The 57040-nt window shown below is 44.6% G+C and carries 54 protein-coding genes and 1 pseudogene; 35 read left to right on the top strand and 20 right to left on the bottom strand.

The window, feature by feature from the left end:
* Positions 1-264 precede the first annotated feature (264 nt).
* The 4 genes from JWH17_RS17440 to JWH17_RS17425 all read left to right on the top strand — a co-directional run bounded on the left by JWH17_RS17440 (position 265) and on the right by JWH17_RS17425 (position 6442).
* Complete coding sequence (locus tag JWH17_RS17440) at positions 265-1605, top strand: DUF2254 domain-containing protein (RefSeq protein WP_205223941.1); 1341 nt, start codon at positions 265-267, stop codon at positions 1603-1605.
* A 21-nt stretch (positions 1606-1626) separates the two neighbouring features.
* The gene (locus JWH17_RS17435) at positions 1627-3282 is read left to right on the top strand and encodes an ABC1 kinase family protein (protein ID WP_205223940.1); all 1656 of its coding nucleotides are present in this window, start codon (positions 1627-1629) and stop codon (positions 3280-3282) included.
* Between the two features lie 164 nt (positions 3283-3446).
* Positions 3447-4079, top strand: coding sequence for a flavodoxin family protein (locus tag JWH17_RS17430; RefSeq protein ID WP_205223939.1), 633 nt, complete (start codon positions 3447-3449; stop codon positions 4077-4079).
* Positions 4080-4327: 248 nt separating this feature from the next.
* Positions 4328-6442, top strand: a complete 2115-nt coding sequence (locus tag JWH17_RS17425) for an LOG family protein (RefSeq protein ID WP_205223938.1) — start codon at positions 4328-4330, stop codon at positions 6440-6442.
* A 312-nt stretch (positions 6443-6754) separates the two neighbouring features.
* On the opposite strand, the gene JWH17_RS17420 is transcribed toward JWH17_RS17425, so the two are convergent.
* Positions 6755-8503 carry a mechanosensitive ion channel family protein gene (locus JWH17_RS17420; RefSeq protein ID WP_205223937.1) on the bottom strand — a complete coding sequence of 583 codons (1749 nt, stop codon included), beginning with the start codon at positions 8501-8503 and terminating at the stop codon, positions 6755-6757.
* 733 nt (positions 8504-9236) lie between these two features.
* Between JWH17_RS17420 and JWH17_RS17415 the strand changes: the two genes are divergently transcribed.
* Positions 9237-9638 carry a hypothetical protein gene (locus JWH17_RS17415; RefSeq protein ID WP_205223936.1) on the top strand — a complete coding sequence of 134 codons (402 nt, stop codon included), beginning with the start codon at positions 9237-9239 and terminating at the stop codon, positions 9636-9638.
* 354 nt (positions 9639-9992) lie between these two features.
* Here JWH17_RS17415 and JWH17_RS17410 read toward each other — a convergent pair whose 3' ends face one another.
* The 4 genes from JWH17_RS17410 to JWH17_RS17395 form a co-directional block, all read right to left on the bottom strand.
* Positions 9993-10136, bottom strand: a complete 144-nt coding sequence (locus JWH17_RS17410; protein ID WP_205223935.1) for an enolase C-terminal domain-like protein — start codon at positions 10134-10136, stop codon at positions 9993-9995.
* Positions 10137-10201: 65 nt separating this feature from the next.
* Positions 10202-11098: a fructose bisphosphate aldolase gene (locus JWH17_RS17405; RefSeq protein ID WP_269755879.1), complete on the bottom strand. Its 897-nt coding sequence runs from the start codon at positions 11096-11098 to the stop codon at positions 10202-10204.
* A 267-nt stretch (positions 11099-11365) separates the two neighbouring features.
* A complete protein-coding gene (locus JWH17_RS17400; RefSeq protein WP_205223934.1) occupies positions 11366-11644 on the bottom strand; it encodes a hypothetical protein in 279 nt (92 codons plus the stop codon).
* Positions 11645-12584: 940 nt separating this feature from the next.
* Positions 12585-13370, bottom strand: coding sequence for an aminotransferase class IV (locus JWH17_RS17395; RefSeq protein ID WP_205223933.1), 786 nt, complete (start codon positions 13368-13370; stop codon positions 12585-12587).
* 773 nt (positions 13371-14143) lie between these two features.
* On the opposite strand from JWH17_RS17395, the gene JWH17_RS17390 reads away from it, so the two are divergent.
* The 5 genes from JWH17_RS17390 to JWH17_RS17370 all read left to right on the top strand — a co-directional run bounded on the left by JWH17_RS17390 (position 14144) and on the right by JWH17_RS17370 (position 18196).
* Positions 14144-14875: a DUF1538 domain-containing protein gene (locus tag JWH17_RS17390; RefSeq protein WP_205223932.1), complete on the top strand. Its 732-nt coding sequence runs from the start codon at positions 14144-14146 to the stop codon at positions 14873-14875.
* A 30-nt stretch (positions 14876-14905) separates the two neighbouring features.
* On the top strand, positions 14906-15706 hold the full coding sequence (locus tag JWH17_RS17385) for a DUF1538 domain-containing protein (protein ID WP_205223931.1): 801 nt from the start codon (positions 14906-14908) through the stop codon (positions 15704-15706).
* The gene (locus tag JWH17_RS17380; RefSeq protein ID WP_205223930.1) at positions 15696-16043 is read left to right on the top strand and encodes a P-II family nitrogen regulator; all 348 of its coding nucleotides are present in this window, start codon (positions 15696-15698) and stop codon (positions 16041-16043) included. The genes JWH17_RS17385 and JWH17_RS17380 overlap by 11 nt, the downstream gene beginning before the upstream one ends.
* Positions 16044-16079: 36 nt before the next feature.
* Positions 16080-16481: a CBS domain-containing protein gene (locus JWH17_RS17375; protein WP_205223929.1), complete on the top strand. Its 402-nt coding sequence runs from the start codon at positions 16080-16082 to the stop codon at positions 16479-16481.
* 233 nt (positions 16482-16714) lie between these two features.
* Entirely contained in the window at positions 16715-18196 is a 1482-nt protein-coding gene (locus tag JWH17_RS17370; protein ID WP_205223928.1) for a multiheme c-type cytochrome, read from the top strand.
* Between the two features lie 233 nt (positions 18197-18429).
* On the opposite strand, the gene JWH17_RS17365 is transcribed toward JWH17_RS17370, so the two are convergent.
* On the bottom strand, positions 18430-19731 hold the full coding sequence (locus JWH17_RS17365) for a tocopherol cyclase family protein (protein ID WP_205223927.1): 1302 nt from the start codon (positions 19729-19731) through the stop codon (positions 18430-18432).
* 691 nt (positions 19732-20422) lie between these two features.
* On the opposite strand from JWH17_RS17365, the gene JWH17_RS17360 reads away from it, so the two are divergent.
* Complete coding sequence (locus JWH17_RS17360) at positions 20423-20980, top strand: acyloxyacyl hydrolase (RefSeq protein WP_205223926.1); 558 nt, start codon at positions 20423-20425, stop codon at positions 20978-20980.
* A 120-nt stretch (positions 20981-21100) separates the two neighbouring features.
* On the opposite strand, the gene JWH17_RS17355 is transcribed toward JWH17_RS17360, so the two are convergent.
* Positions 21101-22057, bottom strand: coding sequence for a hypothetical protein (locus JWH17_RS17355; protein WP_205223925.1), 957 nt, complete (start codon positions 22055-22057; stop codon positions 21101-21103).
* Between the two features lie 264 nt (positions 22058-22321).
* On the opposite strand from JWH17_RS17355, the gene JWH17_RS17350 reads away from it, so the two are divergent.
* A complete protein-coding gene (locus JWH17_RS17350; protein ID WP_205223924.1) occupies positions 22322-22735 on the top strand; it encodes an SRPBCC family protein in 414 nt (137 codons plus the stop codon).
* A 72-nt stretch (positions 22736-22807) separates the two neighbouring features.
* Here the strand turns inward: JWH17_RS17350 and JWH17_RS17345 are convergent, their stop codons facing one another.
* The 5 genes and pseudogenes from JWH17_RS17345 to JWH17_RS17315 form a co-directional block, all read right to left on the bottom strand.
* A complete protein-coding gene (locus JWH17_RS17345) occupies positions 22808-23371 on the bottom strand; it encodes a peroxiredoxin-like family protein (protein ID WP_263657638.1) in 564 nt (187 codons plus the stop codon).
* Between the two features lie 293 nt (positions 23372-23664).
* Positions 23665-24693, bottom strand: coding sequence for a cytochrome d ubiquinol oxidase subunit II (cydB, locus tag JWH17_RS17335; protein ID WP_205223921.1), 1029 nt, complete (start codon positions 24691-24693; stop codon positions 23665-23667).
* Entirely contained in the window at positions 24693-26252 is a 1560-nt protein-coding gene (locus JWH17_RS17330; RefSeq protein WP_205223920.1) for a cytochrome ubiquinol oxidase subunit I, read from the bottom strand. The genes cydB and JWH17_RS17330 overlap by 1 nt, the downstream gene beginning before the upstream one ends.
* Before the next feature lie 473 nt (positions 26253-26725).
* Positions 26726-27438 (bottom strand): annotated as a pseudogene (locus JWH17_RS17320) (SDR family NAD(P)-dependent oxidoreductase).
* A 56-nt stretch (positions 27439-27494) separates the two neighbouring features.
* Positions 27495-28769, bottom strand: a complete 1275-nt coding sequence (locus JWH17_RS17315) for an NAD(P)/FAD-dependent oxidoreductase (RefSeq protein ID WP_205223917.1) — start codon at positions 28767-28769, stop codon at positions 27495-27497.
* A gap of 374 nt (positions 28770-29143) precedes the next feature.
* Between JWH17_RS17315 and JWH17_RS17310 the strand changes: the two genes are divergently transcribed.
* From JWH17_RS17310 to JWH17_RS17300, 3 genes are all read left to right on the top strand, one after another.
* Positions 29144-29539 carry a pyridoxamine 5'-phosphate oxidase family protein gene (locus tag JWH17_RS17310; RefSeq protein WP_205223916.1) on the top strand — a complete coding sequence of 132 codons (396 nt, stop codon included), beginning with the start codon at positions 29144-29146 and terminating at the stop codon, positions 29537-29539.
* Positions 29540-29549: 10 nt separating this feature from the next.
* On the top strand, positions 29550-30446 hold the full coding sequence (gene uvsE / locus JWH17_RS17305; RefSeq protein ID WP_205223915.1) for a UV DNA damage repair endonuclease UvsE: 897 nt from the start codon (positions 29550-29552) through the stop codon (positions 30444-30446).
* 102 nt (positions 30447-30548) lie between these two features.
* A complete protein-coding gene (locus JWH17_RS17300) occupies positions 30549-30755 on the top strand; it encodes a hypothetical protein (RefSeq protein WP_205223914.1) in 207 nt (68 codons plus the stop codon).
* A gap of 197 nt (positions 30756-30952) precedes the next feature.
* Here JWH17_RS17300 and JWH17_RS17295 read toward each other — a convergent pair whose 3' ends face one another.
* The 3 genes from JWH17_RS17295 to coaD all read right to left on the bottom strand — a co-directional run bounded on the left by JWH17_RS17295 (position 30953) and on the right by coaD (position 33257).
* The gene (locus tag JWH17_RS17295) at positions 30953-31534 is read right to left on the bottom strand and encodes an HD domain-containing protein (protein ID WP_205223913.1); all 582 of its coding nucleotides are present in this window, start codon (positions 31532-31534) and stop codon (positions 30953-30955) included.
* Positions 31535-31781: 247 nt separating this feature from the next.
* Positions 31782-32633: a DMT family transporter gene (locus JWH17_RS17290; protein WP_205223912.1), complete on the bottom strand. Its 852-nt coding sequence runs from the start codon at positions 32631-32633 to the stop codon at positions 31782-31784.
* Between the two features lie 135 nt (positions 32634-32768).
* Positions 32769-33257: a pantetheine-phosphate adenylyltransferase gene (gene coaD, locus JWH17_RS17285; RefSeq protein ID WP_205223911.1), complete on the bottom strand. Its 489-nt coding sequence runs from the start codon at positions 33255-33257 to the stop codon at positions 32769-32771.
* 272 nt (positions 33258-33529) lie between these two features.
* Here coaD and JWH17_RS17280 point away from each other — a divergent pair, with 272 nt between their 5' ends.
* The 8 genes from JWH17_RS17280 (at position 33530) to JWH17_RS17245 (ending at position 39722) form a co-directional block, all read left to right on the top strand.
* Complete coding sequence (locus tag JWH17_RS17280) at positions 33530-33724, top strand: hypothetical protein (protein ID WP_205223910.1); 195 nt, start codon at positions 33530-33532, stop codon at positions 33722-33724.
* A 391-nt stretch (positions 33725-34115) separates the two neighbouring features.
* Positions 34116-34778: a M15 family metallopeptidase gene (locus JWH17_RS17275; protein ID WP_205223909.1), complete on the top strand. Its 663-nt coding sequence runs from the start codon at positions 34116-34118 to the stop codon at positions 34776-34778.
* Between the two features lie 139 nt (positions 34779-34917).
* Positions 34918-35727, top strand: a complete 810-nt coding sequence (gene thiM, locus JWH17_RS17270; protein WP_205223908.1) for a hydroxyethylthiazole kinase — start codon at positions 34918-34920, stop codon at positions 35725-35727.
* A gap of 10 nt (positions 35728-35737) precedes the next feature.
* A complete protein-coding gene (gene thiE, locus JWH17_RS17265) occupies positions 35738-36358 on the top strand; it encodes a thiamine phosphate synthase (protein ID WP_205223907.1) in 621 nt (206 codons plus the stop codon).
* A 56-nt stretch (positions 36359-36414) separates the two neighbouring features.
* A complete protein-coding gene (gene thiD, locus JWH17_RS17260) occupies positions 36415-37236 on the top strand; it encodes a bifunctional hydroxymethylpyrimidine kinase/phosphomethylpyrimidine kinase (protein ID WP_205223906.1) in 822 nt (273 codons plus the stop codon).
* The gene (locus JWH17_RS17255) at positions 37190-38023 is read left to right on the top strand and encodes an ABC transporter ATP-binding protein (RefSeq protein WP_232371159.1); all 834 of its coding nucleotides are present in this window, start codon (positions 37190-37192) and stop codon (positions 38021-38023) included. Before thiD ends, JWH17_RS17255 begins: the two co-directional genes overlap by 47 nt.
* On the top strand, positions 38020-38769 hold the full coding sequence (locus JWH17_RS17250; RefSeq protein ID WP_205223905.1) for an ABC transporter permease: 750 nt from the start codon (positions 38020-38022) through the stop codon (positions 38767-38769). The genes JWH17_RS17255 and JWH17_RS17250 overlap by 4 nt, the downstream gene beginning before the upstream one ends.
* Positions 38769-39722, top strand: a complete 954-nt coding sequence (locus tag JWH17_RS17245; RefSeq protein WP_205223904.1) for an ABC transporter substrate-binding protein — start codon at positions 38769-38771, stop codon at positions 39720-39722. The genes JWH17_RS17250 and JWH17_RS17245 overlap by 1 nt, the downstream gene beginning before the upstream one ends.
* A gap of 113 nt (positions 39723-39835) precedes the next feature.
* Here the strand turns inward: JWH17_RS17245 and JWH17_RS17240 are convergent, their stop codons facing one another.
* Positions 39836-40699, bottom strand: coding sequence for a hypothetical protein (locus tag JWH17_RS17240; protein WP_205223903.1), 864 nt, complete (start codon positions 40697-40699; stop codon positions 39836-39838).
* A 96-nt stretch (positions 40700-40795) separates the two neighbouring features.
* Positions 40796-41197 (bottom strand): C-GCAxxG-C-C family protein, encoded by a 402-nt coding sequence (locus tag JWH17_RS17235; RefSeq protein WP_232371160.1) that lies wholly within the window; start codon positions 41195-41197, stop codon positions 40796-40798.
* Between the two features lie 387 nt (positions 41198-41584).
* On the opposite strand from JWH17_RS17235, the gene JWH17_RS17230 reads away from it, so the two are divergent.
* From JWH17_RS17230 to JWH17_RS17220, 3 genes are all read left to right on the top strand, one after another.
* Positions 41585-42232, top strand: coding sequence for a 3'-5' exonuclease (locus tag JWH17_RS17230; protein ID WP_205223901.1), 648 nt, complete (start codon positions 41585-41587; stop codon positions 42230-42232).
* Between the two features lie 30 nt (positions 42233-42262).
* Positions 42263-42550: a transcriptional regulator gene (locus JWH17_RS17225; RefSeq protein WP_205223900.1), complete on the top strand. Its 288-nt coding sequence runs from the start codon at positions 42263-42265 to the stop codon at positions 42548-42550.
* Between the two features lie 224 nt (positions 42551-42774).
* Entirely contained in the window at positions 42775-43698 is a 924-nt protein-coding gene (locus JWH17_RS17220; protein WP_205223899.1) for an AEC family transporter, read from the top strand.
* A 40-nt stretch (positions 43699-43738) separates the two neighbouring features.
* Here JWH17_RS17220 and JWH17_RS17215 read toward each other — a convergent pair whose 3' ends face one another.
* Both JWH17_RS17215 and JWH17_RS17210 read right to left on the bottom strand, forming a co-directional pair.
* Complete coding sequence (locus tag JWH17_RS17215; RefSeq protein ID WP_205223898.1) at positions 43739-45355, bottom strand: protein adenylyltransferase SelO; 1617 nt, start codon at positions 45353-45355, stop codon at positions 43739-43741.
* Between the two features lie 136 nt (positions 45356-45491).
* Positions 45492-45878, bottom strand: coding sequence for a RidA family protein (locus JWH17_RS17210; protein WP_205223897.1), 387 nt, complete (start codon positions 45876-45878; stop codon positions 45492-45494).
* 227 nt (positions 45879-46105) lie between these two features.
* On the opposite strand from JWH17_RS17210, the gene JWH17_RS17205 reads away from it, so the two are divergent.
* The 9 genes from JWH17_RS17205 (at position 46106) to JWH17_RS17165 (ending at position 55714) form a co-directional block, all read left to right on the top strand.
* Entirely contained in the window at positions 46106-46690 is a 585-nt protein-coding gene (locus tag JWH17_RS17205; RefSeq protein WP_205223896.1) for an isochorismatase family protein, read from the top strand.
* Positions 46690-48030, top strand: a complete 1341-nt coding sequence (locus JWH17_RS17200; protein ID WP_269755878.1) for a nicotinate phosphoribosyltransferase — start codon at positions 46690-46692, stop codon at positions 48028-48030. Before JWH17_RS17205 ends, JWH17_RS17200 begins: the two co-directional genes overlap by 1 nt.
* Before the next feature lie 36 nt (positions 48031-48066).
* The gene (locus tag JWH17_RS17195) at positions 48067-48705 is read left to right on the top strand and encodes a class I SAM-dependent methyltransferase (RefSeq protein ID WP_205223894.1); all 639 of its coding nucleotides are present in this window, start codon (positions 48067-48069) and stop codon (positions 48703-48705) included.
* A 51-nt stretch (positions 48706-48756) separates the two neighbouring features.
* A complete protein-coding gene (locus JWH17_RS17190) occupies positions 48757-49485 on the top strand; it encodes an NYN domain-containing protein (protein WP_205223893.1) in 729 nt (242 codons plus the stop codon).
* A gap of 9 nt (positions 49486-49494) precedes the next feature.
* Complete coding sequence (locus tag JWH17_RS17185; RefSeq protein WP_205223892.1) at positions 49495-50196, top strand: aspartate/glutamate racemase family protein; 702 nt, start codon at positions 49495-49497, stop codon at positions 50194-50196.
* A gap of 115 nt (positions 50197-50311) precedes the next feature.
* On the top strand, positions 50312-51193 hold the full coding sequence (locus tag JWH17_RS17180; RefSeq protein WP_205223891.1) for a DMT family transporter: 882 nt from the start codon (positions 50312-50314) through the stop codon (positions 51191-51193).
* Positions 51194-51521: 328 nt separating this feature from the next.
* Positions 51522-51878 carry a TusE/DsrC/DsvC family sulfur relay protein gene (locus JWH17_RS17175; RefSeq protein ID WP_205223890.1) on the top strand — a complete coding sequence of 119 codons (357 nt, stop codon included), beginning with the start codon at positions 51522-51524 and terminating at the stop codon, positions 51876-51878.
* A gap of 33 nt (positions 51879-51911) precedes the next feature.
* The gene (locus tag JWH17_RS17170; protein ID WP_205223889.1) at positions 51912-52166 is read left to right on the top strand and encodes a hypothetical protein; all 255 of its coding nucleotides are present in this window, start codon (positions 51912-51914) and stop codon (positions 52164-52166) included.
* Between the two features lie 608 nt (positions 52167-52774).
* On the top strand, positions 52775-55714 hold the full coding sequence (locus JWH17_RS17165) for an ATP-binding protein (protein ID WP_205223888.1): 2940 nt from the start codon (positions 52775-52777) through the stop codon (positions 55712-55714).
* A 418-nt stretch (positions 55715-56132) separates the two neighbouring features.
* Here JWH17_RS17165 and JWH17_RS17160 read toward each other — a convergent pair whose 3' ends face one another.
* Positions 56133-56513, bottom strand: coding sequence for a hypothetical protein (locus JWH17_RS17160; RefSeq protein ID WP_205223887.1), 381 nt, complete (start codon positions 56511-56513; stop codon positions 56133-56135).
* Positions 56514-57040 lie beyond the last annotated feature (527 nt).

Genomic DNA, 57040 nt, shown 5'->3' with positions numbered 1-57040 from the left:
GATTAATTTTGGTAAGAGGGTCACCGTTGCTGTCGATTTTACGCATCCGATTATCAAGGTCGAAGAATCCTGGCTGAAACATATCGGCTCCATCAAGTAAAAAACGGCTTAGAAGATGATGGAAAAGTATAACATAATATCAATATTTCAGACAGTTAAAACACTATTTGCGCTTGTTTTGCTGTAGTAATTATTCGAGAAACCCAATAATATATCAATTTGTTTAACTATTTGAAAAATATGAGAAAAATAAGACTGTTTAATATGTGGTATGATATCAAAAGCAGCTTTTGGTTCATCCCCCTATTGATGATATTTTCTTCATTTATTTTTTCTCTTTTCACCCTTTTTATTGATCAGGTTTTATACAAGGAGGAGCTTTTCCAAAGCTACGAATACACGCAAAATATTCTAAAGTATTTTGTTTTTGTCGGTGCGGATGGCGCCCGGTCGGTGTTAACGACTGTTTCCGGGTCGATGATCACGGTCGCCGGTGTTACTTTTTCCATAACAATCGTTTCGTTAACGATGGCTGCTTCTCAGTTTGGTTCCAGGCTGTTAGTAAATTTTATGCAGGATAAAAGCACACAGTTCGTACTTGGTACCTTTGTGTCCACATATGTGTATTGCCTGCTTGTACTCAGGTCGGTTCATTCCGATTACGAGAACCTATTTGTGCCTACATTTTCAGTCAATTGCGCCGTGCTGTTGGCTTTTTTCAACGTTGGCGTCCTGGTTTTTTTCATTCATCATATTTCCATTTCCATCAAGGCTGAGTGTGTTATCGATTCCGTCTACAAACAACTCAAATTGGACATTGATCGCATGTTTATCGACGGCGATCATGAAAAAAGCGATGACGATTCCATTAAGCAAACTGATTTCAATAGCCCTGAACTAGCTGAAGAGTACCCGGCAAAAAGTGCTATGTATTCCCCAAAAACAGGTTATCTGCAAGCGATCGACTACGATAAGCTGATGGAGTTGTCTGTCGAAAAGGACTTGGTCGTGCAACTGGAAACAAAGGCAGGCGACTATTTTGTTCCCGGCTTCCCGGTGGCGACCATAAGGAGTAAATCTAGAATCCAGGGCGAATTTGTGACGGGGTTGAGCGACGTTTTTCTTTGCGGTCACCAGAGGACGGGAGAACAGGACACTGAGTCCGGGATCCATCAGCTGGTAGAGATCGCGGTCAGGTCGCTTTCACCAGGCATAAACGACCCGTTCACGGCGATAAGCTGTATAGACTGTCTGAGTTCGGTTTTTACCATATTGGCGCAAAAACGGCCTCCAGCAGCGTGGCATCATGATGACGAAGGGTGCCTGAGGGTACTCGCCAAACCAGTTGAATACAGCATGTTACTGGAGGCTGCTTTCAATCAAATACGTCAAAACAGCAAAACAAGTGTCGCGGTAACCATCAGGTTGATGGATGCTTATCATCGTATTGCATTTTCCCTTAAAGACGTTGCAAATAAAGCAGCCTTGCGAAGGCATGTGGAAATGTTGCTGGCTGCCGGCGCATGCAATATAGACTGTGAGCATGATATGCAGGATCTCAAGAGGAGATACGATGACTGCATTGATTTGCTTGATATTACATAACCCTATTTCTTGAGTGTATACATGGTTAAATTTGAAGACTTAAAGAAGCTGAAGAGATTTAATGAAATTGCGGCAGTACTGGCGAAGTACGGTTTTGATGAAATTATCGATCGCTTCGAACTCAATGGTTCAGTGCTGTTGCAGAAGATCAATCCTATTAAAGAAGATCTGGGTGTCTTTGAGCGTATCAGGCTGTCTATCGAAGAACTTGGGCCAACTTTTATAAAATTCGGCCAAATAATGAGTCTTCGACCGGACCTGTTGCCGGGAAAACTGCTTCATGAATTGGAGAAACTGCAGGATAATGTCCCGGCAGTTGAATTCAATGAGATTGAAAAGGAAATTATTGCGTGCATAGGAGGGCCTTTAAACAAACATTTTTCTCAGTTTCATATCGAACCGGTAGCTGCCGCATCTCTCTCTCAGGTCCATGTTGGCGTATTGTTGAGTAATGGCGATAAAGTTGCTGTAAAAGTACAGCGCCCCGGAGTCGAGGAGAATGTCCACTCGGATCTGGATCTTTTAAAATCTATCGCATCTTTTATTGATCAGCAATTTGATGATTTGAAATGTTATGATTTTCCGGGGTTGGTTGAAACAATCAGGTATACTCTTTTAAGAGAACTCGATTTCAACAATGAAGTCAGCAATATGAGTATTGCTCGTGCTCATTTGGAGAACCGGAAGGTGTATATCCCCAAAGTATACGAGGAATACTGTTCAAAGACTCTTTTGGTGATGGAATATTATGAGGGCAAAAGGTTTACGGAAATTTTATCGTGCAGTGATGATGACAGAAAAAAAGTTGCCCAAAACGGACTCTACGCAGCGACAAAGCAAATTTTGGAGGATGGTTTTTTTCACGCGGATCCGCATCCCGGTAATCTGTTAATCGGCGACGGCATGCAGCTTTGCTTCATTGATTGGGGGATGACAGGCAGGCTTACGGAGCAGGAGCGGTTGTCGTTAATTGAGCTGCTTGGTTCCATAGTTGATAAGGATGTAGGAAAACTGACAGATTCATTCTTGCGAATATGTAGAAAACAGGAGAGAGCTGACGGGGAAAGAGATATTGAAAGAGCCTTGGCCGAATTACTGGACAGGTATCATTCAATCCCAATATACAAAATGAATATTGGTGATTTTTTATTTGGTATCCTTACGCTTTTGCGCGACCACCGTCTAAGCTTGCCGATTGAATATAGCATCATGATAAAGGCATTGATCACTGCTGACGGTACGGCACGGATCGCATATCCCAAATTAAATGTCGTTGATGAAATTAAAGGGCAGGTGGAGGCGATTTCCCGAAAAAGATATTCCCCTGAAAATATATGGAAAAGTGTCAACAGGTCGTTTGCCCGTTTTATCGCATTTAAAAGAGACTTACCTGAGAAATTCGTTAAGATCATCGAAAAAATAGAAAGTGATGATATTGGAGTTACTTTTAAATTAGATAAACTGGAACGAATAATAAATACCCTGGAAAATGCTTCTAATCGGCTGACGATTGGTATCGTCACAGGTTCGATTATAATCGGATCATCCATGATAATAACAACAGGCGTTAAACCCTTTCTGTTCGGTTTTCCGGCCTTGGGAGTTGTCGGCTATTTAATCTCGGTGGTCCTTGGCCTCTGGATTGTGGTTACAATTATCAGAAACAGGAAATACTAGTTGCTACGCACGGGGGGGATTACTCCTTGAGGTATTATACCTAAAACCTGTAATTGCTTACAGGTGCCATCCGTAGGGTGCCTGTGAGTAGTCACTAATCTTTTTCTCAAAACATCATCCGACCAGAACCTCAGGAATCCCCTTCTGATAATTGCAGCGACGGATTGCAACAAAACTTTATCCCAGACATGCAGACAACAAAAAAAATATTGGCTATCAATGGCTCCTACCGGGAGGGTGGTATTACCGATCAAACTCTGGAGGAGTTTGTCCTGCTAACCGAGCGGTACAACGCAGAAATTGAAGTGGTATATTTGCGCGACTATCCCATTGAATTTTGTCGAAACTGTCGTGACTGCTGCCAGATGCCGGGCGAAAATCCAGGGAAATGCGTATTTGAAGACGGCATGGCCTCTCTTGTCGAAAAGCTAGAGCTAGCTGACGGGTACATTCTTGCATCACCCACAAATTTTTACACAGTCACGGCCCTCTACAAGAGATTCCTGGAAAGACTTATCCCTTACGGCTACTGGCCCTGGGATATGAATGCGCCTGAAAATAGGAAAAAGAAAAGTACAGGCAAAAAAGCTGTACTCGTTTCTTCCTGCGCAGCCCCTGGATTTATGGGCAAGGTGGTCTACGGCACCCGTAGACAATTGAAGTTGACGGCAAAAACCATAGGCGCAGAGGTTGTCGGCACCATTTTTACCGGTCTTATCAGTAAACAGGCCAATGCAAGTCTTCCTGAAAAATCGCGGAAAAAGGTTGCAAAACTGATGACTGCTTTGCTCGACTGAAGTACACTCCTTCTTTTGCCTGCCAAACCAAATCACAATGTACAACCCTGCAAAAATTTTATTCATTGGGTGCAGCTGCTGCACTGGCGATTGAGTCGGTGACGGCTTAGAGTCCGGGGCCTAGGTAAAGTATTTATTGGCAAAAACGTACTTATAGCAGGAGCAAATTGAGAAGCAGCAACCTGCTCCACTCCGGAACGTAAAACGGTTCAGGAAATAAATTACATCACACTTTTAACACAGTTGCCATGAAAATAGCGCAAATCGTCAGTTCAGACGGACATATCAGTGAAATACCGGGTAAGCTCGAAGGGGGCGACATCCTGCAAGCACGTTTTTCCTTTGTCGATGTATCTGATTATATTTGTGGTGCCCTCCAGGAGCAGAAACCTTTTCTTTTTTCGGCTCGGAGTGGAAACACCCAGCTTGGAATCAAGACCGACCTGCTTTCCCCTGATACCCTGCCGCAGATCAATGGCAGAGAGGTACACCTGGACGGTAAGGTGGAAAACCTCAATCCACTGCTCGGCGACGTACTTGGTCAGTTTAAGATAGGAGATGAAATAGGCCGGCTGGTGGTTATGGACCCTGAACTGCGCATCCATGATGTTCGCCATTACCTGCACAAAAGGCTTTTTGTAGGACGAAGCAGCGGCAAGGGACGCTATGACGGTTTTCAGATCAAACGGGAGAGGGATACGCTCACCGGCAAGGAAAGCGACTATATCCTTGCTGATCTCGAACCCTATCAATACTGTTTCGAATCCGACGCCATTAATGAATCCAGCGTCAATGAAGTGATCAAGAAAGGGCGGATGGCCCTGACAAAAATCCGCTCACGTGTGCCTCTGGACCTGCACAAGGCCACGCTCAGTCCTGGGAACCTCTTTATCGGTGCGATCAAGATATCGCTTGGAGACATCTACGGTATTATAGATGCAGTGACTGAACCTGAAACGAATGGTATAGAACACTTGCCTGCCAGGGTTCTGGATCCATTCAGGACATTTCGTGACCGCCAGGTTGAGCTTTTTCACTTTGGCAAAGAAAAAGTTCCGCTGCACCAGGTAAAGGTGAGAGTTCGCTTTTTCAGAGCCGAAAATCCGTTGACCGTCCCGCTTTCCAAGCACAAGGTCAAGTATGGTTATCGACTCTACGATCTGCTCACCACCGGCGATGTCAGCAGCTTGTTTGACTTCGTTGAAGACGATTCGCTTGGTATGATTCTCAACAAAAATAATTTTTCCCAAATTGCCAATGCTAAAGATGCTCTGGGGCGGGCACAGCTGGAAATCATTCGCAACGCAGTCCAGAAAAGCACCATTCGTCACCCCGAAAACATCCAGCTAACGGAAAGACACAGCGACTTTGCGCAAACCCTGGAAAAACTTTCCGTGCTCGGGGGGATTAACAGCAGGGTATTTATCGGTGACAGGTTTCCTTCCACCGAAGTGATTGACACACTACGTAGAAGCGGAGTCAGGACTTTTCTTATCAATATGGAAGACCCGGCATTTGCAGACGACTACATCAAACAAATGCTCAAACTGACCCACGCGGCCACTTCAGGCTGTGAATTTCTTCGTTATGATGCAGCCACGGACAAGCTTTACTCTTTTTATCACGGCTGCTTCATGGAACCGGATGACCGAGAGCGTTTTGATTTGGTCAGGTACTGGTTTGCTTTCTACGGCTCCCACACCAACGAGGCGGACAACCGCTTGACCATTGACCTGATCAACAAGCTGGCCTTGTCCTTCGGTAACGAGATGGGGATTGTTCACGGCGGGGGACCGGGTCTGATGAAGGAGGCCAATGACCTTGCCAGGCAGCACAATATCATGAGCATCGGGGTGGCCATCAACCTGGAAGGTGAACAACAGACTTCGCTCACCACCTGTGACGGCCTGATCAAGTACAGAGAAGGGCTCCGTCTTTCTCGCCAGGACCACCTGCAGAAACTGAGCAATCTCCCTGTCATCAACACAGGCGGCTACGGCACTGCTGAGGAGTTGTGCATCACCATCACTTCAATGAAAATTCATGAAAATCCCCTTGCGCCCATCATCCTGCTGGACCAGGATAACCTATGGGGCCACACCCAGCAGCAGGTGGCTGCAATTGCAGGAAAAAACTATGGTCCGGCATTTGTTCCATACCTGGTCAAGTCATGCCGCGATGCCGATACCGCTCATGCCGAGCTGCTGCGATTCTGCCAAAATCCGGATGCGTGGTACGAGGAAAATCACATTACCGCCTCCAGTGTAGAGCGAGCTAGGAACAAATCAGAACGAATCAGAAAAAACATGTTCAACCAGGACAGTATCGAGGTTTTCAATACCCCGTATCAAAACACAAAATAGATCATAGAACCTGCTCCACTTGCAGCAGAAGGAAAACACTTATGCCGATGGCGTAGGAATAGTAACTCATCTTGTCGGATTGCGGGCGTATCTTATAGCTATTTTCATTTTCACTGTTTGCCGATTTTTCCCCAAACTAAAATCTTCCCCTTACTATTTTTCTATTATGTTTTGCTATCATTGCATTTTTTATGGTTTTGTTAATGGATAGCTGGGGCGTTTATAATCGTCGCAGCAAGGCAACCAAACGGTAATGGAATGAAAGCATAACCAAACCTATGGTCGCGTCGTAAACGTCCAGGTGAAATATTCTTATGAGGTAGAGTCCGTATGATAAATGTGAACATCCCGCTGGGGGTATGGGATGGAGATACCCTCTTCGTCCAACCGTTTTTTAACTGTTCTGGTTATGTCCCAATACACGGTCCAGTAGTCCTCGCTCATGACCCAGGGGCGAACAATAAAATCCACAGATGATTCACCAAGATTGTGGAGTTTGATGACGGATTCCGGACGAGTGAGCACTAGTTCATGACCATCTAAAATTTCCTGAAATATTCGCTCTGCCTGATCAATATCAGCTTCATAGGCAATTCCAAATACCAGGTCAACCCTTCGAACACTTTCTGAGTGGACGTTACGGATAATGTTACCCCAAATTTTGTTATTGGGTACAATAAGCTTTTGGTTGTCAAAGGTCAGAATAATGCTGGAGACCAAGTTCATGCTCTGCACTTTACCGCTTACTTCCGGAACCTCGATGACGTCACCGACATCAAATGGCCGATACATAAGGATCATCACCCCGGAAGCAAAATTGGACAAAACATCCTGTAAGGCAAAACCAATAATAAACCCTGCAATACCAAGGCCTGCGAGAAGTGGCCCTATTTTAACTCCCAGTTGGGACAAGGCCACCAATACTCCTAATACCATGACGATCTTGCCGGACATGGAAACCAGAAAATTACCGGCAAGTTGTGACATCCTCGAATTTTTAGCTATAACTATCCTTTTCAACAGACGTTTAGTCAACCACGCCAGCAGCTTAAAAAAGGCCAGTATAAACAATACAAAGAGCAGGTTTAAGGAAAGCCTCAGGCCATTTTCTTGAAGCCAAATTTTCGCGTCACTCATGGTGTGAGAGAACAGGGAAAAAGCAACCTGTTTATCAAAAATTTCAGTTGATATTTGCCCGGTAGCTTTGATCAGGAGTTCGCTGTATTCAAGTGCATCGATTTCTCGCTTATGAAGAAGCTTAACCAGCGCTGTCAGGCTGTCTGTAAGTCCTTCCTTGAATTCTTCCAGGGCCAATATTTTGGTATTAAGTTTTTCCTTGTCGCCTTCAGCAGCAGTTTTATACTGTTCGTGCAAGTCAGATAACGTATTGAGTACCAGTTTGATTTCACTGGAAACCGTCAATGATCGTTGCTTTAATAGGTTGTCAAGCACCGCCAGATCATCGGTAACAGAGAGTTCAAGCAGTTCCAGCCGTTGCGCATTCTCATATAAGTCTTTCAATAAAGCATCGTAGATCCCGTAGTAATTACTGATCTCCTGTTTTCTGGCAAAGAGCTGCAACGAATCAAGATTTTTCTGGTCTTTGACCAGGGATGCAATATGATTATTTGCATAGGTTAATTCACGTTGGATGATCTTGGATTCTTCTTGCAACAGAGATTTTATTTGAGGAAGGATGTAAGGCTTGAGGGTATTTTTCTTCTTTTCTTCGGCGATGTGATTGAGTACATCCCCAAATATCTTTCGCAGTTGTATCTCTGTTTCACGCACTTGCATGCCCAAGGCCAATTGTTGCTCACCTGTTAACCTTTTCATCTCCTTGCGCATTACTGTAAGTTTCGTTTTGAATTCCTTTATTTCAGCAAAAAAACGTTCATCTATGGAAGGTTCTTTTTCTTGACTCGCTTCCGCTTTTGCGGCCTTGGATAGCGCTGACTCCTCGACCGTTGCTGCGTGTACTGTCTGGAAGGAGGAGAAACAGAGAAGAAAAAACCCTAAAATAAGAGGCCGCACGGGCAATGAGTAAAATTTCATAGTCATCAAGGTCTGTAGGTTCGAATGAAAAAAGATGATGTATTAATATAAGCCTTTCTATCTAAATCTTGCATGTCAAACATGACAAAAATACTTTTAATTATGTTTTTTCAGACTGTTGTCGGTATTATCAACAAGAAATCAGTTCACTTTTTATGTGAGTTACATTTAAGAGCATTTTTCTCATGCTTGCCACCCTTCGGGATTGCCGATTTTACCGAATCTGCTTTGTTTGCGCACACTTGAAGTACTACAGTACGTCTGCGTGTACGCAGCCTCGCACCTTCGGCAAACTTGGCAATTGCAGGATTTAGATTCTATTTTTTAACGCCACCAGAGCATCACTCTTTTTCAGGTTCTAGATGCATGCCTTTACCTGGCTTTGTTTGGTATACCACACGTGCTACAATCACCAAGGATAACAGTTGCGGGCTGTATACTGCCGGTATGTGGAATGTATGTATATTCTTACGTGAACTGCCCGTACCCCGATGATGTTTGAAAATACTGACAGGAAAAATGAAGTTATTTTAATGAAAAAATACGGGAAAAGAAGTTTTTACAGTAAAATAAAAGGGCGAAATAGAAGAATCAACGTAACTTCAGCAGCAGCTCAACTCTTTATGATCTGCCCGGCCGGCATCCCGATGTATCGAAATCGGTGCTTATCTCCTAATCTGTCAGCTTGTGAACATGTGGAGTACTGTTGAACCGTTACAAATCAACAAGGAGAAGACCTATGAAAAAGATTATACCTGCCATTATTGTTCTTTTATTTGCAGCATCTAATCTCGCCGCATTTACCATTGATGCTACAGCAAAGCGAAATACCATCTATGATATCCCAACCATGGTTCGCGGATCATTTGGAAAACTACGTTCAACCGGAGAATATGGAATTTATATATATGTTGATACAAGGAGCGAAGAAGGCGAAAGAAGCCTTGAAACAATTTTTTTTCGCTTAAATTGTACAGTAGAAAAAGTGGATGATTATCTCCAAACGGTAATTGATGGTAAAAAAATTATCCTTGCCGAAAAAAAATGGCATGGGTGGAAAAGTGCTGATGGTGTGGTAATCAAATACACTGTAGAGGGTAGCCCCTATGCTACAGTTGACGCCTGGGTTGAGATTGAATAAGTGTAGGGTATCTTGGATGTTCAGAATTTTCGTTCAAGCTTGAGGCATGCTTAAAAAATTACCACAGGCAGGTACCTAATATTCAGAGGATAATTTTAAAGCATAGCGAAAAGATTGAGTGAAAAGGCAATTATGCAAGATGGCCTATGGCCTTTTTCGTGATCTGTCCCCAAAATATATGTTTTTTGCCGAAGAAAAAAGGTCTGGTTATGAGAGAAAGAGGGTGTTGTTACCCTACGATGAGTCAAGCAATAACCTTTTGCCTTTTTTTTGAACAGGGGATATCAACAACGTCGCCAAAGGGCTCAAACACGAAACAATACAATTCGATTAGCCCTGCAGCAATGTGCAGGGCTAATGGGTTCTCCACTGCGTATTCCACTGAATCCGGCCATTGGCATCTATGGCCAGGGTTTGACCGTTGCCGGCGACCTCCAATACGGCTTCGATTCGGGCCAGGTCTTCGAATAAAGGGAGTCCGCCGATTTTTATTTTCACCGTATTATAGTTGAAACCAAAGATGCCTCTGCATAGGGCGACTCCTCTTGAAGCAGGCGCCTCTATTAGGTGTTTGAAGCATCAAAAATAGACTGAATAGTGGCATCTAACGTGCTATCGAAATTCTCATTTGATTGTTGGACACTCAACCCCTCTGTCAACGCACGCGAGAAACTCGCAATCATGCCGACATTTTCGCTTAAACGCTTGTTTGCCACTTCGCGGCTATAGCCACCTGATAAAGCTACTACTTTAAGTACTTGTGGATGGTTTACGCATTCAGTATAGAAATTAGTTTGCTCGGGTAATGTTAATTTTAACATCACGTATTGATCGCCCTCTAATTCGTCAAGTTGAGCTAATATTGCTGCTTTCAACAAAACCTCGGCCTCTGCTTTTTCAGGGCTGTTAATGTCTATTTCCGGCTCAATAATCGGCACTAAACCAGCTGCTATAATTTGTTTCCCTACTGCAAATTGCTGTTCAACAACCGCATCAATACCAGCTTTGTTTGCTAATTTGACGACCGAACGCATTTTGGTACCAAACACATCTTGGGCATTGGCTTTTGCCAGCAATGCCTCAAGGTCGGGCATAGGCTTCATGATTTGTGCGCCATTTTCTTCATCAGCTAACCCTTTGTCAACTTTCAAAAAAGGCACTACCTTTTTGTTCTGCCACAAGTAATGCGACGAAGATTTATCTTCAATCTCTCTGTCCAAAGTATTTTCAAATAAGATAGCGCCAAGTATCCGATTGCCATCAAAAGCCGGACTGGTGATTATGCGAGTGCGCATGGCATGTACACAGGCAAACATTTCTTCATCATTGCTATAGGCAGACTCATCTACACCATAAAGCTTTAAAGCCTTCGGCGTACTACCGCCACTTTGATCAAGGGCTGCAATAAAACCCGGTGCGCTTTTTATTTTTTCTAACATTGCTTTTTGTGCTGTTGTCATGTTTCAGTCCTTTTGGTGTGGAGTAGTTGAATTAACCAGTAAAAAAAGGGCAGCCCTCTGCTTGATTATTGCCAATGTAAGGCTACGTTTTTTGATTCGATTTTTGTGGTGTTTGTTTGTTTTTCAAGATTTCTATTCTCGTGTCAATGCTGCACACCGTAACAAATATAAAGCAACTAGCTTAAACTAGCACTATTCTGGGTGTCCCCTATAGATTCATAGTTCTTGGTTGATTTATAGTTCAACCTACCAACGTGTGAAGATAGATCATGTGCTTTTCCATATGTTAGCTACAGCTCGTTCACTGCCAAGAAAAGCTACAATTTCACAGACAAAACCTAATAACAGAAAAACAATGGCAGGAAGAACACCGCCCAACTGGGATGTCTTGATAGTAGCATAGATAGAGCCTGAGGAGAGGATGAGAAACAGAAAACCCAAAATTTTGAGTATATTCCTATGTGATTTTCGATAAATATATTCAGTTCCACCGGACTCAAACATATTCAGAAGAGGCGAAAATATTTTTCTAATTTTCTTTTTCATTAATAACTTTCCTGCACATAATGTGCTGATCACCGGTTTATCTGGTGCATAATTTTGTTGGGGAAAACTGTAATCATAGTTTGTCCGTAACTACGCACGGGGGGGGGGAACTCTTTGATTTAGTATGCTTAAAAGCTGTAATTGCTTACAGCTCCTCCTGTTTGGACAGGCGCGATTTTTCGCGACCCGAATTTCCCATGAATTTTTTAATTTTAAACGCAATTAATTGATATTATAACGTAAAGAGTAATTGCACAATTACCAGTCTATTTTTTGTTTTCAATCAAAAAGTTCCCCCTTCGGGCTCATCAACGAAATAAATGGAACATCCTTATTTTCTCATCATAATTTGGATATGTATTGTAACTGCAATATGGAGGTATATAAGAAAAAAGAAACCGGGCTTGCTTGGCTTGGGGAACGACCCGAACAAGCAAAAACTTGATGGTGCAAAGTATACAGGTTGTCCGAAATGTGAATGGGGGGTTCTAGAGCCGGTTTTTCGTTGGTGGCAATATACTTTGCTTATTTCTACGCCCATTGGTTTTATTCTTTTTGGAAAACCGATAAGATATCAATGCAATAAATGCTCTTTTCAAAAACACGGTTCTACAAAAAGAATACCATTAACCAGGCTTTCCCTTTCTCATAGATTGACGAAACCGTTTTGTATCGGTATCTCGGTTAACATTGTTTTAGGCTTAATTATAGGATTGATTTTCTTGAATTGTGTGATTAAATAATTGAAAACAATTGGTTTTTTACAATAGAGGGCAGGCTGCGGTGTAAAATTATAAACCACATCAATGTCTCTTTCTTCCTCCTTCCTTCCCCTACAGGTACCACACTGTTTGGGGTGATCACGCTCCCTGCGTTGTTTGCCTACTCAGCGGGGTTTCAAGTTTTTCAAAACAAGCCGGTAAGATTGGTCTGCCAAGCGTTACTGCATCGATCTTGATAGAGCATTATAAGCCTGCATTAATTTCAACACTACGGGCTGTTTGGCTGAATCATACACATGGTGATCAATTGATTTTATCGGCAGGACGCCTAGGGATGTACCAGTTAAAAAACAACCGTCCATTTGATCCAGCTGATTGATATCAACTCCTTTATACGTAACTTCAAGACCTAGCGTTTCGCTTATTTTTATTACGTTTTGGAATGTAATGCCGGTTAATATTTCATCAAGTGGTGCACTATAAAGGGTGTTTTTTTTGAAAAAAAGCAAATTAGAACTACTTCCTTCTATAATTTTATGCTGTTGATTGACTAGAAGCACTTCAAAAAAAGTATCGCCTTTAATTCGCTCAATCTTATGTTTGTACTCCATGTCAAGTTGCTTTATTGTTGGGTTGTTACGTTCTAAGTGAACGGCAGCTGTCTCTACCCCATCCTCATAAAATTTTCTTTTGGGATAAGTACTTTCTATGAAATAAAGCTGGTACTTTCCAGTCGTAACATCCAACTTAATATTTTTATCCATTTGCTTGTTAATGGATACCAAACGAAGAAGTTGTTCTTGTATGTATTTCACATCTGCTTGAACTGCTGCCTTGCCAAGTGAGTGTTGCAACCTCTCCATATGATCTTCTAAAAATAGAATATGACCATTAATAACCCGCAACACTTCATAAATAACAGTATCACCCTTTAACGGTTTAAATGTTTCAGAGGACATGATTTGGCCATCGATGATATAGTACGCACCAATATTTTTATACATAATCTAGTGAATATTTTTCTAATTCAATTTTTACGAATAATAGGGAGGGATCACAAAAAAAAGTAAGACCTAAGAGAAATGGAACATTGTTCATCAGAGGTCAGGGGTAATATGTTATCCTTGCCGTACAAGTCCACTATTTCGGTGACCTTAGTTCTGCGATCGGAGTTCAACTCCTGCCGCCTGACCATTCATGTTTAAAAAGCCGAACAATTCTTGCTGGTGGGCTTTTTGCGTCTCCAATTCCCTGCAGTCCTTCTTCCTTTGTATACAGCTCCCAATAGTTTCCATCATACAGTTAGTAGGTTTTATAGGGCCTGCTAATATCGCCTTTTATTCACCGAAAATAAGCGCACACTTCAACCCCTACCATGTAATTAAATTGAATTAATTATTAGGCGATATTGTCAAAAGAGGTATCTTTGTATTTTGCATGATAAAATATAACGATTATAGCTGAAAATAAAAGGGAGGAAGTAGTTATTCAGCACCATCCCAACTCTTCACGATTTGCCCACCCAGCGTACCGGTGTAGAGCTAATTGGTCAGCGTGTGACCATTTGGAGTATTGCGGAACAGCTACAGTTCGGGGTAGATTGGCAGTTTTTAGACCTTCGTGGGATACTTATACGGTAGGCATGCTCATAAAATGCAGCAGGTTGATTCCATGAGTGGTTTATACTGCCTTACATCCTGACTTCTTTATTTTAAGAGAGAGTTATGTTCGTTATTTGGTTCGTTAATCATGATTCCCATAAGGGTTTTTACTAACAATGATTGCTTCGATAATCTGGAAAAAATTGAGAGATGCCTTCACTGATTTGCTGCCAATTATTCTGGTTATCGGTTTTTTTCAGATTGTTGTCATTCGGCAACCATTGCCTCAAATAGGAGAAGTGCTGTTTGGGGCTCTTTTAGTGGTTGTCGGTCTCAGTCTGTTTGTCCAAGGACTGGAAATGGGGCTGTTTCCCATCGGTGAATCGATGGCACGCGGCCTGGCCAGAAAGGGGAGCCTTTTCTGGCTCCTTACCTTTGCTTTTACGTTGGGTTTCTCCACCACGGTTGCGGAACCTTCTCTGATTGCTGTTGCAGACAAGGCCGCGGAAATAGCCGGCCAGGGCGGTCTGATTGATCCGGGAATGGACTCGCTTGAGCAATATGCTTTTTGGCTTCGGATGGTTGTCGCATTTTCAGTTGGACTTTCTATTCTTATCGGCGTCATGCGTATCCTCCTTGGCTGGCCCCTGCATTACCTGATTATTTGCGGGTACGCGGTGGTTATGTTGATGACTGTCATCGCCCCAAAGGAAATCATCGGCATTGCCTACGATGCTGGCGGGGTTACGACCTCGACCATCACCGTCCCCCTGGTTGCAGCTTTAGGAGTAGGCCTGGCTTCATCCATTAAGGGACGGAGTCCTCTTCTTGATGGTTTTGGCCTTATTGCTCTGGCCTCCCTTTTGCCGATGATTTTTGTCATGGGCTATGGCCTTGTCGTTTTTTGATAAGAAACACTGACTACGGAGCGTATTGACATGGTATTTCTTGTTGATTTTGGAAGTATATTTCTTACCACCTGCAGGGATGTCATCCCTATTGTGATTTTAATTGTCGGGTTTCAAGTGCTAGTGCTACGTGAGCCTATTCCGCACCTGCGACGTCTAGTAGTCGGCGGTGTTTTTGTTGTTATCGGCCTTGCGCTTTTTCTGGCAGGTCTTGAAAAAGCACTTTTTCCGCTGGGGCAGATAATGGCTACCCAACTCTCTGATCCAGACTTTATTTACGAAGCAGGTGCCGTTGTTACCAAAGCTGACTGGAAAGAATACGGATGGATATATCTTTTTGCGGCCATGATTGGTTTTGCAACAACCATTGCCGAGCCATCCTTGATTGCTGTGGCGTTTAAGGCAAATGAAGCTTCAGCAGGAACATTAAGTCAGTGGGGGTTGCGCATCACTGTGGCCATCGGTGTTGCGTTCGGAATCAGCCTTGGCTGTTTTCGTATTATCACAGGAACTCCACTTTATATTTATGTACTGGTCGGTTACCTGATTGTTATTGTGCAGACCCTTTTTGCTCCCAAAAATATCATCCCTCTGGCCTATGATTCGGGTGGGGTGACAACCTCAACTGTTACAGTCCCATTAGTAGCGGCTCTTGGCCTTGGCCTGGCGTCTACTGTGCCGGGGAGGAATCCTGCCTTAGATGGTTTTGGCCTGATTGCCTTTGCCAGTCTCTTTCCGATCATAAGCGTTATGGGCTACGCTCAGTTGATGGAGTGGAGCGTTAAACGAAAAAAAAGAATACAAAAATTGGAGAAAACGCATGCGCTTTAAACTTATTTTAGCATCGGTCAAAGCGGATATAACCGACCAGGTTGTTGATGCTGGAAAAGAGGCTGGTGCTACAGGGGCAACGATTATTCCGGCGAGGGGGACAGGTATCCATGAGGCAAAAACATTTTTCGGTCTCACCCTGGAGGCACAGACTGACATCATTATGATGTTGGTTGAGGAGCATCTCGTTGCAAAAATTCTCGATTCGGTAAAAAAAGCAGGCGAGTTTGGTAAACCGGGAACAGGTATAGCCTTTGTGCTTCCCGTGGAGCATGTAGTCGGACTTGAGAGCCAGATGGAAAAATTTAAAGAAGACGTGCGTAACAGCTATTTCTAACGGATAAGAATCATATACTGCATGGAGAAACGCAACATGGAAATCAACGCCACTATAGTTCGGGCTAAAGACGTAATGCAAAAGAAAATTGTCTCGGTTGACGGAATGGCAACGGCAAAAGAAGCCGCAGCGAAAATGCGTTCGGAAAACGTGTATGCCCTTTTGGTCGACAAGCGCAATGCAGACGACGCCTGGGGGATCCTGGTTTACCAGGATTTTATAAAGGGAGTGATGATACCGGGACGAACTTCGGAAGAGGTTAATGTCTATGAGATTATGAGCAAGCCTGTCATCACTGTGCCTGCCGAGATGGATGTGCGCTATGTAGCGCGGTTATTGTATAGAGCCGGAATCAGAAGAGCTCCGGTGGAAGAAAAAGGGGAATTGGTTGGCCTTATATCCCTTTCTTCGTTAATTTTGGACAATGAGCTGTTCTGACGTACCACCAAACAGTAGCTTCGACTCTGGCCTGATACATTTGGGGTATCTCGGTCTTTTCGCCCAGAGGTGAGGCGGTTCTCTGTCTCTGAGGGTGGACCCCAGGTAATTTTTCTTTGCAGTCGGTTGTGTATATACAGAGCGGCCTGGATTTATTTAGATGAGAATGGTACTCATAAAAAAAAGCCTAGCTACAGTTGGTTATAAGATAATCTATTTATTGGGAGGCATTTATGAGAACTACCTTGGTAATCATCATCGCGTCCATAGTTTTTTCATCTCAATTGCCGGCTGTGAATATCAGTGAGGACACTGAGGGATGTATCGGCTGCCATGAATTGGTGACTCCGGGAATTGTTGCCGACTGGAAGAAGAGCCGGCATTCCCAGGTGAGTCCTTCCATAGCAATGGCCAAGCAAATTCAAGAAAAGAGAATGTCGGCACTGAAAGTTGCCGATAATCTATTAGAAACAGCAGTTGGCTGCGCGGAATGCCACACCATGAATGCAAGCGCACATCCGGGCAGCTTCGACCATAACGGCTACGCTGTTCATACTGTGGTTTCGCCTGCTGATTGTGCAACCTGTCATCCCGTTGAGGTTGAGGAATACAGTGAAAACCTGATGAGCCAGGCATATGGCAACCTGATGGGAAATCCGCTCTACTTAAAGATGGTCGATGTCACCAACGGTCTCCACGAATATAGCAACGGCGACATCAATTATCATGGGACTGATGAGGCGAACAATGCTGATTCATGTCTATCGTGCCATGGGACCGAGGTGAGGATAACCGGTCTTGAGACCCGAGATACGATTATGGGGGAAATGGATTTTCCAACCCTGGCAAATTGGCCTAACATCGGGGTTGGGCGATTGAATCCGGATGGCTCGGTCGGTTCCTGCTCTCCTTGTCATGCCAGACATCATTATTCGATCGAGGTTGCACGAAAGCCGTACACCTGCGCACAGTGCCATAAAGGGCCTGATGTGCCCGCTGCCAAGGTTTATGCTGTCAGTGTACACGGCAATATCCAGAAATCGATTGATAAACAATGGAACTTCGAATCCGTACCATGGACTGTAGGTACTGATTTCACAGCTCCAACCTGTGCAACCTGTCACATCTCATTGGTTGTTGACGAGGAAGGCGAGGTGTTGGCCGAGCGGTCACATCGAATGAATGACCGTCTGCCATGGCGCCTTTTCGGGTTGCCATATGCGCACCCGCATCCGATTGCCGCTGATACTACAACGATCGTCAATCAGGATGGGTTGCATCTGCCAACGGAACTAAGTGGAGAACCTGTGAGCAAATTTCTGATCGATGCCGAAGAGATGACTGTCAGAAAAGAGACCATGGCTAATGTTTGTCTTGGCTGTCATGGTCGTCAATGGGTAGATGGCCATTTCAACCGTCTCGACACATCGATTGCCAGCACAAATCATATGACTCTTCAGGCTACACGAATGGTAACCGAGGCGTGGGAAGAAGGGCTGTCCAACGATGATAACCCCTTTGACGAAGCGATTGAGATAGAGTGGATTGAACAGTGGCTTTTTTACGGTAACTCAACCCGGTTAGCCAGCGCCATGGGCGGTACTGATTACGGAGTATTTGACAATGGCCGCTGGTGGCAGCATAAAAATCTGCAGAAAATGCGCGAACATTTGTTGCTGCTCCGTGGCTTGCAGAAACAGGCCCCTCCCAAATAAATGCTTGATCCTATGAACAAATGATTGGTGGGGCAGAATAGACGATTATCAGTTGAATAACTCCCAGGCAGATCCGCTGAGTGCGGCCTGAAAAGCGGTTCTTGTTTTGCCGGCAAGAAAATTGGGCATGATTCAAGATGAGCACTTTACGGGACAGATCAGGATGTTAGTGCTGTTATCCAGTACAAAACCGGGTCTGTTCCAAGTGGAGGCTTTTTTGCCGCAGCGTTTTGTCAATCTTGCCCGCACATGTAGTCTGCGCCGAACTCCAAGGCTGCCCCTGTGAATTGATATCGGTCTATCAATATATAACCTAGCCACGGTAGTTTGATGTAGCCATTGACCGTCACATTTGCCGAGAAAGATTCTTTTGCGCCGTGTGTAAACCCTGTTTCTGTTGGCACTGAAACATCAATAAAGCTAGCAAGCGGCGCATTTACCTCGATAACTATTTTTCGCAGCACATCTTTAGCTGTGATGGCAAACTTGCCTGAGCAAGCGTCTATGTTCGCCAAATAATCGGTTCCAGGAAGCGTCGGCCGAAACTGCCACTGGATCACAGGAGAGTGATAGGCAACCAGCCATGTGGTGAGAAGCGAACCATTTATTGATAGTTCTCCTCCGGAGAGGGCTAATTGTCGCGTGTTTGACGAATTGATTCCCTCGGACCAGATCCAGGCAGGTGGAAAAACATTTCCCCAGTTGGATTCTTGGTGGGCGTAACCATGACCTTTAACGGAAGCGCTCTTTTCATCGAGCAGAGTATAGTGGTAGGTGGAATTCGAGCCGAGAGTGTAGACAAACCAGTGTAAGGGTACAATAGGGAGAAACTCTACCAATCCTTCTGGACCTAACCACTGGGTATTTGAATTATACGGGAGCCGGGCACCTAGCGTTGCGGTTAGTTCAATTTTACCTGGTATTGCTATTTCTATGGACTCATTAGTGATGAAGCCATTTTCTGAATGCCATAAAAAACTCTCCCAGGCAGGTGAATCCGGGGCATCAAGTGCGAGCTCACGATTGCTCCAAAGTATGGTCTTTTTGGGAAAGGTCTCGTAAATTTTTGTTCGACCATGGTCACTGACAATAACTGCTAGATACCCTGGGATATGCATCTCGTATGGTGTCGTAAACTTTTGTCCAGGCAGGTACTGGGAGGCACCGACCACGGCAATGGAAGTGCCGTCGGTCCCGGTAATACGAGTATACCATCCTTTAAACCATGGTCCCTCCGTGTCAATCTCTTTAAAAAAGAGGGGATCAGATGATAATGACTCGATCTGGTCACCGAGAAACGCACGGGCGGTTTGGCCAAGGATCGTGTCCCGACGTTCTGTGTCGGTTATATCCGGGAATTTTTCTACAAAATTTGATCTGGCCTGCAATTTTGCAAGAGTGTGTGAGGATGTTTTTTGGGGAGAAGAGATTTCTTGGGAGTCTGTCATGTTTTCCGCAAAGATTGCCGCACCAAAACAAAGGTTGAGAAAAAAGATACCAAGAGCGAGACTGAACAGCACAACGAGCTTTTTCAAGACAGATTCTCCTCTGTTAATCACATGGCATCATCTCGATATCGCGCAAGAAACAGTTGCTAAAGTTGTAAGGTCAATCTTGTTGAGGGATTTTTATCCCTTGTATGGTGGTACGACTTCGCGTTTAACAGATGAGGTCCGTTGATGTCCGTCCCCGTCTTACCACTGGTTTGCTTTTGTCTGCTTCTGTAATGACTCATCTATTACTCATATTCTATCAAAATCAATATCTTGCTTACAAGACCACAACGTGGCTTCCCGGTATCTGCAGCAAACCTGCTGTGCTGGAGGAGTTTATATGCTCATTGGCCCTAGGTGAGGATGGATAAGCATAATAGGAGGATCGCAGGCGAAAAGGTAAGCGCAGACTCCATGGAGAGCCAGTGAACGATTAGTCAGATTTTTTTGATGAATTACTTCCGAGAAATATAATGAAACCTAAATCTTGCATGTCAAACATGACAAAAATGCTTTTAGTTATGTTTTTCCAGACTGTTGTCGGTTTTATCAACAAGAAATCAGTTCACTTTTTATGTGAGTTACATTTAAGAGCATTTTTCTCATGCTTGCCACCCTTCGGGATTGCCGATTTTACCGAATCTGCTTTGTTTGCGCACACTTGAAGTACTACAGTACGTCTGCGTGTACGCAGCATCGCACCTTCGGCAAACTTGGCAATTGCAGGATTTAGGTGAAAGTAGTGTTACCTGTCAGTCAACTCAGTTTGTTTTTTATTTTTCTGTTGCTCATCCTTATGCCCATGGTCACTTATGCAGAGCCGCTGATCAGTGAGGTCCGTATTGGGTTGCTGGGCCATGACGTGGACGGCCTCTGGAGCGGCAGTCGTTATGAGAAAGGCACAGATTTTAATGCAGAGTTGGTTTTTTCTCCCTCTTGGCCTCTTTGGGGAGGGCAGGTTCGGCCAAATTTTGGTATCACGATTAACGACTCTGGAGATACCAGCAAGGTGTATGGAGGTGGTTTGTGGGAGTACTCATGGAATAACGGTTTTTTTGTGGTCATTGGCGGTGGACTCGCCGTACACAACGGGGAAACCGATGATGCGAATAAGATAAATAAAAAACAGCTCGGCTCTCCGGTCCTCTTTCGCGTCAGCTTTGAAACTGGGTTTACCATGGCCAAACGCCATCGCCTTTCTGTTATGTTTGATCACGTTTCCAACGGATACCTAGCCGATCCTAACGATGGACTGGATACGCTGGGGATTCGTTACGGTATCCTTTTTTAAAAGAAACGTACGTCTGATGCTCTGCAGACCGTCAATAAGCCCAACCCGTGCTCAATGATAAGCAACAGGTAGCTGATATTGTATGAGCGAAGACATGCTTCCCGAGGCATGAATATTTCCTTAACATTTACGGTCTAAGTATCTTTGGACAGCCTCTTGAGCTTCATGGGTGACGAGGGGAGAAATATTATTGTATATTTTTCTGCAGTCATTGAACGAGAGCATGTTGACGGTTTTGATGGCCTTGAACTCATCATGAACATGGGGAAATAACTGATCACCGCCATCAATTTCTTCTTTATGGATGATTTTTGCGTAAATCAGTGACCGTGCGCACAGGAGGTTTTCTTGCGCTCTGTTGAGTGTTTTGTTAAAAATATAGGCAAAAGTAAGCTCATCCCCTGGACTTATCATGTTGCCTTTCAGCTCCAAACCTGAAGCAATCTCATTTTCGATCCAGCGAACTTTGAGCGTCCATCTTGGTGGAATATTTTTTTTGAGTTCGGTCTGCAGGTATTGATGCATCGTGCCGGCCTCGACAAAGGTATTGCAGCCTTTTTTTAATGCACTGACTATTGCATCAGCCCTGAGCGTATCTCGTAGTTTGAAACGTTGCGCATCGGCCTTGGCAAATGCCTGCATAGCCAGAAGTAGCCTATCGAAATCATCTGCTTGTGAAGCCTTGTAGTATGCAATCAGGCAACCGGTCGCATTGCGCTCTGCGATATACACATCATAGAGAACCGTGCCTTGGTCCAGTTCTTGCGGAGCGTGTCCTTCTGCAAAAAAAAAGTGAATCCGTAGTAGATAAGCCAAGAAAGGTTCGAGCTGCATAATGTCTTTTCCTTGTACCTTCATCTTTTGCAATATCTGGTAGTATTGATGGATAAAAAGTGGATATTCCACATCAAGTTCCAGCAAGAGGTCGTCAATGGCATAATTACCGCGCAGCATGTCTTGAAAACAATCATGGGGCGGCTCTTCCAGAAAAATTGCCTCATGCTGCTGCATAAGAGCAGATACCATTGCCAAGGTTTCCGGTCGATGATTAGAGTAGCAAAGAGTGAGAATATTCATACCAATACGTAGTGAGAGGGTAACCAGCCGAAAAGGATTGAAAAGTGGTGTGTCATGCTGCTATTGAATACAGTCTAGTTATAGATTTATGTGTGGCAATCCCCACACCGCCAACCCGAAGGGGGAACTTTTTGATTGAAAACGAAAAACAGATTGTTAATTGTGCAGTTATTTTTTTAACAATAATATCAATTGATTGAGTTTGAAATCAAAAAGTTCATGAGAAATTCGGGCCAACCGAGCAGTCAAGCCCTGAGGAAAACAATGATCAGCTTTGCAAATGGTCAAGCCATGGTAAGCGTGCATCTCGGCGTCAGCCGAGAAAAAGCCTGGGAAATAGTAACCGACACCCATTTATGGCCACGATGGGGACCTTCCCTGACTGCAGTGCAATGTAGTGATAGGTTTATCCACAGGAACAGTTACGGTAGGGTCAAGACGATTTTTGGCCTGTGGCTGCCTTTTACCATAACAGAATTTGAAAACCTTAGTTTCTGGAGTTGGCGTATTGGCAGGATTACGGCCACAGGGCATCGTATTACAGCACAAGGGGACGGGTGCTGTGAACTCACTTTTACAATGCCCTGGTGGGCAAGTCCGTACTTGGTAGTCTGCGCACTCGCGCTTCGACGAATAGAGCGTATTGCCGGCCAACGCAGCCAGTCGTCAGACCAATAATTTCCTACCTGACCGCTATAATCCGAATCCGAATCCGTATGTGCCTGGTCTGGCTACTCTAGCTAACTATAGCTAATTGTGCAGTGGAGGATGGTCGTCCCTGCAGCTATGGAGAATTTCTTCGACTGGGGGATGATCAGCAGCCTGTTGACCACGAAAGTAATAATAGAGTAGCGCACCTGGGCCAACAACCACTGCGCCTCCTAATTGCAAAGCATCCCCTTGCATTGTTCCCGGCCGATAGCCATCCTTTAACGCTTTTAATCCACCGACAAGAGCACTGGTTGCAAAAATACCGGAAACTTTACGGGTAAATCCAAGAGCCTTGAAACTCTTGAGCGTTGGATCGGTGAAGAGCTTGCCGCTATACCCCGTCAACTCTGAAAATCCTGGTAAATCAGTGGGTTGCCCATTGCCGATAACGATCAGTGCCGCGTTGGCTGCTGTAAATTGTTGCTGATACTTTGCCAAGTCAGCTACCTGCTGACGGCAAAATATTCAGCCAAAATGACGGACAAAAACCATTGCAGCCCGTTGTTCTGCCCAAAAGGACAGAAGTTTATGGCTTTTTCCCTGAGCATCAAGAACGGGTAGGGTGCCAAAACTACCAATATCAAAATCATGTGCGCTTTTCATCACTTTTTATCTCCATCTTTATTTGTATTCCTTACTCCAGTTAAACAGTAAGGACTTTTGAAAAAAATGGACGAGATTATCCAGTGGTGCCAGTCAACATGCCGATCTTTCTTTTAAGTTGCTCATTAATGATGGGCTCGTAAAAAGTCCATCACACACTAAAAATGGCTAAGTACAAAAGTTCGATATACAAGGCGCAGTGTTTTACCCGAGGTTTTGACTATACATATGGTATGTCAAAGCCTCGAGCAAAACCTGCAACACCGTAGATCGGACTTTTTACGACGCCATCATTAATAGCTATGCTCATCCAGCTGCACCTTCCCCCTAAAGGTCCAGTAGATCAAAACCGTGTATGAAAGCACCAGCGGCATACCAATGGCAACGATCACTAATCCTATTTTCAGGGTAAGAGGGCTGGAAGCACCATTGAAAATGGTGATACTGTGTGCGGCATTGTTTACAGCCGGAACCAAATCCGGAAAAATAGCTGCGCTAAAAAGAAACACAAGGGCTGCTATTGTACAGCAACTGCTGATAAACGCATAAAAAGGGCGTTCCTGCTGTATTGCTCTGGGGATATTTGCGATAGCAAGGACATTGAGTAGCGGCACAACCCATAAAACAGGATAGCTGCTAAAATGCTGGAGCGATGCCGGTATAAAAAAAGTTGACCAGGCGGTTACCAGAATGAATAAGCTCACGTACACATAAAATGTCCCCTTCATCCACCCCAAAAGCCGTTGCTGAAGGGGGCCTTCTGTTTTCAAGTAGAGATAGATAGCACCATGCATGGCTAAAAGGGATACCGTAAAAAAACCGACAGCAAGACTGAAGCCGGAGATCATGTCCCAAAAGGTACCAAGATAATCGCCCCGTTCTGAAAGCTCGAGTCCCTGCATGAGTGCGCCTATGGCTACGCCAAAAAGGAGTGCAGCCAGGGTAGATCCAATAAAAAACAGGATATCCCAAAAAGTCCGCCAAACTGCGCTCACCTTTTTTGATCGAAATTCGAGCGAAACCGCGCGAAAAATGAGCGCAAACAAAAGCAAGACAAAGGGAAGGTAAAAGGCACTGAAGATCGAGGCATAGGCATCGGGAAACATGGCAAAAAGCGCGCCGCCAAAGGTAACCAGCCACACTTCATTGCCGTCCCATAATGGGCCGATACTGTTCATGACTAAACGTCTTTCATTATCCGACCTGGCCACAAACGGATGAAGAATACCAACCCCCAGGTCAAACCCGTCGAGAATCGCATACCCTATGAGCAAAACATTGAGGAGGATAAACCAAGTAATGGACAAGAGTTCGGGGTTCATTAGGCACCTCCTTTTACGATGCTGTCATCGTTAAGCCGCGCATGCTGGCGATCACTCGTTGCCTGTTGTATACCGCCTGGTCCATGTGCATCCGTACCATCTTCAAGCTTGGGTCCTGTGCGTATTTTTCGATCAAGAACCATGATCCAGACGGCAAGCAATGCCAGGTAAAGAATCGAAAAAAGCACGAGAGAACTCTTGGCTTCGGTTGTGGAAACAGCGGCGCTCACTGAATCTTTGGTCCGCAGCCCAAGTGACTCGTCGTATTGATAACGTCCGTCTGCTGCCGTGATAAGATCTGTCCCTTCTGCATTCCATTCAACCGGCGGATGGACTGTCCAAGGTTGCCTGCCTACCTCTGCTGCAATCCAACCCGATTGATTGGCAAGTATTACAAACCCTATCCCAAAAACAAAGGTCCAGAGAAGCCATTTTTTTTCAGCAAGTGTTTTTTTGATACTGAACCAGAGTCCCAGGCTACAGACAACAATCATTAAACCGCCTAAACCAACCATGATGCGCCACGAGAAAAAGGGGATCACCAGTGGAGGTCTGTCCTCGACGTGAAAGCGATCCAGTCCGACAACGGTTTTGCTGAAGCTTAAATCATCAAAAACCATAAAACTGAGACCACCTGGAATATTGATCGCAAAATCGATACGTTCCTGTTCTGCATTTGGCCAGCCTATGAGATTGAGGTCACCTCGGCCGGTTTCAAAATGACCTTCAAATGCTGCCAGTTTTGCCGGTTGATATGCATAGACATTCTGGGCTTGGGAATGACCATTGGCAGCAAGTCCAAGGGCGGCAACAAGACCAAAGATGACCGCACCATTGAATGAATGTTTGGCAAATTCCCGGTGTTTGTTGGTAAGGATGTAGTAGGCAGAAATGCTTAATACAAAAAAGGCACCCACAGCTGCACACCCCAATAGAACATGGGTTAGTCGGTACACGGTAGATGGGTTGAAGACCATGCCCATAAAATCAACAATTTCTGCACGACGCTGCACAACACCGTCAACGACCCAGGGAAGAACCCCACTGCTTCCATCGGCCATGGTTGTTGGACGCAGCACATCAACAATGTGGTGCCCGGCAGGCGTCTGTTGCCAACTGTTGGCGACTACAATCCATATTGATGAAAACACCGATCCGAGCGCAACCATGTACACGCTGAACAAGTACAACCCTGCACGGACTCTGTGCCGGCCAAAAGCAACAACAGCGAGGAAGCCGGATTCTAGAAAAAAAGCAAAAATACCTTCAGCAGCAAGGGCACTGCCAAAAACATCACCTACAAATCGTGAGTAGGTCGCCCAGTTTGTACCAAACTGAAATTCCATAACAATGCCGCTGGCAACACCAATGGCAAAATTAAGAACAAAAATCCTGGTCCAAAATTGGGAAGCAATCGAAAAAATGGGCTTTTTGGTGAAAAAAAATCTGGTTTCGAGGTAGGCAAGAATAAGTCCAAGCCCGATGGTCAGTGGTGGAAAAATGTAGTGGAACATGATGGTGAAAGCAAACTGCAAACGGGACAGCAAAACAACGTCCATAACAGCACCTCCTTTGCGGCGAGTTGCCTCTTGCTGGGTATGGCGTGGCAGTCAGCGCAGAGGCAGGGTTAAAGAGAAGTTTTCGTGATGCAGTTAAGGGAAACGATGCTGGAACAGGCACCTTTCCCCGTTCTTGATTTACCCTAATCTGTTATAATTATACTGTAAACGCTTCTAGTTGAGAAATATATCAGCGCCTGCGTCCGAGTATGCTAGCCAGGCCAAAAGGGCAGGGCCAGCCCGCATTTCTCATCAGTTCAGGTGGCGCCAGGTTCAAAGTTTTTGGTAGTGAACTATAGTAGGCTATCGGAGTCTGCGCTTACCTTTTACTGTCAAAACACTGCAGAAGATGGCGACACTTGGGCTGACCTCTGGTGGACATTATGTGAATTTGAATAAATCCAATCGACATTGCAACTGCTTAAAATCTTAAAACTATAAAAAATGATCACAATGTTCATGAGAAAGGCGGGCTAGCGGAAAAGCCTGAGATCGCCCATGCCGCCGTCAGGATGAAGGATCTGACCGGTCATCCAGGCAGAAGTATCGCTTAGCAAGAACATCACCGTCGCAGAAATGTCGTCGGGGTTCCTATACGTTTAAGCGGATGACGATCAGCCGCCGCCTTACGCTTTTGCTCATCGGCGAGCAGTCCGGCAGCCAAGGGGGTATCAGTCAGAGAAGGGGCCACCGCATTGACTCTGATTCCGGGGGCAAGCTCAGCCGCTAGAGAGCGTGTTAAGCCTTCTACCGCTGCTTTTGAGCTAGCTGTTAAGGCATGAAACGGCATTCCGGTTTGAGCTGCGACAGAGCTGAACAAAACGATGGAAACCCCGGTTTTCGTTTTGCGCATCGGTTTGAGGCACGCTTGAATAGCCGCGACTGCACCTAGCAGATTTAATGTATAATCTTTGTTAAAATCGTTGGCTGTCAATCGAGAAAAAGGGACCAACTTGATGGTTCCCGGACAGTAGACAAGACCGTCTATTTGCTCGGGAAGGGTCTCTGTAGGGAAAAGGTCACTACAGACATCGTAGGGGTGATGTTTTACCCCGGCAATATGTGCGGGCAGTGATGCAGAACGCGAGTAATGATACACCTGGGCTCCGGCAGCACTAAGCTGTTGGAGTAGGGACCATCCGATCCCTGAACTGCCACCGACAACGACATAGGATTTTTTCTTCATGTTTTATCACCTCTCGTGTTGAGCAAAAGAGAAGAACACCTGGGCATAGCCCCAGATCAATCCGTGCTTTTTCTCTCTTCTTGCAGATAATGGCCAATCGATTCTGCTGCCTGCCGACCTGAATACAAGGCCCACTGAATTGCCGGTAGGCTGCTGTGTTCACCACAAACAAAGATTCCGTCTGTATGCCTGGGGTCGGTTCGGGTGGGGTCTACGGTTGGCGGCAGTTGTTCGGGTAAGGCATAGTTGATGGTGTAGGTTGCAAGGTGCTCCCACTGCTTAGCCGTATCACCATACCACTCAACCAGCTGTGTATTGACTGCAGAGAGCAAGTGTTCCGGTTCGTTGCCTAGGTTATCAAGGGCAACAACACTGATCAGCGATTTTCCAGGTGGTGCATATTCCGACGAAACCATACTGGGAATGGCGATGTTGTTGATTGGTCCTTTTCCTGTACCGTTGAGCATCAAAAACGGCGTATGCCAAGCTTCCTTGTCACTGGAAAAATAGAAGCACGTCTCGCCAACAGAACCGCCTTGTGGAGAAAGACCAAGTAAACGCTGCGTTTCCGGTCCCTCGGTGGCGACGACGACAGCACGTGCAGAGAGACTGGTGTTATTTTCAAGGGTTACCAGTCCCTTGTCGATTCTACTGACACGGGTGGAGGCCTGGATAGTCTCTGCAGGCAGTCCCTGAGCAAGTTGACTGGGCAACTGTTCCATGCCTTTTTTGGGTAGGGCCGCATCCCCGGCAGCAAACATGCGCAATATATATTTGAAGACACGACTGGAGGCTCGAATTTGCCGGTCAAGACAAGCACCGCCAAAAAATGGTACAAAGAATCGGTTGATCATGGTTTCTGAAAAGCCCTGCTCCCGCAAAAAATCAATGGTGGTAGTCTCTTTTTCCTGAAAAAGTGCTTCCAGCGGAACACTGCGAACTTGACCGGCTAACCGAACAAGTCGCAATCGATCGCCCAGTGTGCCGATTGGAGCTCGTAAGGTTTGCAGCATTTTTTGCGGCTTTCGCAATGGATCTGCAACAGTATGAAATTGTCTTCCTATCCTAATCTTTACGCCAGGCGCAAATGGTTGCAGATCAAGCCCGGAGTAATCAAATGCACGGCTCGCTTCAGGGTAGGCTGTCTGTAGCACCTGAAATCCCCTGTCCAGAAGATAGCCATTTTGTTTGTCTGTCTTGATTCGTCCGCCAAAACGGTTTTCAGCTTCGAGCAGAAGGAACTTGATGCCTTGAGCATGTAAATTTTTGGCGCATGCAAGCCCTGCCAGTCCACCGCCAACAATAATAACTTCAGTGTCCAAAGTTGTCATAATCGCCCCATTGAGTGTAGATGAGTAAGGAATAACAGGGGGCATTCTCAGGAAAAAAAGTCCCCTTTAAAAATATTCGATATTAACTGGTGTGCTCAATACAGTGAAGGTATTTCTGCTGTACTTGCTCACCTATTACCTCCTGTTTTAGTGATGAAAATAAGCTGTAATGTTTTACAATTAATCTTCTTTAATAGTTGTCACAACTCAAATAAATAGTAGTCTTTGTTATTGTTTAGCAGTTGATGAACCCTTATTGCATGTTTTTGTCTAATGGTTAAAATGCTAGGCATGGATGAGTTAAGGACTTGTGTATCAGGCTCAACTCCCATCGTATTGTCTGTTAGGATAGATATCATTTAAGGAGATTTTGTATGCAATTGAGAGATTATTTTACAACAACAATAGGCACTGGAGTAATGGCAACCGCCAATGCATCGGGGGAAGTAGACACTGCCCTGTATGCCTCACCTCATTTTATCAGCGATGATACCATCGCCTTTATCATGAGAGATAGACTCACCAGGGCTAACCTGCAGACTAATCCACGGGCAAACTATATGTACATCGAGCACAGCCATGGATTCAAAGGCATGCGATTATTTCTGCAAATGATTGAGGAATCAACGGACAAAGAGGCGATAGAGTCACTATCCCGCAGAAATATCAGTGCGGAACAAAACGAAGCGCTCGGCCCAAGATATCTGGTGACTTTCAAGATAACAAAGGCTCTGCAGCTTGTAGGTGGTAAAGAAATCAGCATAGAGTAGAGCCACAGCAATGAAAAATATTCGACTTGGTCTCTGTTGCATGTTTAGAAAACAACCCATACGTTTTCGGATTAAACAGGCTGCATATATCATGAAGTTCGACAGAGAAGAGCAGCTGGAAAAAATTTCTGCAACCATACTTGAAAACAGTCGGTCATTGTTTGCATCAGTTACCTATTGCCGACAGCATAATATCGGCAGTTTTCGGGTAAACAGCAGGTTTTTTCCGTTAAAAACGCATCCCGAGGTGGGGTATGGACTCGAAGAACTTCCTGACCATGAAGATATTTTGGCAAATCTCGGCAGGGTGCAGATGTATGCAGAGCAGCACGATATTCGGCTTACGTTTCACCCTGACCAGTTTACCCTGCTTTCTACCCCAAAAAGTGATGTCCTCCAGCGCTCTATCGAAGAGTTACTCTACCACGACGAAATGGCAGAGTTGATAGGTGCTGATGTAATCAACATACACGGTGGTGGCGGTTATGGTGATAAGCCTGCCGCCCTTGCCAGGCTACAGGCGAATATACAAAGTCTGCCGGAATCGTTGCGTTCACGTTTAACATTGGAAAATGATGATCGAACGTATTCCCCGAAGGATCTTTTGCCTGTATGCAGGGCTCTCGGGATACCTCTTGTGTATGATGTTCATCATCACCGCTGTTACTCTGACGGGTTGTCCGAGGAAAGGGCGACTGAAATGTCACTGCAAACTTGGAACAGAGAGCCGCTTTTTCACCTGTCCAGCCCTAAGCAGGGTTGGCAATCGGACAATCCTCGCCCGCACAGTAACATGATTGATCCAGATGATTTTCCACAATGCTGGTTCGGCAAGACAATCACGGTGGATATAGAAGCCAAGGCAAAAGAGCTGGCCATTGCAGAGCTTCAAGCTGTTTTTAAATAATAATGCATAAAAAATGCCTTAACGGTTGACTTTAATCGCAATAATTTTATATTGTTATTGCATAGGATGTATCATTTCTAACTTAACCAAGGAGTGAATACCATGGCCGACGTAGAAAAAGATTATCAAGATATGAAAAGCGAATGGGGTGGGTATGAATCAATGGTTTGGATCAGAGATAAGGATGGAAAAGAATACGCCTGTTACCTAAAAGATGTTAAAGGCATCAAGGCCAAAGAAGACCTTAGCGAAGAAGAAAAGGCCAAATGTATGGACGTCAGTCAGATAGTCGGCACTGAGCGCTGGTAAGCTTCGCTTAAGCAAGATTTCCACTGACCCAGTAGTATATATTTACCAAAAAGCCCCGCATCAAAAGATGCGGGGCTTTTTTTTTTTCAAAAAAGACTTTTAGGGCCTTGTGTAGAGAGTCAATAAAAGGTCTGTTGAGTGGGCTACTTATGAAAAATATACTCACTCCGGGATATTGTCAAAGGAGGCGTTACCCTTTACTCGTCAATATTTCCTTTTAGTCCTATGGATTCTGCAACTTCCCGCATTCCCATGATAGTGTCGTTTATTAGATCGCCAAGCTCTACACCAAGCATGTCTGCACCCCGTTCAATAATCGAACGATCCACTCCTGCAGCAAAGCGCTTGTCCTTCCATTTTTTCTTTACCGATTTGGCTTTCATGTCCAATACACTTTTTGATGGGCGGACAAGAGCACTGGTTGCAACCAAACCGGTCAATTCGTCGATGGTATAAAGGACTTTCTCCATCTCACTCTTTGGTTCCACATCGCTGCATATTCCATAACCATGACTGACGACTGCACGTATATACTCTTCGGGCCAGTCATTTTCCTTTAAAATAATTTCTGTTTGAGTGCAGTGTTGCTCTGGGAATTGTTCATAATCAAGGTCATGGATCAAGCCGATGATACCCCATTGTTCCTCGTCAGCTCCTCTTTTTCTGGCAAAATATCGCATGACGCCTTCAACCGCCAAAGCATGTTTAATCAAGCTCTCAGATTGATTGTATTGTTTCAGCAAAGCAAAGGCTTCTTCTCTTGTTGGTACTTGAGACATGGTATTTTTCTCCAACAGTTATGAGTGAATTTCAAGGCAAAGTTGTTTATGAGCGGGTCAAACAAGCTCGAGTCCGTAAGTTATAAGAACATTGTTAGCCAAAAAACGAGCTGTTGCCATGGTGTCGCGACCTTTTACATATCGAGCTGATGCGGTTTTGTCAAATTGAAGGTCGTTGTGATATACATGATGAACGATCAATACCTTGTTCCTGACATAGCTTGAACTGATATTAAATCCGGGCTGATCAGGGGTTGCGGGCATAAACTAATAAACCTGTAGAGCAGCCGGCTATTCCTAGGATTTCTCGCGCAACAAGTGCTTCTCCCAAAAATAACCATGCGAAAAGAGCAGTTATAACAGGAACAAAAGACATGTATAAAGACACTGTTATGGTGCCAAGGTAGCGAAGCGCATATGCCACACACATGAGAGCAATCACATTAACGATTATCCCTTGATACACAGCTTGGGTGATGATATCTGAACTTGCGCTTTGCAAGAGGTTAGAGGGGAGTAAAAACCATAGTGGTACAAACAAAAGAACATTGGATACCGCAACAGTGACAATGGTATCTTGCCAGGTGAATCCCCATTTTTTAACACCTGTCATATGCATTGTGTAAACAGTTGCAGCCCCTAGTAAAAGCGAAATTCCAAGAAGATGGTCACGAGCAAGCAGGTGTGAACCTGCCATGGTAATGTTGGCCAGAAAAATGAGTATGACAGCTACCCATCGCCTAAAAGATATTTTCTGGGTAAAAACAAAATAGGCGACCACGGCTCCCAATACCGGAAGCATGCCATTTACCAGCACTCCTGCTTGAGCAGCCTTTATCTGTCGCAATCCATAAAAAGAAAAAAGAGTATAGGGAAAGCCAACCCCTAGGCCAACTATGAGGTATTGGTAAAGAGGAAATTTGCGCCATTGATGCTTTACTATAAGAGGGATAATGGTAATAAATGCAGTGCAATAACGTAAGAGAGTGATGTCTGCTGGTTGCAGGGAAGTATGCACTCCATGGCGTGAAATGGTTATCCAGCCCGACCAGATAAAAACAACGAGCAGAGCTGCGTAGTAGGGCCTAACAGTATGCATGGACACCTTTTTAAAGAAGGGGAGAGCTACTGCGATAAGAGTAGTCAAGAGGGGGCGAGAGAAAAGTAACAGTAGGGTTACAGGTTGGATTCCTCTCTATATTCTGCTTGGTGCGGGACAAGTACGGCTGTTATTCTATTCCCCGAATTTCTTCAGCATCCGTTGGCAAACAGTTGGCGGAACATATTCTTGAATGATATCTTCCCAACCATCGGCACCAACCAACCCTTTAACGAGACTTGAACTCACTTCAACAAGATTTCTGGGAGACATCATGAATAAGGTCTGTATAGTTGCGTTCATGTTACTATTGACATAGCGCATGCCACGTTCGTAGGTGTAGTCACCTTCGTTACGAATCCCTCTGAAAATATAATCTGCATTGACAGATTCCGCATATTTGACCAGAAACTTATTTTCGATTGTCACCACTTTGACGTTTTCCTGGTCTATACAGAGTTCTTCTATCATCTCAACCCTTTCCTCAAGGGTGAATGAATATTTTTTGTGAGCATTTTCACCTACAGCGATAAAAAAGGTATCAAAAAGTCTGATGCCTTGTTTAAACATCCACAGATGTCCGTTGGTCGGCGGGTCATAACTTCCGGCGTAAATCCCTATCATGACAAGTGGGTGGGCTGATTAATAAAATCGACTTTTTGCTTCCGCAAATGCCGTGCCTGGAGATGGAAAGCGAACCTACTCAGTGTTTTTAAAACTGTCAATCGATAATAAAGTCTTTCAATGACTTCTCTTGCATAGATTTTTTGACAATTGCAATTGAACATTATACAATTCAGCAAGACCTTGATTTATTTCTAACCCACTTAAATGTAAAGCGAAAAAGGCATGGCTACTGGTTGCCGTTTTCTTTGCTCGACGGTTTATACTTTTTTATGAAAAGACCCGAGTACCTCAAAGACGATTACGTTATTTTCCTTGACGAGTTAATGGCATCCGGCCAGATGACTTCTTTTAAGGTCAGTCAGATCCTTATGCACAGGTTTCCGCTTTTGAGTTATGAAGAGGTTAATAATATACTGGCTTACTGGATTTATACGTATAATGATCGTCATAGAGTAGAAGAGTAGGCTGATTAGCCCTAAGGTCTTGCTTCTTTTTTTTTGTCTCAGGTTGTGAGTCCCCCCGCGTAATCATCGCTTCCCCTCTTGTTCTTAACCCTAATCATTTTTTTACCTAAGCAGACAGAGAACTGCTTGTCTTTCTTCCTTACCCCGGGAGAGTGTTGGCGGTCTATGCCTTGTCTGTACTAAAAAAATCAATATGTCTCCTGAGGCCACGATAGTCAATACTTCAGAGCTTTTTACCGCACGTTACCAAAGGAGATTGCAGGAACAAAAGCTATAAGGTATACAGCCGGAAAGAAAGGTAAGTTGGACGATAAAAAAAATCGTATCCAAGAAAATAACAGTTCATAACTCAGCCGACAGGCTCGATAAAAAAATCAGGAAACGGCAAGAAATGCGACTGCACATAACATGTATTATCTGTTTATTCGTAACCCTTTCTTTTGCCTGCACGCCGGTCTCTTCGAATTTTACACGGTCTGAGGAGCCGGAGATAGAGATACTCCAAGATACGAAAAAAGTAGAACAGAAAAGTGAGAATATATATGAAACCGTCGTTATAGGCGGTAAAGTGTATAAGGTTCCCGATCAGTGGCAGGGACGCAAAATTATAGCCCCCTCTTTGTCCTTTCCCGCGTTAACCAGGATACCTGAAAGCCTATCCTACAAACAAAGTAAACTGTTTATGCTGGATGCTGCCAATCAGGCATTGCAGGAGATGGCTGAAGGAGCGGATGAGGATCAGGTGCAACTGCTTGTTCATTCTGCGTATCGGTCACTTTGGTATCAACGGAAAATTTTCATGCGACGGTTTGAGAAAGGAAAAAGTTTCGAAGAGGTTGTTCGCTTTGTTGCGCCTCCCGGATATTCAGAACACGCGCTCGGAACAGTTGTTGATTTCTATCCCAGCGATTGGCGGTTTGCAGGTACGCCGGCCTATGCGTGGCTGAAAAAAAATGCGGAGCGGTACCATTTTTTTGAAAGCTACCCGGAACATGGTGAGCCGGGATCGGCATGGGAGGCCTGGCATTGGCGATGGATTCCACCAGGTAATTGATGTAATACGCTCAAATCCATAAATGCTTGACTTCATAATTGAATTTTCATATAGACTGCAGAGCTGTAGATGATGTTACTGCAACCCCTAAGTATTCTAAAATACGGGCGTGTCGGCCAACAATCCAACAGAGGTACTCATGAGCAAATTTTCCAGACAGGCAGCTGAGAATTTATCCAAAGTACGTGAACGCAAGCCTCTTATTCATAACATTACCAATTTTGTGGTCATGAACTATACCGCAAATGTGCTGCTTGCCGCAGGTGCGTCTCCGGTGATGGCCCATGCCGAGCATGAAGTCGAGGATATGGTCGCTTTTGCCGGCTCTCTGGTGCTCAATATCGGCACACTCACGGATAAATGGGTGGCATCCATGATCAGGGCAGGGAAAAAAGCCACAGAATTAAAGACCCCCATCGTATTAGACCCTGTTGGAGCAGGAGCCACTCCTTTTAGGACAGCTACTGCCAAAGAAATACTCCAGGAAACCGCGGTTCATGTGGTACGGGGAAATGCCTCTGAAATTCTTGCCTTACGAAATACCCAGTCGGTTGTTACCAAAGGGGTGGACAGTCTACATTCCGTGGAAGAAGTTGCCGCCACCGCCGCCTTATTAGCGGAGGAGTTGAAGACAACACTGGCCGTTACCGGCCCTGTTGATTTGGTTACCGATGGAGATCGTGTTCTCCATATATCCAACGGGCATTCGCTCATGCCGTTTGTTACTGGTACAGGGTGCTCAGCCACGGCACTGGTTGGTGCTTTTGCAGCGGTAGATCCAGATCCGGTTACCGCCGCAGCAACGGCTTTGGCTTTTTTCGGCTTAGCAGGCGAAAACGCTGGAAAAACGGCTGCTGGACCGGGATCGTTTATGACACTGCTGCTTGACGAGTTATACGCAATCACTCCCGAAGAATTGGAATCAGGGGCCCGGATTACTGAAGGATGATACCCGTCGTATGGATTATTCTCTTTACCTTGTAACTGATCGCTGCCTCTCCAAGGGGCGAAGCTCTGAAACCATTGTTCGTGCTGCAATTCGTGGTGGCGTCTCCTGTGTACAGCTTCGCGAAAAAACCTGTTCAACCCGCGATTTTCTTAAAGAAGCATATCTTCTGAAAACAGTATTAGAACCACACAAGATCCCTTTGATCATCAATGACCGTATTGATATTGCCCTTGCTGTCAGAGCAGAAGGAGTGCATCTCGGCCAAAGTGACATGCCTCTTTGGGATGCCCGAAAGATTGTTGGTGACGATATGATCGTCGGCATCTCAGCAGAAAGTGTTGAAGATGCTGTTGTCGCTGAACAACAGGGAGCGGATTACATTGGTATCAGTCCTGTATTTGCCACTGCGACCAAGGACGATATTGCTCCTCCGTTGGGATTGGAAGGGGTACGTCAGATCCGTGAAGCAGTTAGTCTACCGTTGGTAGGTATTGGTGGTATCAATGCCAATAACGGCCATCTGGTTTTTCAGGCCGGAGCCGATGGAATTGCAGTTGTATCTGCTATTGTATCTGCGGATTGCCCGGAGTCGGCAACAGCAGAGCTGAAAAAAACCATTCAACGAGGGTAAACCAGAGTCCGATTTATTTTCATTCTTCTTTTTTTTATATATTCTTCCTTATTATTATGAACGTAGAGACCGGAAAAAAATATCATCGTGTTTTAACCATCGCAGGTTCTGATAGTGGCGGCGGAGCGGGAATTCAAGCTGATTTGAAAACTATTGCCGCTAACGGCTGTTATGGGATGAGTGTCATTACTGCGCTTACCGCACAAAATACTGTGGGCGTAAGCGGCATTCATCCGGTTCCAGTTGCCTTTGTTGAGCAGCAACTGGAGGCGGTTCTCTCGGATATTGGTACAGATGCTGTAAAAATCGGTATGCTTTTTTCTCCCGATTTAATCCATATGATTGCCGAAGTGCTGTATACATTTCAAGTTGATAATATCGTACTGGATCCAGTCATGGTCGCCACCAGCGGAGATAAATTACTCCGGGATGACGCTATTGAAGCCCTGAAAACAGCGTTGATACCCAAGGCGGATATCATTACTCCCAACCTTCCTGAGGCCTCGGTGCTGCTGGGCCGTGAGCTCAACAGCTTGGAGATGCTTAACCAGGCGGCAAGGGACCTCTGCCAACTTGGCTGCAAAAATGTTTTGATTAAAGGTGGTCACCTGGAAGGTCAGGAGAGTGACGACTGTCTTTATTTAAGTGAGACAGATGAAATGATTTTTTTACCTGCCAAACGAATTGTCACAAACAATACGCATGGTACAGGTTGTACCTTATCCTCTGCTATTGCCGCAAATATTGCCAGGGGGTATGGCGTGGCCGAGGCCGTACAAAAAGCAAAAGAATATATCCACGGCGCTATTGCTGCCGGTGCAGATTATGTGATTGGACGAGGACACGGACCGGTCGATCACTTCTACAAGTACCATTGAAATCGCTCTTCATCACCAACACTCTGTAATGTCACTGGAGAACGGGAAAGCACCGTCTATTATTTTTAAGGATGTTTCTCTTTCCCTAGGCGGTGAGAAAGTATTTGAGCGTCTTTCCATGACCATCGAGGGCGGCAAGTGCACTTGTCTCTTGGGGCCGAGCGGATGTGGAAAATCGACCTTACTTCGTCTGCTGTCCGGTGCTCCGTCTTTTGCTTACGAGGGGACTATCAATATTTGCTCTGAGGGTGGAGAAGCAGAGAAAAAGACCGCCTGGATGAGCCAGAATGACTTACTGCTTCCCTGGTTTTCCCTGCAGGATAATATTATTTTGGGAGCAAAGCTGCGTCATCAGGTTTCCCCTGCTGTTATGGCGAGAGCTTCTGCGTTGATTGCTGCCGCAGGGCTTTCCGGATATGAGCAGACCCTGCCTGCAGCACTTTCCGGCGGTATGAGGCAAAGGGGAGCTTTGCTGCGGACCTTGATGGAAGAACGTCAAATACTGCTCATGGATGAACCTTTTTCAGCCTTGGATGCGCTGACCAGGATGAAACTGCAAAATCTTTCAGCGGAGCTCACTCGTGGGGCTACTGTTGTTCTGGTCACCCATGATCCCATGGAAGCTCTGCGGATGGGCAATACCATTATGGTTCTTTCCGGGAAACCGGCTCAGGTTCAATGTAGGGTAGCTTTGGCCGATGATCCACCGCGAGAAGCCAATGATCCGGAAGTGCAAAAACATTTCAGTATTTTGTTGAATGAACTCTTGGATGAATCTTCCCAATGAAAGGGGTACGGCTGGTTGTCCTCGCTGTCGGTCTTGTCTGCTTATGGCAGGTTGTTGTCACCCTTACCGGTGCTCCTCATTATATTCTGCCGGATCCTGTACGCGTATTTCAGGCACTACTTAGCCACTTTCCCGTTTTGCTGCAGCACCTGCAGATAACCGGTGCTGAAATCATGCTCGGCTTCCTGCTGGGTGTTTTTTTGGGAACCGGCACTGCCCTGACTATGTTTTTGTCGCCTTTACTTAAACGGTGGGTGTTGCCTCTGCTGGTTATCAGTCAAGCCATTCCAGTGTTTGCTCTGGCACCCATTCTTGTCCTCTGGTTCGGCTATGGCATGGCGTCAAAAGTAGCCATGGCTGTACTGATTATTTATTTTCCGGTAACGGCTTCTTTTTATTATGGGATGCAGCGGACAGATCCTGATTTGTTTGAACTGGCACGGGTTATGGAAGCTCGGCCATTGGCAATTATGCGCTATATAGTTATTCCTTCCGCCTTACCTGCATTTGCCTCGGGTATCCGGGTGGCTACGGCTGTGGCCCCGATTGGTGCCGTTGTAGGGGAATGGGTTGGTTCTAGCGAGGGGCTGGGATTTTACATGCTGCATGCCAATGCGAGAATGCAAATCGATGTCATGTTTGCTGCCCTGACTGTACTCTCCATAATGGCGTTGTTTTTTTATTTTTCGATTGATTACTTACTGGATAAACTTATTTTTTGGGAATCAAAACAAGGGATTATGTAATGAACAAAAAAACTATTACCACTGCTCTGCTGCTGTTAGCGCTTGTGCTGGGTACCTCTGGTTCAGCCATGGCCAAAGAAAAGATTACCCTGTTGCTGGATTGGTTTATCAATCCGGACCATGCTCCCATCTTTGTGGCGCTTGAAAAGGGATATTTTGCAGACAAAGGCCTGGAGGTGGAGATCATTGCGCCATCCAACCCTAACGACCCACCCAAATTTGTCGCGGCCGGCAAAGCAGATATAGCCGTATCTTATCAGCATCAGCATCAAATGCAGGTCGACCAGGGGCTGCCTTTAGTCCGAATTGCTACAATGGTCGCGACACCACTCAACTCGCTGGTTGTTTTGGCAGATGGGCCCATCAAGTCTGTTGCTGATTTAAAAGGAAAAGCCGTCGGCTATTCAGTAGGTGGTTTTGAAACCGTGCTGCTCAAGGTCATGCTTGAAAAAGAAGGGCTTACTCTAGATGACGTGAAACTGGTTAATGTCAATTTTTCGTTGTCGCCGTCACTCTTTTCCGGGCAGGTTGATGCCGTGATCGGTGCATTTAGAAATTTTGAGCTCAACCAGATGGACATAGAAAAACGACCTGGTCGTGCCTTCTATGTAGAAGAGTTTGGTATCCCCGCCTATGATGAATTGATTTTGGTTGCGCATAAAGAAAATATCAGCCGGAAAAAATTACGCTTGTTTGTCGATGCCCTGGAACAAGGGGTCCAATACTTGGTTAATCATCCTCAAGAGAGTTGGCAGCTTTTTGTCAAGGGAGACAGAAAAAATCTCGACGACGAGTTAAACCGGCTGGCCTGGAAAGATACCCTGCCACGTTTTGCGCTCCGTCCCGGAGCATTGGACCACAAACGTTACAACCGCTTTGCGGCTTTTTTGAAGCAGCAGGGAACTGTAACCAATGTTCCAGCTATGGAGAATTGGGCAGTGGAACTTAAGTAAGGTGGTATACAACGGGATATAGAGTTTCTTCATCTGCGTGAGCATATATCATAATAGAAAGGGGCGTTCTGTATGATCAGAACGCCCCTTTTGTATGGATTTAAATAATGCTGTTATTTGTGAGGGTCAAATTGATTTTTAAAAGTCTTATTACAGTGGTTTTCCATCTGTAAGACGCATTTACGTATGGCTTTGTTCTGTTCCTGCCATGTTTGGTAGTCAGGAGTACTGAGCAGGAGTTGATAGAAGTTGAGTGCATTTTCAAGCCCAACCCACTTATCCAGCTGTTCCGCTGGAAACTGTTCATCCACCTGATCAGGATGAGCTTCCTGCTGATAAAAGGCAAGTGAACCAAAATAGAGGGCCAATTCACCCACCAGCGTCCAATAGAGATCACGTATAGCCGGTACAGCATCACAGGCTGCAATTTCCTGCAAGCAACGATGTACTCCATGATCACCAATAGAAATACCTTCAAATTGATAGCGGCCATCAGTTGGTGGATCATCTCCGTTTACCTCATGCCACATCATGAGAGTATAGGTACGGGTACTTATTTTTTTGGCTTGAAATTTAGACCAGAGTAGAAACTCATGATAATAGCGTGCGAGCATCTTTTCCTGGTTAAAGGTGTAGAGATGTCCGTTATCTTTAAAAAACTGTATGAAGTTGGATAGGTGGACCAATTCATTAGTGATGCAATGAATATAGGAAATTCCCTTGATACGGTCCTGGTTGACAAACAGCTTATGGGTACTGGTTCTGTTGTTGGGAAAGACGACTGTTGCGTATGGGTTTTCTGTACCAATCGTTCTTTCCGGGTCAAGAAACTCCTCACAGTCTTGCAGGTAGTGGTCGGTTTTTGTCACCGGTAAATCAGAAGGGATCAGCGATGGGTTGATTTCGCTTTTAGAGGTAAATCCCAGCCCCTTTTCTATGTTTTTACTTTCTTGTTCAGAAAAATTAATAAATTCCATTAGGTTCCTCGTTCACAAACAATAAAAGAGCTTATTTTCAGGGCGCAGGAGGAGAAAATGCTCACTCTGCCAGGTAAAAATCAGCCTTTTTTGGGCTCAGTTCCGGGCAGTTTCCTGTTCTAAAAGTTCTCCAAGCAGAGAGGCGGTTTCTCCGACCAGCTTAATACATTCTTTTCTGCGACTCTCCGGATTTTTGTAAAAATCTCTTGCCTGATTTCTATCGTTCCAGTTGATTCTGGCAATATGCTTACATTCGACGCCCCCATACTCCAGGGTTAGTTCTGTAAACCTAGCCATAAACTGATGGCTGAGTTTCCACATGCGGGGATTTTCCTTTTCCTCAAGACTACCCCGACTATACAAGCTGGAAATAACCGCCACCCCAGCAAGCATTGCCCCGCAAACATTACCTGAACCGGCAACACCGCCACCAAATGCACCGAATGCCTTGATCACGTTAGGATCTGCTATCCCAAGTTTTTCCTGACCCACGGCCAGAACTGCCTGACTTCAATGCATTCTTTGCTTGTAAAGCTCACTTGCCTTTTCTCTCATTTCCTCCGGCCGCATATTTTCTCCATGTTAAAAAAATAAATAGAAAATCTGGAACCCTACTGTATTTTAGGGAAAAAAGCATGAAACTATTAAGAAACACCGCACCAGGTCACCGGTTGTAGTGCTATGTACACACAAAAACATAAGGCATATCCCGGCTAAGAAGCTCAAGCGAAGATGCCGAAACGTAAAAGACATCCCAACGATTTTTGTTGAAATCATTAAAAAAAAAGATGTTATTGTTGCTGAAAAGGGAAACTGTTACTTATGAACCATTTCACATAAGCCTGAGACCTTAGTAGCAACAAAGAAAGGATAAGATTAATCAGTATGCAGGAAGAAGCAGTAATAGTTTTTGATTTTGAAACAACCGGATCGTCTCCCAAGATGGGTGACCGTCCGATAGAAGTTGGTGCTGTAAGGATTGAAAATCGCATGATCGTCGATACGTTTCAAAGTTTGATGAACCCGGGATTTACGATCACTTCATTTATTGAATCCATAACCGGGATAGGCAATGATATGCTCCTTAATGCCCCTCCCTGTGAAGAGGTAATGGAACAGTTTGCCGCTTTTATAGGAACCACGCCCCTTGTCGCCCACAATGCCTCCTTTGACCGGCAGTTTTTAGACAGTGAATTGGAACAATTGAACCTGTATCCGGAGAATGCCATGGCATGTTCTATGCTCATTAGTCGACGGATATTTCCCAATGCACCAAACCATAAACTGCGCACCCTGATTGAATATTGTGGACTTGCCAATAACGACGTTTTTCATCGTGCGTTAGAAGACGCTGAAAAGACAGGGCATCTTTGGATCACCATGTGTGATACAATTTATGAGACTTATGGATTGGAAAAAATACCTTTTCCCTTAATGCAGCAATTGGAAAAAATGAAAAAAGTGAAGGTGGAAGCCTTTTTTGAACGTAAAGTGGTAGAACAGAAGAACAGTATGTTACATCTGTGGAATTAAAGTTGTTTGTGAGCTTTTTAAGTAAAGAGTATGGATCAGAAAACAATTCGTCAACAGATACGGGAGTTGCTTAGTTTCTCACCGATGAGCGCTCGTGAGATTTCCCAGGAAGTACATGTTAGTGAAAAAGAGGTCTATGAGCACCTCATACATATCAACCGTTCACTTGCTGCAACGCATAAAAAACTGGATATAGAGCCTGCTGCCTGCCTCCATTGCGGGTATGTCTTTCGGGACAGGAGGCGTTACTCACCTCCAAGTCATTGTCCAAAATGTAAACAGACCCATATCAAGCGCCCTCTCTATCTTATTCGGTAGTAACTGTTCGGCAGCACCCCGACTCACCACGACCTGCCCGTACAGCATACCGATGTATCGAAGTCGGGGCAACCTGCTCAATCGGTCAGCTTATGAACATTTAGAGCGCTGCTGAACAGTTACAGCTCTTGGTAGATTAACCGTTTTTATAGTTTCGCTGAAGCTACATTCGATAATCCAATTTATCTCTGACCTGGTCAGTAATTCAATAATAGCCCACGCCCATGATGGTTCTTAATGCTCTTTTCCCAGTCATCGCGATAATCTGTGCAGGTATCGCACTCCAAAAAACACATTTTCTGGATGCCGCATTTTTTCGGAGCAGTGATCGACTGGTCTATTTTGTTTTATTTCCAGTGTTATTATTTTGGAAAATTGGGGCGGCTCCCCTTGATCCAACTCAGGATACGCACTATTTGGCGGCGATTGGCTGCGCAGTGCTGGCAGTTTTTATCGTCAGCCTTTTTTTTGTACGTATGGCCGGAGTAGAGGCGTTTAAGGTCGGGTCATTTAGCCAAAGTTGTTATCGTTTCAACACATATATCGGCATGGCTGTGGTTATCAATCTTTTTGACGAAAAAGGCGTACAGCTTTTCGGTATTCTTGTTGGCCTGGTTATTCCCTTCATTAATGTTCTTTCTGTTAGCGTCCTGATCTGGTTTTCGGGCAAAGAACAAAATGTAATGGACAAGCTGCTGGGGACTATTAAAAGTCTCCTGGTCAATCCTCTAATCATTGGCTGTCTCTGCGGCCTTGCTTACGCACGCCTGGTTGGAGGATTTCCTTCGTACATAAGCAATACGCTGCAGCTGCTAGCTTCCACCACCTTGCCGCTGGCACTGTTATCCATTGGGGGATCTTTAACCTTCCGTGGGCTTCAGGGAAATTTTTGGTTAGCCATGGCAGGTGCATGTTTTAAATTGGTCCTTCTGCCCCTTTTCGGATTATTTTTTCTGGCAATTTTTGGAGTTAGCGGTCTACCCTGGCAGGTCAGTCTGCTGTATCTCTCTTTGCCCACCTCAACTGCTATTTATGTCCTTTCCTCACAGTTGCACTCAGACACGGATCTTGCCTCTGCAGCTATTGTTGTCTCCACCTGCTGTGCCTTTGCGACCATGTCCATCGCCATTTATTGGATCACCATATAACCGAGCAGCAGTAAATTTTTACCACTGCAATGGAAATTGGTCAGGAACTACAGGAAAGCATAGAGCAACCAGGCCTGTTTCTAGCCCATTCCGGTCTTTTCTGGGCATATTGTTCTTTATCCGGCTGGTCTTTGTAGGGTTGCCGCATGACATCGAGCAATTCGGTAACAAGGGAACCGTCTCCTTGCTCGGCGGCATCAATGGCTAACTGGGCAAGGTAATTTCTAAGGACATATTTCGGATTAACCCTGTTCATCCGTTCGTGTCTTTCACTCGAAGGCATTCCTTCATTTTGGAGACGTTTTGCATACATCTGCAACCATTTCTGTAATCGTTGCCAATAGTCATCATTAATTTGGGTTGGATTATAATAAGCATTGTAAAAGGGCAGCGCGGTTGGTTCAAATGCTTTACCGGTAGCCATTTTTTGTCGATCAAAAGCTGCAAGATCGCGGAAAAAGATGGTCATATCCGTTTCTGTCAGCTGTAAAAGGGTATACAACTCGTCAAACAACGGTTGATCGGTATGTTCAGCAACTTCTCTGATGCCAAGTTTAGCGCCAGTCATGGCTAAGTATTGTTTCTTAAAATTAATACTATAGCGTTGTAGCGCCTTTTCAAACGGTGCTGCATCGTTTACCAATGGGTACAGGGCGTTGGCTAATTGGGATAGATTCCATTGCGCAATTTTAGGCTGATTGCCAAAGCAATAACGGCGTCCCATCCTATCGGTCGTGTTTGGAGTCCAATCTGGGTCATATCCTTCCAGCCATCCATATGGCCCATAGTCAATGGTCTGGCCGAGAATTGACATATTATCGGTGTTCATTACACCGTGGACAAAGCCGACTCGCATCCAATGAATGACCATGTCTAGGGTAGAGGTACAAACTTCTTCAAAAAGCCTGATATATGTATCTGTTGCCGGTTCCCCAAGGTGGGGAAAGGAAGTCTTGATTGTATAATCAACAAGCCTTTTCAAGGCCTCGAGTTCTCCTCTTGCCGAGTGAATTTCAAAGTTGCCGAAACGGATAAAAGAAGGGGCTACTCGACAAACAATGGCTCCTGGTTCTTCTTGTGGATGTCCGTCATAAAACATATCCCGTTCAACAGGGTCCCCTGTGACAATAAGGCTCAATGCTCTGGTGGTGGGCACGCCCAAGTGAAACATGGACTCACTGCATACATATTCTCTCAACGATGAGCGAAGCACGGCTAATCCGTCAGCATTTCGCGAGTAAGGCGTTGCCCCTGCTCCTTTTAATTGAAGTACCCAACGTTCATTTCTTTTATTGATGATTTCCCCAAGGTTGATTGCCCTGCCGTCACCTAGCTGACCGGCCCAGTTGCCAAATTGATGCCCGCCGTAACACATGGCATAAGGATCCATGCCTTGCAGAAGTGCATTGCCGGAAAATACATCGTTGAACCGAGATGATGTACAAGTATTAACAGAAAGATCCAGCAGTTCAGCAGTTTCCTCGGAAAAAGAGAGCAGGGTAGGGGCTGAAACCTTTGCAGGCCGGACCCTGGAATAATGTGCATTGGTAACCTGCCTCCGGTAATTAGCCGTTTCCGGATCGCCTGGTAACTCTCGGGTAAAACTGTTGTCAAAGACAAGGTGTTCAAATTTGTCTTTCTGGTCTATGTTTGTCATCTTAGAGCTGTAAGTAAAGATTGACTCCGCTTGCTCATTGTGGATGAGTACGTAATTGAGGTATCACACGTAACAGGCTTGACCGTTTAACCATTCAAACGGATTGTAGATGTCGTATATGGGTTCAATAACCGCACTATGCTTTGACTATCGCGATTGCTTCAATTTCCACCAGAACGTCTTTGGGCAAGCGGGAAACTTCGACGCAGGACCGTGCTGGAGGTTGATCGGAAAAATAGGTCGCATACACTTCGTTAAAATCAACAAAGTTATTCATGTCACTGAGAAAACAGGTTGTTTTTACTACGGACCCCATGTCGACATTCGCGGCAGCAAGAACGTGAACAAGATTATCAAGCACCTGTTTACTCTGCTCAGTGATACCGCCGCTGATGACTTCCATGGTTTCCGGATTCAGCGCTATCTGGCCCGAGGTATAGAGTACGTTGCCGATTTTTACCGCCTGGGAATATGGACCTATTGCTGCTGGAGCCTTTGGGGTGGAAATAATGGTTTTCTGCATTTTTTTATTTACTGTAGTTGGTAGGGGGAATTTGCCGGTGCTAACCGACGGAATAGTTACGACTTGTTTGTATAATATTCATTAATCAGAAAAAGGTACACCTGCGACATGCCACAGAGACTTTTTTCGATCAATCCGTTGCAAGCAGTTGACACCTATTAGACATCTCTTTAGGGTACAAACAGGTACTTTTTAACATTCTGAATATAAATACATAAAGTGAACCTATGATTTCGCCATTAGACCAATCGGATGCGCTGCTCCTCGTCGATGTTCAAAATGATTTTTTAGAGGGCGGCAGCCTTGCCGTTCCAGATGCTGATGCTATCCTGCCGGTGCTTAACAGGTACCTTGCTCTTTTTGCGGACCGATCCCTACAGATCGTTGCCAGTAGAGATTGGCACCCGGCCGAACATTGCTCTTTTGTGGAAAATGGTGGGCAATGGCCACCTCATTGTGTCGCTGATACTCCTGGTGCCGCCTTTTCCCAATCTCTGATCCTTCCCGCCTCTTGTTATGTTGTTTCCAAAGCCACCACCGCAGAGCATGAAGCCTATTCAGGATTTGATGGCACAGAATTAACCTCCTACCTCCAACAACACAGAGTCAAACGACTTTTCATAGGCGGGCTGGCAACCGATTACTGCGTATTACAAACTGTTTTGGATGCGCTTAAAAATGGGTTTGCGGTTGTCTTGCTGGTGGATGCGATAAGAGCAGTTGATGTGCAGAGCGGCGATGGTGCGCGAGCAATTGCCAAAATGATAGAGAACGGTGCGCAAACCGCAAAACTTACCGATATTAAACCATAATGAAAACCTCACCCTTATTTACGGACCTGTACGAGTTTACAATGATGCAGGGCTATTTTGACCAGCAGATGGACCAGGTCGCTGTTTTTGAATTTTTTGTCCGCAAGTTACCGGAGCAAAGAAATTTTCTCGTCGCTGCCGGGCTACAGCAAGTGGTTGAGTATCTGGAAAATCTTTCATTTTCAGATGCAGACATCAACTATTTACGTTCAACTGGTTTTTTCCACGAACAATTTTTGACCCACCTCAAAGATGTCACCTTTGAGGGCAATGTGCATGGTGTGACTGAAGGGACCGTTGTTTTTGCGGGCGAGCCATTAGTACGCATAACAGCTCCTCTTCCAGTGGCGCAGTTGGTGGAAACACGAATAATCAATATTTTGATGTTTCAGACCATGATAGCTTCCAAGGCGGTTAGAATGCGGCTGACAGCTCCAGAGGAGGTGCTTATCGATTTTGGACTCCGGAGAGCGCATGGGGAAGAGGCCGGGCTATTGGCAGCCAGAGCAGGTTATCTTGCAGGGCTTGATGGGACAGCTACCGTGCAGGCCGGATTGTTGTTCGATCTTCCGATATTCGGTACCATGGCACATTCTTTTGTTCAAGCTCATGAATCTGAAATGGAAGCTTTTCGTAATTTTGCAAAAAGCCAACCGGATAATGTTGTTTTGCTCATCGACACCTATGACACTGAAAAAGGCGCTGAAAAAGTCGTTGCCTTGGCCCCGGAGCTATCCGCTCAAAATATTTCCATAAAAGGGGTTAGAATTGATAGTGGTGACCTTGTTGAATCCGCTCGGAAAGTACGTGCAATATTAGACCGAGGAGGTTTGGAAAACACCAAAATTTTCTTGAGTAGCAGTCTTGATGAGTATGTCCTTGCTGCTATCAAGACTGCTGATGCACCTGTTGACGGCTATGGCATTGGTACACGAATGATAACTTCATCAGATTACCCGTATCTCGATTGCTCCTATAAATTAGTTGAATATGCCGGCAAAGGGCGAAGAAAACGGTCTTCTGGAAAAGAAACCTGGCCTGGTCCCAAACAGGTGTATCGTCAATATGATGACAACGGATTTTTGCACAAGGATATTTTGACTGTTGACGGCGACACACTTCCAGGAAAACCATTGATTCAGACAGTAATGGAAAATGGCAAGCTCATTCAGCCACTTCCATCGTTAAGAGCGTCAAGGGATCATGCCCAGGCCGAACTCACCAGCTTGCCTGAGCCGTTTCGGCGGGTTGATACCACCACAACATATACTCTTGAAATATCCTCGGCATTGCGCCTTCTCACCGAGCAAGTAGATGCTACTCGTGACAACATTGCTTAATTGTTTTTCTGAAAGAGGTAATGAATAGAAAACACTATGAGAAAGAACTTGGCGAGAGCAACACTGCATGCATACAATAAAAACGCAGACAACTATCTCAAAAAATTTGGTAATTTTGAACCATACAGAGAAAAAATCGAGTTGTTTAGCCAAAAATATATTCCCAAGCATGCCAAGGTTCTTGATTTAGGGTGCGGACCAGGGGGTAACGCCAGGTTGATCCGAGAGAGGGTCCCAACTTGTTCCGTTACCGGGGTCGATGTATCCCAAAAGATGATAGCCCTGGCGAGACAGCTGGCTCCTAAAGGGGATTTTATTGTTGAGGATATCCGGCAGTTCATGCCTGATCGTTTATTTGATGTTGTCATAGCCTCTTTTTGTATAGTTCATTTGACAGACCAGGAGACAGCTGCGCTGCTCTCAACCCTTTCCAAGGGAATGGCTGAGAATGGCTACCTTTATCTCAGTTTCATGGAAGGCGATGGAGAGGGCCTGGAAAGGACCAGTTTCTCAACAGAACATATATATTTCAACTATTATCAAACCAACCGGATTCACCGCCTGCTCTCTCAAAATTTATTTGAGGTGCAGGAGGTGCTCACCGAAGATTATGTTGAACAGGATGGCTCCATTACCCAGGATACTTTTATGTTTGCCGTTAAAGTGAATAATTGATGGGGCGTACATCAACTGCTGATTACCGCACATTCATCACGGAGGGTATAGATGAAAAAAGATATTCGGATAGCGCTGTTAATTGATTGCGATAATGTTAGTCATAGTTCAGTGGAAGGGGTCCTGGAAGAGTTGGCAAAATATGGAACAGTGAATGTGCGCCATGCGCATGGAGACTGGAAGAGCAACAGATTATCCGGATGGGTGGAAAAGCTTCATCCCCATGCCATTCGACCAGTGCAGCAGTTTGCTTATACAACAGGCAAGAATGCAACTGATGCGGCCATGATTATCGATGCCATGGACCTGTTGTACAGTAATAATATTGATGTGTTTGCTTTGATGACAAGTGACAGCGATTTTACACCGCTGGTTTTACGCATCCTTGAAAGTGGTATGGCAGTTTACGGTTTTGGGGAAAAGAAGACACCATTGCCATTTGTCCATGCCTGTTCCCAGTTTATTTATACGGAAAATCTGGAAAGTACCCCAGAGGAAAAGACCGAAACGACCAAGGGTATAGAAAAAAAATCCCGTAACGAACTCAGAGGTGACACTGCTTTGGTTAAGCTACTGAGAACGTCTCTTGAAAAGGTTTCTGAAGAAGACGGATGGTCGGATCTCAGTAAGGTGGGAAAATATATTTCCAATAACAGTTCTTTTTCGCCGATAAACTACGGCTACAAGAAGCTGAGTGAGCTTATCAGGGCCAGTGAATTGTTTGAGGTTGAAATGCGAAACAATAACACTTCCATCTTTGTTAAAGACGCAAGGCAGTAGAAAAAGTTCATGAAAACAATAGGTTTGCTCGGCGGAATGAGCTGGGAAAGTACTGTTGGCTATTATCGCGCCATAAACATGGGCGTTAAATCAGCGCTTGGCGGATTACATTCTGCAAAAATCGTCATGTATAGTGTTGATTTTGACCCCATAGAAAAATTGCAACATCAGAATAACTGGTCGGCAACGGCAAGCATTCTTGCTGATGCTGCCAGCAAGATTGAAGCAGGAGGTGCGGACTTTTTGCTTATCTGTACCAACACAATGCATAAAGTTGCCCAGCAGGTAGAAGAGGCAATCAATATTCCACTGCTTCATATAGCAGATGCTACAGCAGAGGCTCTCCTTAATGATGGTGTTTCTACTGTTGGCCTTTTGGGTACCGGATTTACCATGGAAGAGGACTTTTATAAGGGGCGGTTACATACTAAATATGGGGTAAATGTAGTGATTCCCAATCCTGCAGACAGAGCCATCGTTCATGATGTAATTTATCGGGAGTTATGCCAGGGAAAAATTACGGGCCAATCAAAAAAAGAATATCTCCGCATCATAGAGAGTTTAGCAAAAAAAGGTGCACAGGCAGTCATTCTCGGTTGCACTGAAATAGGGATGCTGGTCAAACAGGAAGATACCGCTACAGCGTTGTATGATACAACCATTCTTCATGCAAGCAAAGCCGTTAAGTATGCGCTTTCCAGCTGGCGTTGATATTTGGTCGCCTCCATATTCAGTATCTGCGGTGGTAAAATTTGGGTTGCGCTTTGAATGTGAGCGAATTTTCTATTCTTCCAAGACACCCTAGCGCAATCAACGGTCAAGGGAGATGTTAAACAACAAACTACAAAGCCTGCTTTCCGTCCATATCGCTGTCGCGTTATTTGGGGTAGCAGGTATTTTTGCAAAGCTCCTTGCCATTGAACCGGCACTAATCGTTTTTGGCCGTACTTTTTTTGCGTGTCTTGCCCTGCTCGTTGCCCTCCCTTTGATGAAAGTAGATGTGCGACTGAAAGAGGGCAAGGATGCTCTTGGATTCCTTCTCATGGGAACCATTCTTGCTTTGCATTGGGTGGCTTTTTTCCATTCCATCCAGGTATCAACGGTGGCAATCGGACTCCTAACTTTTTCAACTTTTCCGATTTTCGTCACTTTCCTTGAGCCGTTTTTTTTTAATGAGCGACTGCAAATGATAGATATCTTTGTTTGCCTAGTCGTCTTCCTTGGCCTTATTTTGGTCATCCCTGATCTGAATTTTGAAAATAATCTTACGTTAGGTGCCTTTTGGGGTGTATTTTCCGGGCTTACTTTCGCTGTTTTATCTGTCCTTAATCGTACATTTGTATCAAACTATCCGGCGATGACCATCGCCTTTTATCAGAACATGATTGCCAGCCTGGTTTTACTTCCTGTTGTTGGTGGGACTTTTCTTACAACAACGGTGCATGAGATGAAGTTATTGATTCTTTTGGGTGTTGTTTTTACAGCACTGGCTCATTCCTTTTTTATCAGGGGGCTGTTGTACGTAAAAGCGCAACTGGCAAGTGTTATAGCCTCCCTTGAACCTGTATATGGAATAGTGCTGGCGATGGTACTGTTAAAAGAAATTCCTACCGTACGTGAAGGTATAGGCGGCTGTATCATCGTTGGTGCAATCGTTTTGGCGACCAGGTTTGGAGGGAAAAAAGGTGGACAGGAAATAGGCGCTTGATTTATCACTTTTACAAACCACGCTTCTCAGTAACCACAAGAGCTCCAGGACGTTCCACCTTGTAAAACGAACATACATCCTTATCTTTTATACTAAGGAAAAAACAGGATATGCATTCAGTTTTGTTTTCATAGAGACTGGTAATCTGTTGTGATAGTGTTTCCTTCCTGTTTACCTTGCGCAACCATGCCGGTATATACAACTCGGCATTCATCATACACTGTGAAGTTAACAATTTTCATTTGTTGTAAAACATAAACAGTGTGTCTTGGGTTACTCGCTAGTACTGCCTCTATGAATTACTCATTTCACATATTGGAGGCCTGCCATGGGTTCTGTACGTTATATGGGAAAAGACATAGCACTTGATAGTGAAGGATTTCTTCTAGCAGGGGAAGACTGGAACGAAGATATAGCGAAAAAAATAGCAGCTAGAGAAGGGCTGGACAATTTAAACAAAGAACAGTTGGAAATAATTACCTTTATGAGAGAATATTTTTTCAAATACAAGGTTTTTCCAATTCTGAACAATGTGTGCAAGATTGTCCACCAACCTAAACAATGTGTTAACGAACAATTCTTAAATCCTGAAATTGCTTGGAAAATAGCAGGACTTCCTAAACAGGAAGGGTTTCATTTTATTAGTATGGACGGGAAAACCTATAAAATGGAATCATGTTGCTGACTTGTTAGTCCTACGATACAGAGAGGTGACCTTATGTATTCAAGCAAAGAGTTACGCCAAAAAATTAGAGCAATGTATCCTCAAATTGATCAGGCAGGCGCTGAATTTAATGTTCGCTATGATGAGAAGAATAGAGCATGGTTGCTCCATCTGAAAAAGGATAACCATGAGTTGAATCATTATTTGGAATTAAATGATGCGGAAAAATGTCTTGATGGTACCCAGTGTGTCTCACTGGGGCTGGATATAGCCCAGATGTTTAATCATATAGAGGAAAAACAATTCTAGCCAAGATTTCCCATGCTAAAAACATTGTGTCAATTTGTTCAATTGTAAACATTTTCAGCATGTAGTGTGAAAGTACATGGAGTTGCAAATTTGCACAATGTTTACTAAAGGTCAGTCCATCCGGCATCATTTTTTTCAGTATTTTGGTAATGACTATAGGGTACTGTCGGAGTCTGTGCGCTTACCTGGAGTCTACGCTTACTCGAAGTCTCCTCTTACCCGGAGTCTGCGCTTACCTATTCATCGGCAAAAATTTTGAATCTGACACCGCCAGAGCTGGAGAGAAAACAGGGCAGAGGTATTGTAAATATTTTAACCTGTAAATTGTATTGAGTTGACTCTTTCCTTGAAAAGCAGGGAAACTTCGTATATGTCTGAACTTATTATTAGAATAATCTTATGACATTGCGGATAACGAAAATTGCAGAACACAACATCGGCTAGTGAAAGTATCTTCTTGTTCCGTGTTGAGTTCTGTAACTTGTTTGCTTTTTAATTTTTAGTATCTGCCACGATGGTACGCGGCTGATTCTAAAAAGAAAAGGAACAGCGTGAGAAAGGTTCAGCATACATTTTATGGTTTTGGCACAATAAGCAGAAACTTGGCAATGCTCGTTCTTGTCGCTCTCTTACCGGCAATGATGATTCTTATCTTTACCGGAATTGAGCAGCGGAATCGTTCCATAGAAGCAGCCAAGCAGGAAATTTCCTTGCTGAGCCAGGCAATGGCGGAATTGCATATGAAAACCTCGCGTTCCGCTAAGCAGATGTTGGTCACCCTGTCTCAAATACCGGCGGTTCAAACATTGGACATAGATGTTTGTACTGTGGTTTTTCAAAATGTCCTTTCCCTTCATCCGGATTTTTTAAATATTACACTAACTGATCTTAATGGTGAAGTGCTTGCGGCCAGTAAGCCCATTCCTTCAGGCACTAATTTAAAGGATCGTAAGCACGTACGTGAGGCCCTGGAAAAGAGGGCTTTTGTAGCCGGTGAATTTATCATAAGTAAGTTTTTTCCTGCACTTCCTGCCTTTCCCTTTGCATACCCGGTGTTTGATAAGAACAACCAGATGAAAGCCGTCTTAACCACTGCTCTTAAGTTGGGCTATTTCTCTCATCTTCACGATATTTCAAAATTGCCGCAAAATTCATTTGTTGCCGCAACCGATCACAAGGGGATCAGGTTGTTTTATTACCCTCAAAAAGAGAAGACCAACCCCATTGGTAAACCGATTAGCTCTTTATCTTGGGAGCATACTAAAAGCGGGGATAGCAGTGGTGTTTTTATGGGGCAAGGGGCTGATGGAGTACAACGGATTTTTGCTTTTCAACAGGTTCGCTTCAATCCTGATGCCAAACCCAGTATGTACGCCTGGGCAGCTATCCCTGAAGAAGCAGTGCTTGCGCCTGCAAATGCTGCCTTAGCAAGAAATCTTTTTCTGTTGTTTTTAACCTCTGTTTTGTCACTCATTGTTGCCTGGATTATTGGCCAACGTACTCTTTTAATTCCCATTAAAAATCTGGTTGCAATAACCAAAAAGTTTGCTACAGGAACCCTGGATTTGCACAATAAACCAGCGTTACGGCCTGACGAGTTAGGCACTTTGACTGCAGCCTTTTATGAAATGGCAAATATCCAGGAAAGGAACCAAAAAAAGCTCATTGAAAATGAAGCCAGGTTTCGCCTGTTACTTGATGGCTTGGAAACACTTGTCAACGTAGTGGATATGGATACCCATGAGATTCTTTTTATAAATGAATATGGGAAAAAACTTTTGGGTGACATAACAGGACAAGTATGTTGGCAAAGTCTGCAAAAAGGACAAGCTGGTCCTTGTACGTTCTGCACCAATAAATCGTTGCTGAATGAAGATGGTACGCCAGGCAAAGGTTATTCCTGGGAATATGAAAACAATCGGATTAACAGGTGTTTTTTTGTTCATGACAGAACCCTTTATTGGGTGGATGGACGTATCGTCCGGCTCCAGGTTGCCATAGATATTACCGAAAAAAAACGTGCGGAAACCCTGCTTGCAGAAGAAAAAGAACGCTTGGCAGTGACAATGCAGAGTATTGGTGACGGTGTTATCACCACTGATTTTGCCGGTAATATTGTGCTGCTTAATAAGGTGGCAGAAGATATTAGCGGTTGGATGACAGCAGAAGCAATCGGAATGCCACTGGAACAAGTGTTTCAGCTTGTAGACGCGCAAACACGTAAAAAATGTATGCCCTCTGTTGATCACATTATTAATGCCGGCCCGACAATTGGGATAGAAACGCAGCCCGTTTTAATTACAAAAAATGGAGCAGCAAAAAGTATTGAATATAGCGGTAGCCCGATTCGTGACAGTCAGTCGGAGGTTATAGGGGTGGTTCTTGTCTTTCGTGACGTTACAGAACTATTAAAGACAAAGAAAGAACTTCTCAAAATGAAAAAATTAGAATCTGTCGGTCTACTCGCCGGTGGAATTGCCCACGATTTCAACAATATCCTTACAGCCATTCTCGGTAATATTAATTTGGTTTCATTGGATAAATGTCTCAGTGATAGGGCAAAAGAGCTGCTTGCAGAAGCTGAAAAGGCATCACTCAGGGCCCAGGGACTGACCCAACAGTTATTGACTTTTGCTAAAGGTGGGGATCCTGTCAAAGAACTTTCTTCGCTCGAAAAAGTGATAAAAGATTCCGCGGAGTTTATTCTGCATGGGAGGGCCGTGGCCTGTCACTACAACTTTCCCTCTGACTTCTGGCTCACCGATATTGATACGGGACAAATAAGCCAAGTTGTACAGAATATCGTGCTCAATGCCATTGCTGCCATGCCAAAAGGCGGGCTTGTAACCATTTCAGGGAAAAATGTACCAGTTCTTGACCAAGGGATCTTCCCGGATGGCAGTGGTAAATATGTAGAAATATCTATCCGTGATACAGGGATAGGAATGGATGCAGAAGCCATTGAAAAAATATTTGATCCCTACTTCTCGACAAAAAAAGAAGGCAGTGGCCTTGGGCTTGCCATTGCCCAGTCTGTTATCACCAAGCATAAGGGATACATAGCGGTCGAATCCCAACCAGGTAAAGGCAGTGCCTTTACCTTTTACCTCCCAGCCTCTAACGTGGGCAAGTTGCCTGCTAAAGCAATACAATCGAAAATAGTTTCTTCAAGATCGTTGAAAATTCTTGTTATGGATGACGACTCCATGGTGCGCAGCCTGACCGAGAGCATGTTAAACCACCTTGGTCACGAGGTGATTCTTACCAAAGATGGGCAGGAAGCAATTGCGACGTTTCAAAAAGCGCTTGATAACCATAGCCTCTTTGATTTGATTATATTGGATTTGACGATTCCCGGCGGCATTGGTGGAAAGGAGACGGCACAGCATCTTCTTAAGATGGACCCTCAAGCAAAAGTTGTTGTCGCCAGTGGTTATTCAACAGACCCAGTCATGGCCCGCTTCCGGGAGTATGGATTTTGCGCTGCATTGGTAAAACCCTTTAAGCTTGAGTCTCTATCTGCTGTTATCAGTGAAATAACAGGCTGATAGTGTGTGGTCCATTCTCCTTCCTATCTATAAGAGAGTCTGGGTGGCAATTTGACAGCTTTTTTTTCCAAATACTTTCTGAACCTTTTGATCCAAAATTGGGAAAACGTTTCAAGAATAGAGTGGAAAAGACATAAATTCCGGCCCTGAATGATTGATATTTCTTCCAGGCCGCACTCCTTGCCGCAAAGATGACAGCGGACGACAAGTTTCAATGATTTTTGCTTTTTTCCTTTATACTCCAGTGGTGGAAACGGCGAGACCAAACCCGGCCAACAGTTCCAATGCTGCATGTTTTTGGGTGTTACGTTATTTGTCAGTAACAAGTTTTCCCTGCGGGAGCGTATTTTTCTCATTTTGTCAATCACCTGCATGCTCTAGTAAAAATAGGCGTGCTATTTAACGGAATGCTGATCTGTCACCAATGATTATGTTGACCAGCGGGCTGAAACAAGATCCCCCACATATCTGCGGGTACCATAAAAGATTTTTCAATTAGGACGCTGTGGCTACCTAAGAGTTGCCTCATATTCTCAAACTGGTCCTGCATATCGACAAAAAGTGTTTCGAGGTCAACCCCCTTTTGCTCGGCCATTTTTTGTAAAGTATATGGGATGTTTTCCACCGCTGACACAGGGTCAAAATCTCTGTTTCGTAAGTCTTGATAGACAATAGTGCCGAAACGCATCAATTCCTGTTTTTCCATATCCGTCAGCTGATGGATATATTGTCCAATCAGCCAGCCGAGTTGACTGAGTTGCAACCGTTCTTTAAGAATTTGCTCAGTTTGGAATTCCATAGCTTGGACCTCCCTTAGTTTGTTCAGATTAATACTTTGCTTTTTTTCTATACCTGGGAAGCGTTGCAGTCCGTTGTTGATAGATTGAATAACCATAAGATACCTCTCTTCTGTAGGGTTTTAGCCGGAATTTTTCATGAACATCGTGCTGATTTAGACGATGTTCACCAAAGGTAAGGCCACAACCGGCAACATATATTGAGTATTGTGGCAATGTATAGAGGTAGCTCTCCAAGTCTTCGCTTACCCGGCCAAAAAAATGGTTGAGTTTCATGCATAATCAGAAAAAAATGAAAAAGCACAATCTGTCATGACCCAGGAAGAAGGGAAGAATGGAAGGAAACCTGTGTCATGACAGTTCGTGCATGTTCATGAGCTACTGTTGTTTGTTTACGCTTAGCCCGACTTTCGCAATTCGCGACCATGTGGACGTGTAACTTGCTGTTTTTCCATAATCGACAATTTTAGGTCGGCACTACACGGCTTTTTTACAGGCCGCTTTGTCTGCTGCAATCCGTGGCGGAGGT

The organism is Desulfogranum marinum, from assembly GCF_016918565.1.
GTDB lineage: Bacteria > Desulfobacterota > Desulfobulbia > Desulfobulbales > Desulfobulbaceae > Desulfogranum > Desulfogranum marinum.
This window is presented reverse-complemented; position numbering and strand designations above follow the sequence as displayed.

Bases quoted from the DNA above. Each gene is read 5' to 3' on its own strand.
- JWH17_RS17440 (WP_205223941.1), top strand. From the start codon at position 265: ATGTGGTATGATATCAAAAGCAGCTTTTGGTTCATCCCCCTATTGATG.
- JWH17_RS17435 (WP_205223940.1), top strand. From the start codon at position 1,627: ATGGTTAAATTTGAAGACTTAAAGAAGCTGAAGAGATTTAATGAAATT.
- JWH17_RS17425 (WP_205223938.1), top strand. From the start codon at position 4,328: ATGAAAATAGCGCAAATCGTCAGTTCAGACGGACATATCAGTGAAATA.
- JWH17_RS17420 (WP_205223937.1), bottom strand. From the start codon at position 8,503: ATGACTATGAAATTTTACTCATTGCCCGTGCGGCCTCTTATTTTAGGG.
- JWH17_RS17415 (WP_205223936.1), top strand. From the start codon at position 9,237: ATGAAAAAGATTATACCTGCCATTATTGTTCTTTTATTTGCAGCATCT.
- JWH17_RS17405 (WP_269755879.1), bottom strand. From the start codon at position 11,098: ATGACAACAGCACAAAAAGCAATGTTAGAAAAAATAAAAAGCGCACCG.
- JWH17_RS17400 (WP_205223934.1), bottom strand. From the start codon at position 11,644: ATGAAAAAGAAAATTAGAAAAATATTTTCGCCTCTTCTGAATATGTTT.
- JWH17_RS17395 (WP_205223933.1), bottom strand. From the start codon at position 13,370: ATGTATAAAAATATTGGTGCGTACTATATCATCGATGGCCAAATCATG.
- JWH17_RS17390 (WP_205223932.1), top strand. From the start codon at position 14,144: ATGATTGCTTCGATAATCTGGAAAAAATTGAGAGATGCCTTCACTGAT.
- JWH17_RS17385 (WP_205223931.1), top strand. From the start codon at position 14,906: ATGGTATTTCTTGTTGATTTTGGAAGTATATTTCTTACCACCTGCAGG.
- JWH17_RS17380 (WP_205223930.1), top strand. From the start codon at position 15,696: ATGCGCTTTAAACTTATTTTAGCATCGGTCAAAGCGGATATAACCGAC.
- JWH17_RS17375 (WP_205223929.1), top strand. From the start codon at position 16,080: ATGGAAATCAACGCCACTATAGTTCGGGCTAAAGACGTAATGCAAAAG.
- JWH17_RS17370 (WP_205223928.1), top strand. From the start codon at position 16,715: ATGAGAACTACCTTGGTAATCATCATCGCGTCCATAGTTTTTTCATCT.
- JWH17_RS17355 (WP_205223925.1), bottom strand. From the start codon at position 22,057: ATGAATATTCTCACTCTTTGCTACTCTAATCATCGACCGGAAACCTTG.
- JWH17_RS17350 (WP_205223924.1), top strand. From the start codon at position 22,322: ATGATCAGCTTTGCAAATGGTCAAGCCATGGTAAGCGTGCATCTCGGC.
- cydB (WP_205223921.1), bottom strand. From the start codon at position 24,693: ATGAACCCCGAACTCTTGTCCATTACTTGGTTTATCCTCCTCAATGTT.
- JWH17_RS17330 (WP_205223920.1), bottom strand. From the start codon at position 26,252: ATGGACGTTGTTTTGCTGTCCCGTTTGCAGTTTGCTTTCACCATCATG.
- JWH17_RS17315 (WP_205223917.1), bottom strand. From the start codon at position 28,769: ATGACAACTTTGGACACTGAAGTTATTATTGTTGGCGGTGGACTGGCA.
- JWH17_RS17310 (WP_205223916.1), top strand. From the start codon at position 29,144: ATGCAATTGAGAGATTATTTTACAACAACAATAGGCACTGGAGTAATG.
- uvsE (WP_205223915.1), top strand. From the start codon at position 29,550: ATGAAAAATATTCGACTTGGTCTCTGTTGCATGTTTAGAAAACAACCC.
- JWH17_RS17300 (WP_205223914.1), top strand. From the start codon at position 30,549: ATGGCCGACGTAGAAAAAGATTATCAAGATATGAAAAGCGAATGGGGT.
- JWH17_RS17295 (WP_205223913.1), bottom strand. From the start codon at position 31,534: ATGTCTCAAGTACCAACAAGAGAAGAAGCCTTTGCTTTGCTGAAACAA.
- JWH17_RS17290 (WP_205223912.1), bottom strand. From the start codon at position 32,633: ATGCATACTGTTAGGCCCTACTACGCAGCTCTGCTCGTTGTTTTTATC.
- coaD (WP_205223911.1), bottom strand. From the start codon at position 33,257: ATGATAGGGATTTACGCCGGAAGTTATGACCCGCCGACCAACGGACAT.
- JWH17_RS17280 (WP_205223910.1), top strand. From the start codon at position 33,530: ATGAAAAGACCCGAGTACCTCAAAGACGATTACGTTATTTTCCTTGAC.
- JWH17_RS17275 (WP_205223909.1), top strand. From the start codon at position 34,116: ATGCGACTGCACATAACATGTATTATCTGTTTATTCGTAACCCTTTCT.
- thiM (WP_205223908.1), top strand. From the start codon at position 34,918: ATGAGCAAATTTTCCAGACAGGCAGCTGAGAATTTATCCAAAGTACGT.
- thiE (WP_205223907.1), top strand. From the start codon at position 35,738: ATGGATTATTCTCTTTACCTTGTAACTGATCGCTGCCTCTCCAAGGGG.
- thiD (WP_205223906.1), top strand. From the start codon at position 36,415: ATGAACGTAGAGACCGGAAAAAAATATCATCGTGTTTTAACCATCGCA.
- JWH17_RS17250 (WP_205223905.1), top strand. From the start codon at position 38,020: ATGAAAGGGGTACGGCTGGTTGTCCTCGCTGTCGGTCTTGTCTGCTTA.
- JWH17_RS17245 (WP_205223904.1), top strand. From the start codon at position 38,769: ATGAACAAAAAAACTATTACCACTGCTCTGCTGCTGTTAGCGCTTGTG.
- JWH17_RS17240 (WP_205223903.1), bottom strand. From the start codon at position 40,699: ATGGAATTTATTAATTTTTCTGAACAAGAAAGTAAAAACATAGAAAAG.
- JWH17_RS17230 (WP_205223901.1), top strand. From the start codon at position 41,585: ATGCAGGAAGAAGCAGTAATAGTTTTTGATTTTGAAACAACCGGATCG.
- JWH17_RS17225 (WP_205223900.1), top strand. From the start codon at position 42,263: ATGGATCAGAAAACAATTCGTCAACAGATACGGGAGTTGCTTAGTTTC.
- JWH17_RS17220 (WP_205223899.1), top strand. From the start codon at position 42,775: ATGATGGTTCTTAATGCTCTTTTCCCAGTCATCGCGATAATCTGTGCA.
- JWH17_RS17215 (WP_205223898.1), bottom strand. From the start codon at position 45,355: ATGACAAACATAGACCAGAAAGACAAATTTGAACACCTTGTCTTTGAC.
- JWH17_RS17210 (WP_205223897.1), bottom strand. From the start codon at position 45,878: ATGCAGAAAACCATTATTTCCACCCCAAAGGCTCCAGCAGCAATAGGT.
- JWH17_RS17205 (WP_205223896.1), top strand. From the start codon at position 46,106: ATGATTTCGCCATTAGACCAATCGGATGCGCTGCTCCTCGTCGATGTT.
- JWH17_RS17200 (WP_269755878.1), top strand. From the start codon at position 46,690: ATGAAAACCTCACCCTTATTTACGGACCTGTACGAGTTTACAATGATG.
- JWH17_RS17195 (WP_205223894.1), top strand. From the start codon at position 48,067: ATGAGAAAGAACTTGGCGAGAGCAACACTGCATGCATACAATAAAAAC.
- JWH17_RS17190 (WP_205223893.1), top strand. From the start codon at position 48,757: ATGAAAAAAGATATTCGGATAGCGCTGTTAATTGATTGCGATAATGTT.
- JWH17_RS17185 (WP_205223892.1), top strand. From the start codon at position 49,495: ATGAAAACAATAGGTTTGCTCGGCGGAATGAGCTGGGAAAGTACTGTT.
- JWH17_RS17180 (WP_205223891.1), top strand. From the start codon at position 50,312: ATGTTAAACAACAAACTACAAAGCCTGCTTTCCGTCCATATCGCTGTC.
- JWH17_RS17175 (WP_205223890.1), top strand. From the start codon at position 51,522: ATGGGTTCTGTACGTTATATGGGAAAAGACATAGCACTTGATAGTGAA.
- JWH17_RS17170 (WP_205223889.1), top strand. From the start codon at position 51,912: ATGTATTCAAGCAAAGAGTTACGCCAAAAAATTAGAGCAATGTATCCT.
- JWH17_RS17165 (WP_205223888.1), top strand. From the start codon at position 52,775: ATGCTCGTTCTTGTCGCTCTCTTACCGGCAATGATGATTCTTATCTTT.
- JWH17_RS17160 (WP_205223887.1), bottom strand. From the start codon at position 56,513: ATGGAATTCCAAACTGAGCAAATTCTTAAAGAACGGTTGCAACTCAGT.